The sequence below is a fragment of the Gordonia sp. CPCC 205515 genome, assembly GCF_048537925.1.
Lineage (GTDB): Bacteria > Actinomycetota > Actinomycetes > Mycobacteriales > Mycobacteriaceae > Gordonia.
Genome location: NZ_JBCLVJ010000018.1, coordinates 57,672 through 112,623 on the forward strand (window position 1 = coordinate 57,672; position 54,952 = coordinate 112,623).

Annotated in this window: 59 protein-coding genes (1 of these 59 running past the window's edge); 24 read left to right on the forward strand and 35 right to left on the reverse strand. The window is 66.2% G+C overall.

The genetic code is table 11. The features are described from left to right. Window positions 1-79 precede the first annotated feature (79 nt). Both AAFP30_RS24055 and AAFP30_RS24060 read left to right on the forward strand, forming a co-directional pair. Window positions 80-1,948: an N-acyl-D-amino-acid deacylase family protein gene (locus AAFP30_RS24055; RefSeq protein WP_419232562.1), complete on the forward strand. Its 1,869-nt coding sequence runs from the start codon at window positions 80-82 to the stop codon at window positions 1,946-1,948. After that, window positions 1,938-2,423 carry a nuclear transport factor 2 family protein gene (locus tag AAFP30_RS24060; RefSeq protein WP_419232563.1) on the forward strand — a complete coding sequence of 162 codons (486 nt, stop codon included), beginning with the start codon at window positions 1,938-1,940 and terminating at the stop codon, window positions 2,421-2,423. Before AAFP30_RS24055 ends, AAFP30_RS24060 begins: the two co-directional genes overlap by 11 nt. 3 nt (window positions 2,424-2,426) lie before the next feature. Here AAFP30_RS24060 and AAFP30_RS24065 read toward each other — a convergent pair whose 3' ends face one another. From AAFP30_RS24065 to AAFP30_RS24090, 6 genes are read right to left on the reverse strand one after another with little or no spacing between them, the layout of a single operon-like run. Beyond that, window positions 2,427-4,196 (reverse strand): alpha/beta hydrolase, encoded by a 1,770-nt coding sequence (locus AAFP30_RS24065; RefSeq protein ID WP_419232564.1) that lies wholly within the window; start codon window positions 4,194-4,196, stop codon window positions 2,427-2,429. 40 nt (window positions 4,197-4,236) lie between these two features. After that, window positions 4,237-5,343 carry an ABC transporter ATP-binding protein gene (locus tag AAFP30_RS24070; RefSeq protein WP_419232565.1) on the reverse strand — a complete coding sequence of 369 codons (1,107 nt, stop codon included), beginning with the start codon at window positions 5,341-5,343 and terminating at the stop codon, window positions 4,237-4,239. Window positions 5,344-5,379: 36 nt separating this feature from the next. Beyond that, a complete protein-coding gene (locus AAFP30_RS24075) occupies window positions 5,380-6,258 on the reverse strand; it encodes a carbohydrate ABC transporter permease (protein WP_419232566.1) in 879 nt (292 codons plus the stop codon). Beyond that, window positions 6,258-7,214 carry a carbohydrate ABC transporter permease gene (locus AAFP30_RS24080; protein ID WP_419232567.1) on the reverse strand — a complete coding sequence of 319 codons (957 nt, stop codon included), beginning with the start codon at window positions 7,212-7,214 and terminating at the stop codon, window positions 6,258-6,260. The genes AAFP30_RS24075 and AAFP30_RS24080 overlap by 1 nt, the downstream gene beginning before the upstream one ends. A 6-nt stretch (window positions 7,215-7,220) precedes the next feature. Beyond that, window positions 7,221-8,612, reverse strand: a complete 1,392-nt coding sequence (locus AAFP30_RS24085) for an ABC transporter substrate-binding protein (protein ID WP_419232568.1) — start codon at window positions 8,610-8,612, stop codon at window positions 7,221-7,223. Continuing rightward, window positions 8,612-9,604, reverse strand: a complete 993-nt coding sequence (locus AAFP30_RS24090; RefSeq protein ID WP_419232569.1) for a sugar-binding transcriptional regulator — start codon at window positions 9,602-9,604, stop codon at window positions 8,612-8,614. Before AAFP30_RS24090 ends, AAFP30_RS24085 begins: the two co-directional genes overlap by 1 nt. A gap of 113 nt (window positions 9,605-9,717) precedes the next feature. Between AAFP30_RS24090 and AAFP30_RS24095 the strand changes: the two genes are divergently transcribed. From AAFP30_RS24095 to AAFP30_RS24105, 3 genes are read left to right on the forward strand one after another with little or no spacing between them, the layout of a single operon-like run. Beyond that, the gene (locus AAFP30_RS24095; RefSeq protein ID WP_419232682.1) at window positions 9,718-10,746 is read left to right on the forward strand and encodes an NAD(P)-dependent alcohol dehydrogenase; all 1,029 of its coding nucleotides are present in this window, start codon (window positions 9,718-9,720) and stop codon (window positions 10,744-10,746) included. Window positions 10,747-10,766: 20 nt separating this feature from the next. Continuing rightward, a complete protein-coding gene (locus AAFP30_RS24100; RefSeq protein ID WP_419232570.1) occupies window positions 10,767-12,254 on the forward strand; it encodes a mannitol dehydrogenase family protein in 1,488 nt (495 codons plus the stop codon). Beyond that, window positions 12,251-13,645: a xylulokinase gene (locus tag AAFP30_RS24105; protein WP_419232571.1), complete on the forward strand. Its 1,395-nt coding sequence runs from the start codon at window positions 12,251-12,253 to the stop codon at window positions 13,643-13,645. Before AAFP30_RS24100 ends, AAFP30_RS24105 begins: the two co-directional genes overlap by 4 nt. 7 nt (window positions 13,646-13,652) lie before the next feature. Here AAFP30_RS24105 and AAFP30_RS24110 read toward each other — a convergent pair whose 3' ends face one another. Continuing rightward, window positions 13,653-14,729: a diacylglycerol kinase gene (locus AAFP30_RS24110; RefSeq protein WP_419232572.1), complete on the reverse strand. Its 1,077-nt coding sequence runs from the start codon at window positions 14,727-14,729 to the stop codon at window positions 13,653-13,655. Between the two features lie 128 nt (window positions 14,730-14,857). Here AAFP30_RS24110 and AAFP30_RS24115 point away from each other — a divergent pair, with 128 nt between their 5' ends. Next, the gene (locus tag AAFP30_RS24115; protein ID WP_419232573.1) at window positions 14,858-15,589 is read left to right on the forward strand and encodes a glucose 1-dehydrogenase; all 732 of its coding nucleotides are present in this window, start codon (window positions 14,858-14,860) and stop codon (window positions 15,587-15,589) included. A 288-nt stretch (window positions 15,590-15,877) separates the two neighbouring features. On the opposite strand, the gene AAFP30_RS24120 is transcribed toward AAFP30_RS24115, so the two are convergent. Next, window positions 15,878-16,849: a bile acid:sodium symporter gene (locus AAFP30_RS24120; protein WP_419232574.1), complete on the reverse strand. Its 972-nt coding sequence runs from the start codon at window positions 16,847-16,849 to the stop codon at window positions 15,878-15,880. 65 nt (window positions 16,850-16,914) lie between these two features. Between AAFP30_RS24120 and AAFP30_RS24125 the strand changes: the two genes are divergently transcribed. Genes AAFP30_RS24125 through AAFP30_RS24135 form a run of 3 tightly spaced genes read left to right on the forward strand, consistent with a single transcriptional unit; the run spans window position 16,915 to window position 19,197 of the window. Next, the gene (locus tag AAFP30_RS24125; protein ID WP_419232575.1) at window positions 16,915-17,217 is read left to right on the forward strand and encodes a nucleotidyltransferase family protein; all 303 of its coding nucleotides are present in this window, start codon (window positions 16,915-16,917) and stop codon (window positions 17,215-17,217) included. 7 nt (window positions 17,218-17,224) lie between these two features. After that, the gene (locus AAFP30_RS24130; RefSeq protein WP_419232576.1) at window positions 17,225-17,665 is read left to right on the forward strand and encodes a DUF86 domain-containing protein; all 441 of its coding nucleotides are present in this window, start codon (window positions 17,225-17,227) and stop codon (window positions 17,663-17,665) included. Next, window positions 17,617-19,197, forward strand: a complete 1,581-nt coding sequence (locus AAFP30_RS24135; RefSeq protein WP_419232577.1) for a DUF222 domain-containing protein — start codon at window positions 17,617-17,619, stop codon at window positions 19,195-19,197. Before AAFP30_RS24130 ends, AAFP30_RS24135 begins: the two co-directional genes overlap by 49 nt. A 105-nt stretch (window positions 19,198-19,302) precedes the next feature. Here the strand turns inward: AAFP30_RS24135 and AAFP30_RS24140 are convergent, their stop codons facing one another. Then, entirely contained in the window at window positions 19,303-19,956 is a 654-nt protein-coding gene (locus AAFP30_RS24140; protein WP_419232683.1) for a YoaK family protein, read from the reverse strand. A 108-nt stretch (window positions 19,957-20,064) separates the two neighbouring features. On the opposite strand from AAFP30_RS24140, the gene AAFP30_RS24145 reads away from it, so the two are divergent. Continuing rightward, window positions 20,065-20,808, forward strand: coding sequence for a CPBP family intramembrane glutamic endopeptidase (locus AAFP30_RS24145; protein ID WP_419232578.1), 744 nt, complete (start codon window positions 20,065-20,067; stop codon window positions 20,806-20,808). Window positions 20,809-20,829: 21 nt separating this feature from the next. Here AAFP30_RS24145 and upp read toward each other — a convergent pair whose 3' ends face one another. The 4 genes from upp to AAFP30_RS24165 form a co-directional block, all read right to left on the reverse strand. Then, a complete protein-coding gene (gene upp / locus AAFP30_RS24150; RefSeq protein ID WP_419232579.1) occupies window positions 20,830-21,459 on the reverse strand; it encodes a uracil phosphoribosyltransferase in 630 nt (209 codons plus the stop codon). Between the two features lie 25 nt (window positions 21,460-21,484). Continuing rightward, window positions 21,485-22,714: a URC4/urg3 family protein gene (locus AAFP30_RS24155; protein ID WP_419232580.1), complete on the reverse strand. Its 1,230-nt coding sequence runs from the start codon at window positions 22,712-22,714 to the stop codon at window positions 21,485-21,487. Further along, on the reverse strand, window positions 22,711-24,000 hold the full coding sequence (locus AAFP30_RS24160; protein ID WP_419232581.1) for a GTP cyclohydrolase II: 1,290 nt from the start codon (window positions 23,998-24,000) through the stop codon (window positions 22,711-22,713). Before AAFP30_RS24160 ends, AAFP30_RS24155 begins: the two co-directional genes overlap by 4 nt. Before the next feature lie 147 nt (window positions 24,001-24,147). Then, window positions 24,148-24,741, reverse strand: coding sequence for a class I SAM-dependent methyltransferase (locus tag AAFP30_RS24165; protein WP_419232582.1), 594 nt, complete (start codon window positions 24,739-24,741; stop codon window positions 24,148-24,150). 96 nt (window positions 24,742-24,837) lie between these two features. Between AAFP30_RS24165 and bluB the strand changes: the two genes are divergently transcribed. Together bluB and AAFP30_RS24175 are read left to right on the forward strand one after the other, a co-directional pair. Beyond that, on the forward strand, window positions 24,838-25,515 hold the full coding sequence (gene bluB, locus AAFP30_RS24170) for a 5,6-dimethylbenzimidazole synthase (RefSeq protein WP_419232583.1): 678 nt from the start codon (window positions 24,838-24,840) through the stop codon (window positions 25,513-25,515). An 8-nt stretch (window positions 25,516-25,523) separates the two neighbouring features. Further along, window positions 25,524-26,063, forward strand: coding sequence for a dihydrofolate reductase family protein (locus AAFP30_RS24175; protein WP_419232584.1), 540 nt, complete (start codon window positions 25,524-25,526; stop codon window positions 26,061-26,063). On the opposite strand, the gene AAFP30_RS24180 is transcribed toward AAFP30_RS24175, so the two are convergent. From AAFP30_RS24180 to AAFP30_RS24210, 7 genes are all read right to left on the reverse strand, one after another. Further along, a complete protein-coding gene (locus tag AAFP30_RS24180; protein ID WP_419232585.1) occupies window positions 26,064-27,677 on the reverse strand; it encodes an L-lactate permease in 1,614 nt (537 codons plus the stop codon). A gap of 244 nt (window positions 27,678-27,921) precedes the next feature. After that, window positions 27,922-30,072, reverse strand: coding sequence for a catalase/peroxidase HPI (gene katG, locus AAFP30_RS24185; RefSeq protein WP_419232684.1), 2,151 nt, complete (start codon window positions 30,070-30,072; stop codon window positions 27,922-27,924). A 120-nt stretch (window positions 30,073-30,192) separates the two neighbouring features. After that, on the reverse strand, window positions 30,193-30,648 hold the full coding sequence (locus tag AAFP30_RS24190; RefSeq protein WP_419232586.1) for a Fur family transcriptional regulator: 456 nt from the start codon (window positions 30,646-30,648) through the stop codon (window positions 30,193-30,195). A gap of 80 nt (window positions 30,649-30,728) precedes the next feature. Next, the gene (locus AAFP30_RS24195; RefSeq protein WP_419232587.1) at window positions 30,729-30,956 is read right to left on the reverse strand and encodes a dodecin; all 228 of its coding nucleotides are present in this window, start codon (window positions 30,954-30,956) and stop codon (window positions 30,729-30,731) included. A gap of 49 nt (window positions 30,957-31,005) precedes the next feature. Next, window positions 31,006-31,905 carry an MBL fold metallo-hydrolase gene (locus AAFP30_RS24200; protein WP_419232588.1) on the reverse strand — a complete coding sequence of 300 codons (900 nt, stop codon included), beginning with the start codon at window positions 31,903-31,905 and terminating at the stop codon, window positions 31,006-31,008. 4 nt (window positions 31,906-31,909) lie between these two features. After that, on the reverse strand, window positions 31,910-32,746 hold the full coding sequence (locus AAFP30_RS24205; RefSeq protein WP_419232589.1) for a tat pathway signal sequence: 837 nt from the start codon (window positions 32,744-32,746) through the stop codon (window positions 31,910-31,912). A gap of 31 nt (window positions 32,747-32,777) precedes the next feature. Further along, window positions 32,778-33,398 (reverse strand): LysE family transporter, encoded by a 621-nt coding sequence (locus tag AAFP30_RS24210; protein WP_419232590.1) that lies wholly within the window; start codon window positions 33,396-33,398, stop codon window positions 32,778-32,780. Between the two features lie 47 nt (window positions 33,399-33,445). Here AAFP30_RS24210 and AAFP30_RS24215 point away from each other — a divergent pair, with 47 nt between their 5' ends. Beyond that, entirely contained in the window at window positions 33,446-34,222 is a 777-nt protein-coding gene (locus tag AAFP30_RS24215) for a GNAT family N-acetyltransferase (protein ID WP_419232591.1), read from the forward strand. 9 nt (window positions 34,223-34,231) lie between these two features. Here the strand turns inward: AAFP30_RS24215 and AAFP30_RS24220 are convergent, their stop codons facing one another. Then, window positions 34,232-35,653, reverse strand: a complete 1,422-nt coding sequence (locus tag AAFP30_RS24220; RefSeq protein ID WP_419232592.1) for a hypothetical protein — start codon at window positions 35,651-35,653, stop codon at window positions 34,232-34,234. Further along, window positions 35,643-36,164, reverse strand: a complete 522-nt coding sequence (locus AAFP30_RS24225) for a hypothetical protein (protein WP_419232593.1) — start codon at window positions 36,162-36,164, stop codon at window positions 35,643-35,645. Before AAFP30_RS24225 ends, AAFP30_RS24220 begins: the two co-directional genes overlap by 11 nt. Before the next feature lie 171 nt (window positions 36,165-36,335). Here AAFP30_RS24225 and AAFP30_RS24230 point away from each other — a divergent pair, with 171 nt between their 5' ends. Beyond that, a complete protein-coding gene (locus tag AAFP30_RS24230; protein ID WP_419232594.1) occupies window positions 36,336-37,043 on the forward strand; it encodes a hypothetical protein in 708 nt (235 codons plus the stop codon). 78 nt (window positions 37,044-37,121) lie between these two features. Further along, window positions 37,122-37,559, forward strand: coding sequence for a VOC family protein (locus tag AAFP30_RS24235; RefSeq protein WP_419232595.1), 438 nt, complete (start codon window positions 37,122-37,124; stop codon window positions 37,557-37,559). Window positions 37,560-37,751: 192 nt separating this feature from the next. Here AAFP30_RS24235 and AAFP30_RS24240 read toward each other — a convergent pair whose 3' ends face one another. Together AAFP30_RS24240 and ilvD are read right to left on the reverse strand one after the other, a co-directional pair. Further along, window positions 37,752-38,303: a DUF4334 domain-containing protein gene (locus AAFP30_RS24240; protein ID WP_419232596.1), complete on the reverse strand. Its 552-nt coding sequence runs from the start codon at window positions 38,301-38,303 to the stop codon at window positions 37,752-37,754. A 31-nt stretch (window positions 38,304-38,334) separates the two neighbouring features. Next, entirely contained in the window at window positions 38,335-40,056 is a 1,722-nt protein-coding gene (gene ilvD, locus AAFP30_RS24245) for a dihydroxy-acid dehydratase (RefSeq protein WP_419232597.1), read from the reverse strand. A 170-nt stretch (window positions 40,057-40,226) separates the two neighbouring features. Here ilvD and AAFP30_RS24250 point away from each other — a divergent pair, with 170 nt between their 5' ends. After that, entirely contained in the window at window positions 40,227-40,358 is a 132-nt protein-coding gene (locus AAFP30_RS24250) for a hypothetical protein (protein WP_419232598.1), read from the forward strand. 61 nt (window positions 40,359-40,419) lie between these two features. On the opposite strand, the gene AAFP30_RS24255 is transcribed toward AAFP30_RS24250, so the two are convergent. Further along, window positions 40,420-41,532 (reverse strand): carboxylate-amine ligase, encoded by a 1,113-nt coding sequence (locus AAFP30_RS24255; protein ID WP_419232599.1) that lies wholly within the window; start codon window positions 41,530-41,532, stop codon window positions 40,420-40,422. Between the two features lie 66 nt (window positions 41,533-41,598). On the opposite strand from AAFP30_RS24255, the gene AAFP30_RS24260 reads away from it, so the two are divergent. Further along, the gene (locus AAFP30_RS24260) at window positions 41,599-41,844 is read left to right on the forward strand and encodes a FitA-like ribbon-helix-helix domain-containing protein (protein WP_419232600.1); all 246 of its coding nucleotides are present in this window, start codon (window positions 41,599-41,601) and stop codon (window positions 41,842-41,844) included. Continuing rightward, window positions 41,831-42,235 (forward strand): type II toxin-antitoxin system VapC family toxin, encoded by a 405-nt coding sequence (locus tag AAFP30_RS24265; protein WP_419232601.1) that lies wholly within the window; start codon window positions 41,831-41,833, stop codon window positions 42,233-42,235. Before AAFP30_RS24260 ends, AAFP30_RS24265 begins: the two co-directional genes overlap by 14 nt. Window positions 42,236-42,314: 79 nt before the next feature. Here the strand turns inward: AAFP30_RS24265 and phaZ are convergent, their stop codons facing one another. The 4 genes from phaZ to AAFP30_RS24285 all read right to left on the reverse strand — a co-directional run bounded on the left by phaZ (window position 42,315) and on the right by AAFP30_RS24285 (window position 47,895). Continuing rightward, window positions 42,315-43,214 carry a poly(3-hydroxyalkanoate) depolymerase gene (phaZ, locus tag AAFP30_RS24270; RefSeq protein ID WP_419232602.1) on the reverse strand — a complete coding sequence of 300 codons (900 nt, stop codon included), beginning with the start codon at window positions 43,212-43,214 and terminating at the stop codon, window positions 42,315-42,317. 119 nt (window positions 43,215-43,333) lie between these two features. Then, on the reverse strand, window positions 43,334-45,034 hold the full coding sequence (locus AAFP30_RS24275) for a PHA/PHB synthase family protein (RefSeq protein ID WP_419232603.1): 1,701 nt from the start codon (window positions 45,032-45,034) through the stop codon (window positions 43,334-43,336). Window positions 45,035-45,038: 4 nt separating this feature from the next. Beyond that, on the reverse strand, window positions 45,039-46,538 hold the full coding sequence (locus AAFP30_RS24280; protein WP_419232604.1) for a long-chain-fatty-acid--CoA ligase: 1,500 nt from the start codon (window positions 46,536-46,538) through the stop codon (window positions 45,039-45,041). A gap of 121 nt (window positions 46,539-46,659) precedes the next feature. Next, window positions 46,660-47,895 carry a PucR family transcriptional regulator gene (locus tag AAFP30_RS24285; RefSeq protein ID WP_419232605.1) on the reverse strand — a complete coding sequence of 412 codons (1,236 nt, stop codon included), beginning with the start codon at window positions 47,893-47,895 and terminating at the stop codon, window positions 46,660-46,662. A gap of 80 nt (window positions 47,896-47,975) precedes the next feature. On the opposite strand from AAFP30_RS24285, the gene AAFP30_RS24290 reads away from it, so the two are divergent. From AAFP30_RS24290 to AAFP30_RS24300, 3 genes are all read left to right on the forward strand, one after another. Further along, window positions 47,976-48,515, forward strand: a complete 540-nt coding sequence (locus tag AAFP30_RS24290) for a YceI family protein (protein WP_419232606.1) — start codon at window positions 47,976-47,978, stop codon at window positions 48,513-48,515. Window positions 48,516-48,589: 74 nt separating this feature from the next. Then, window positions 48,590-49,423, forward strand: a complete 834-nt coding sequence (locus tag AAFP30_RS24295) for a sigma-70 family RNA polymerase sigma factor (protein WP_419232607.1) — start codon at window positions 48,590-48,592, stop codon at window positions 49,421-49,423. A gap of 102 nt (window positions 49,424-49,525) precedes the next feature. Next, the gene (locus tag AAFP30_RS24300) at window positions 49,526-49,762 is read left to right on the forward strand and encodes a DUF1059 domain-containing protein (protein ID WP_419232608.1); all 237 of its coding nucleotides are present in this window, start codon (window positions 49,526-49,528) and stop codon (window positions 49,760-49,762) included. A gap of 52 nt (window positions 49,763-49,814) precedes the next feature. Here the strand turns inward: AAFP30_RS24300 and AAFP30_RS24305 are convergent, their stop codons facing one another. From AAFP30_RS24305 to AAFP30_RS24325, 5 genes are all read right to left on the reverse strand, one after another. Then, window positions 49,815-50,429, reverse strand: coding sequence for a dihydrofolate reductase family protein (locus tag AAFP30_RS24305; protein ID WP_419232609.1), 615 nt, complete (start codon window positions 50,427-50,429; stop codon window positions 49,815-49,817). Between the two features lie 27 nt (window positions 50,430-50,456). Beyond that, window positions 50,457-51,218 carry an alpha/beta fold hydrolase gene (locus AAFP30_RS24310; protein ID WP_419232610.1) on the reverse strand — a complete coding sequence of 254 codons (762 nt, stop codon included), beginning with the start codon at window positions 51,216-51,218 and terminating at the stop codon, window positions 50,457-50,459. Between the two features lie 80 nt (window positions 51,219-51,298). Then, the gene (locus tag AAFP30_RS24315) at window positions 51,299-52,027 is read right to left on the reverse strand and encodes a Clp protease N-terminal domain-containing protein (RefSeq protein WP_419232611.1); all 729 of its coding nucleotides are present in this window, start codon (window positions 52,025-52,027) and stop codon (window positions 51,299-51,301) included. Window positions 52,028-52,058: 31 nt separating this feature from the next. Next, window positions 52,059-52,577 carry an SRPBCC domain-containing protein gene (locus AAFP30_RS24320; protein WP_419232612.1) on the reverse strand — a complete coding sequence of 173 codons (519 nt, stop codon included), beginning with the start codon at window positions 52,575-52,577 and terminating at the stop codon, window positions 52,059-52,061. Beyond that, complete coding sequence (locus AAFP30_RS24325) at window positions 52,574-52,909, reverse strand: ArsR/SmtB family transcription factor (protein WP_419232613.1); 336 nt, start codon at window positions 52,907-52,909, stop codon at window positions 52,574-52,576. The genes AAFP30_RS24320 and AAFP30_RS24325 overlap by 4 nt, the downstream gene beginning before the upstream one ends. Window positions 52,910-53,023: 114 nt before the next feature. On the opposite strand from AAFP30_RS24325, the gene AAFP30_RS24330 reads away from it, so the two are divergent. After that, window positions 53,024-53,572 carry a dihydrofolate reductase family protein gene (locus tag AAFP30_RS24330; RefSeq protein WP_419232614.1) on the forward strand — a complete coding sequence of 183 codons (549 nt, stop codon included), beginning with the start codon at window positions 53,024-53,026 and terminating at the stop codon, window positions 53,570-53,572. Window positions 53,573-53,694: 122 nt separating this feature from the next. Next, window positions 53,695-54,078: a hypothetical protein gene (locus tag AAFP30_RS24335; RefSeq protein WP_419232615.1), complete on the forward strand. Its 384-nt coding sequence runs from the start codon at window positions 53,695-53,697 to the stop codon at window positions 54,076-54,078. 17 nt (window positions 54,079-54,095) lie between these two features. Here AAFP30_RS24335 and AAFP30_RS24340 read toward each other — a convergent pair whose 3' ends face one another. Next, a complete protein-coding gene (locus AAFP30_RS24340) occupies window positions 54,096-54,755 on the reverse strand; it encodes an HAD-IA family hydrolase (protein ID WP_419232616.1) in 660 nt (219 codons plus the stop codon). 123 nt (window positions 54,756-54,878) lie between these two features. On the opposite strand from AAFP30_RS24340, the gene AAFP30_RS24345 reads away from it, so the two are divergent. Next, window positions 54,879-54,952 carry the 5' portion of a FitA-like ribbon-helix-helix domain-containing protein gene (locus AAFP30_RS24345; RefSeq protein ID WP_419232617.1) on the forward strand. Its footprint extends 166 nt past the window's final position, so 74 of the gene's 240 nt are visible here — the first part of the coding sequence; the start codon lies at window positions 54,879-54,881; its stop codon lies off the right edge, out of view.

The window sequence follows — 54,952 nt, forward strand, 5'->3', positions numbered from 1 at the left end:
CATTATCGGCCGCACCCGCCCCGAAACACCCGACCGTTCTTGCTCTCTCCAACCGGGTCAGGTGTACAGAAATCGAGAAATGTCTACTGAATCGTTGACACAGCTCATCCGCCCCGTCTCTAATGATCGAGTGACCTACGACACAATCATTCGCAACGCATTGTGGTTCGACGGGACGGGGGCGCCGGGGCGGGTCCGCACCATCGGTCTGCGCGACGGCCATGTCGCGACGATCTCCGAGAACGGCCTCGACGATTCCGACTGCCCCGAGATCATCGACGCCGGCGGCAAGTGGGTGATGCCGGGCATGGTCGACATCCACACTCACTACGACATCGAGGTACTCGCCGAACCCGCACTGGCGGAATCACTTCGCCACGGCGTCACGACCATCCTGGTGGGATCGTGCTCGCTGTCCACGATTCACGTCGACGGCACCGAGGCCGGAGACCTCTTCGGGCGCGTCGAGGCCATTCCGCGCCAACACGTGATCACCACGGTGAACTCACACAAGACGTGGTCGACACCTGCGCAATACATCGCAGCCCTCGAAGCGCGGCCACTCGGGCCGAACGTCGCCGCCTTCCTCGGTCACTCCGACATACGCACTGCAGCCATGGGTTTGGATCGGGCGACGCGGAAGTCGGTGCGGCCCAAGCGGGCCGAGATGGCCAGGATGCAGCAGTGGCTGACCGATGCGATCGACGCCGGATTCGTCGGAATGTCGTCGCAGCAGTTGCTGTTCGACAAACTCGACGGCGACACCTGTCGCTCCCGGACGCTGCCGTCGACCTACGCCAAGCCGCGAGAATTGCGTCGGCTCAAGTCGCTGCTCCGCAAGTCGGGGCGGGTGCTGCAGTCCGGCCCGGACATCTCCAATCCGCTCAATGTCGGCTCCCAGGCCTTCACCTCGCTGGGCTTCCTGCGGCCGCAACTGCGCACCAGCCTGCTCTCGGCCGCCGACATCAAGGCCAACCCGTACGCCATCAAGATGCTGGGACCGCTTGCTGCCCTGGTCAATCGGCTCGGCGGGGACTTCCGCTGGCAGCACCTGCCGGTGCCGTTCGAGGTCTACGCCGACGGCATCGATCTGGTGATCTTCGAGGAGTTCGGCTCCGGTGCCGCCGCCCTTCATCTCCAAGAAGAGGTGGAGCGCAACGAATTGCTGCGCGACGAGGAGTATCGACGCCGGTTCCGCAAGGACTACGAGTCCAAGTACGGTACGCGCGTGTGGCATCGCGACTTCTTCGACGCCGAGATCGTGGACTGCCCCGACGCGTCGGTGATCGGGAAGTCCTTCGGGCAGGTCGGGGTCGACCGCGGCGGCCTGCATCCGGTCGACGCCTTCCTCGACCTGGTCCTCGAACACGGCAAACAGTTGCGGTGGCGGACAACGATCTCCAACCATCGCCCCGAGGTGCTCAAGCAGCTGGCGGCCGAGCCAGGCATCCAGATCGGGTTCTCCGACGCCGGAGCCCACCTGCGCAACATGGCCTTCTACAACTTCGGCCTCCGGCTACTGCGCCACGTGCGTTCCGCCGAACTGGCCGGACAGCCGTTCATGGACACTGCGGCCGCCATCCACCGCCTCACCGGCGAACTCGCCGATTGGTATCACCTCGACGCCGGGCACCTGCGACTTGGTGACCGCGCCGACCTGATGATCATCGACCCGACGAAACTCGACGATTCGCTCGACACCTACGCCGAGGCGCCGATCGAGGCCTATGGCGGCATGTCGCGGATGGTCAATCGCAACGACGACACCGTCGTCGCCGTCTTCGTCAGCGGGCGCAAGGTCTTCGACCACGGCGTGCCCACCGATGTCGTCGGCGCCGACCGTACCGGTCAGTTCCTCACCTACGGTGGCCGCGCGCCGGCCGTCCGGCCCGAACTCGACGCGCCCGCCGTGCCTGCACTCCGAAAGGATCTCGCCGATGTCCGTTGATTCCACCACGACCGCAACACAATCCGACGGCGCCGAGCCCGGCTCCGTGGTCCGCGGGCTCTGGTCGGCGCTGGCAGACCGGGAGTGGGACGCGATGATGCCGTTTCTCGCCGACGACTGCATCTATCTCGACGTGCCGTTCGGGCCGACCCTGGCCGCCCGCGGTCCGGTCGACATCGTCAAGCGCATCAAGATCGCCTTCGAACCGCTGAGCTCCTACACCAACCACGACGGCGTGCTCGTCGCGTCCGGCGACGACGTGATCTACGAGCACTCCGAAACCTGGGAGTGGCCCACCGGTGAGGTCGCGGTCCTGCCATTCGTCAGCGTGCACACGGTGGTCGACGGCAAGATCACGCTGTGGAAGGACTACTGGGATTCACCCACGCTGATCAACAGCGCTCCGCCGACCTGGATGGAAGACCTCGCCACCGCCGACACCAGTTGGGTGTTCGACGCGACCGGCCTGGTCTGAGCCTCAGTCGCGGTTGAGCCGGGGGAGCAGCGCCTTGGTCTTCTCCTCGGTCCATCCCTCCGGCTGCAGGATCTGCGCCCACGCGTACGGGATGGCCGAGAGGTAGTCGTGGCCATGGCCGTCGGGCACGTTGACGGCCACCGCCATGTCCGCGGACACCTGCAGGAAGGTGACGAACGGAATCCAATGGGTCGACGAGATCACGTCGCGCCCACGCGGTTCCTTCAGCCAGTCCGGTTCGTTCAGGATCAGATGCGGACTCCACCAGCTGATCGGGTCGCTCGCGTGCTGCAGATAGACCGTGCGCGGGGTCTTCCACGGTGCGTTCGGCTTCGCCAGATCCCCTTCGTCGGCGATGAACCGCACCTGCTGGCCGTTGTCGTAGATCGGCTGCCACTGCGGGCTTCCCTCATCGCGGTTGGCGGTGACGTCGTTCCAGATCGTGTTGTTGAACGTCGGACCGCTGAACAGTGCGCCGTCGGTGCGCGCCGCGATGGTCTGCACGGTGCCGAAAGCGGCCTCCCCGGCGAAGGATCCGAGGCTCTCGCCGAACACCACCAGCTTGGGCCGCTGTGCCTCCGGGATCGCACGCACGCGTTCGTCGACGGCCTCGAACAACGCTTGGCCGGCCTGGCGTGCCCGTTCCTTGTCGACCAGGAACGACAGCCAACTCGGCAGGAACGAGTACTGCATGCTGACGGTGGCGATGTCGCCGTTGTACATGTACTCCAGCGAATCCACGGTCGCCTTGTTCACCCAGCCGCTGCCCGTCGACGAACCGATGACGACGACCTTGCGTTGTAGACCGCCGGTGCGTTCGAGTTCCTGGGCCGCCAGCTCGGCACCCTCGCGGATCGTGTCGGCCGAATCGAGACCGGCGTAGACCCGGATCGGTTCCATCGCGGGCGTTCCGTTGAAGGTGGTCAGCGCTCCGACGTCGGGTCCGCGGGACACGAAGACCCGGCCTTCGCGACCGAGCGAATCCCACGTGACCAGCGATCCCGGACCACCCGACCGTAGCGCCGAGGTCGGCGGGGAGTTGTCGGCCTTCGTCTCGTTGTTGGCCGCCGCGAAGCTGGAGTTCAACGCATTCATGACGTTCGACACGATGACGCCGTTGAGCAGGAAGATGGTCAGCAACGCGACCAGCGCGAGTCCGATCACCGCCGAGACCCGTGGCGGTGCAATCCGGTTCAGTTGCCGCACGGCCCCGCGGACGGCTGACGCAAACAGCTGACCCAGACTCACCAGGAGCAGGAACACGATCACCGCGACGATGATGATCACCGGATACGCACTGCCACTGAGGTGCTCAACACTCATGATGTCGCGAATATCGGTCTGCCACTGGGAGAACCAGTACAGCATCATGGCGGTGCCGATCACCGCGACGGCACCCATCACCAGCCAGTACTCGCGGGCCGGCGAGGGCCATCGACGATCCCGGGAGATCATGAAGCGCGTCAGCCAGGCCAGGAAGACCCCGAGGCAGTAGCCGACGGCGGCCGACGCCCCGCCGACAACCCCCTGGAACAGTCCGCCGCGCGGCAGCAACGACGGCGTCATCGACAACCAGAAGAAGACGAGCGCGGTCACCATGCCGGCGAAGGCATACCGGTTCAGCTGGCGGCGCCACCATGGGGGGCGTGCGGCGTCGGGCGCGGTCGCCGGCTCGGGCGCGGGCGCCGGCTCGGGCGCGGTCGCGCCGGGTTCGACAGTGGGGGTAACGCTCTCGGAATCCACCGGGTGCTCCTCAGGGTCATCAGCCCGCACAGAGTACCAGTCGATCGGCGCCGAACCCGGCCGTGACGTGTCAGTTCAGGCGCGCGCCGGTGGTGGGATCGAACAGATGGACTGCACGATCGGCCTGACGCAGACGCAGGCCCTCGCCCAGTTTGGCCGGTGAGCGTTCCGACGACCGCGCGACCAGCATCACCGGGTCACCGTCGAGGGTGGTGATGGAGAGATCATCGACCTTGGCGTAGACATAGGTTTCGCTGCCCAGTTCCTCCAGGAGCGCCACCTCCGCGGCGATGCCATGGGTGTTGTCGCCGAGTGCCAGATGTTCGGGACGGATGCCGACGACCACCGAGTCCAGGCCCGAGTTACGGAGCGCGGCCGCCGTCTCGGCTTCCAGATCCACCGTCGCACCCGACACCGCGATGGCGCCGTCGCGGACCGGCGCGGTGAACAGATTCATCGCGGGGGAGCCGATGAATCCGGCCACAAACGCATTGGTGGGACGGTCGTACAGGTCCGTCGGGGAGGCGAACTGTTGCAGAACGCCGTTGCGCAGCACGGCGACCCGATCGCCCATCGTCATCGCCTCGACCTGATCGTGGGTGACATAGACGGTGGTGGTGCCCAGGCGTCGCTGCAGCGCGGCAATTTCGGTGCGGGTCTGCACCCGTAACTTGGCGTCGAGGTTCGACAGCGGCTCGTCCATGCAGAACACCTGTGGCTCGCGCACGATCGCGCGTCCCATCGCCACCCGCTGCCGCTGACCGCCCGACAGCTTGGCCGGCTTGCGGTCGAGATACTCGGTGAGATCGAGCAGACGCGCGGCCTCGGCCACCTTCTCCTTGCGCTCCTCGGCCGGCACACCCCGCATCTTCAGTGCGAAGCCCATGTTCTCGCCGACGGTCTTATTGGGGTAGAGCGCGTAGTTCTGGAACACCATGGCGATGTCGCGGTCCTTGGGTGCGACACCCACCATGTTCTCTCCGCCGATGCGGATCTGCCCGGAGTCGATCTCCTCGAGGCCGGCGAGCATGCGCAGCGCCGTGGACTTGCCGGACCCGGAGGGCCCGACGAGGACGACGAACTCGCCGTCGGCGATGTCGAGGTTCAGGCGGTCGACGGCGAGTTTCTCCGCGCCGGGATAGACGCAGCAGGCGTCGTCGTAGGTGATGGAAGCCATGAGGATTCTCCTGTGAGAGTTGAGGAAGTGGGGGGGTTACTTGATCGCGCCGAACGAGAGACCGCGGACGAGTTTGTTCTGGGCGATCCAGCCGCAGATCACCACCGGCAGCGCGGCCAGCACCGAGGCCGCCGAGAGTTGCGCCCAGTAAAGACCTTCGCCGGACATGAACCCGGTGAGGAACACCGGCATTGTTTGCGCGTTGACCGCGGTCATCGTGACCGCGAAGAAGAACTCGTTCCACGAGAAGATCACACAGATGAGTGCGGTCGCGGCGATACCGGGAGAGATGAGCGGCAAGATCACCTCACGCACCGAGGTCCACAGGCTGGCGCCGTCGATGCTGGCGGCCTCCAACAGTTCGCCGGGTACCTCGAGGAAGAACGACCGCATCATCCACACCGCGATGGGCAGATTCATCGCCGTGTACAGGATGATCAGCGTCCAGATGTTGTCGAGCATGCCGATTCGGCCCACGATCACGTACAGCGGGATGATCGCAGCGACGATCGGCAACATCTTGGTGCTGATGAAGAAGAACAGGGCATCCTGGGTCTTGCGGACCGGGCGCAGCGAGAGGGCGAACGCGGCCGGAACACCGAGTGCCAGTACGAGAATGGTGGAGACGATGGTCGCGAACAGCGAATTGAGCAGTGGCGTACCGATACCCGCGTCGAACACCTTCTGGAACTGTTCCAGTGTCGGGGTGAAGATGAAGGTCGGCGGATCGGTCGCCGCCTGATTCTCCTTCTTGAACGCGGTCAGCACCATCCACAGGACCGGAAAGAAGAAGCCGAGAGCGAGAATCCAGGTGATGACCGTCAGCAGCGCCTGCTTCGGGTCACGACGGCGGCGGGCCTCCACTGTCGTCGACGGGGTGTCGGTGGTCGGCGGGCGATTCAGGGTGGTAGTCATCAGGCGGCCTCCTCGGTCCCACTGAAGCTCTTGAAGATCAGGCGCAAGGCCAGGGATGCGACGACGATCGTGCCGATCACGGTGACCACGCCCATGGCGGCGGCCTGTCCGATGTCGAATCCGAGGAACGCGCGTTGGTAGATGTAGAACGGCAGGTTGGAGCTCGCGACACCCGGTCCGCCCGAGGTCATCATGTACACGGCGTCAAACGTGTTGACCAGGTAGATGGCGCCGAGCACGGTACCCAGTTCGATGAATCGACGCAGGTGCGGCAGCGTGAGTTCGCGGAACAGTCGGAAACTCGTCGCCCCGTCCACCCGGGCGGCCTCGGAGATGTCGTGCGGCATCGATTGCAGGCCGGCCAGGATGAGCAGCATCATGAACGGCGTCCACTGCCAGACCAATTCGGCGATGACGCTCATCAGCGGATACTGGCTGAGCCAGTCGGTGTGAATCCCGAAGGGGCTCAACGCCCAGTTGACCAGGCCGTTGGTCGGCGACAGCAGGCTCGTCTTCCACAGCAGCGCCGCGGCGACCGGGGTCACCAGGAACGGCGTGATCAGCAGAGTGCGAACCACGCTGCGGCCGACGAACTTCCGGTCGAGGAGGAGTGCAAAGATCAACCCGAGAACAACAGACGCGACGACGGTTCCGACGATCAGGAAGATCGTGTTGAGGGTGACGCGCCAGAACTGTGCGTCACTGAACACCGCCACATAGTTGTTGAGCCAGTTGAACTCCCGCGATCCCGGACGCACCAGGTTCCACGACTGGGTGGAGTAGTACAGGGTGAACAGGAACGGGATCTGGGTCACCACGATCATGAAGATCAGTGCGGGCAACAACGGGCCGCGGCGACGCCATCCTTCGGCGCGCGTGATGTGGTCGCGCCGGGAACTCAGTGGTGCGCCCGACGGCGCCGGTTGGGCGCCGGGTTCTGCTACTGCGGTGGCCACGATGCCTCACCTCTCGTTCTGGTAGGTTTTGCCGACGGTTTCGGCGTATTGCTGACTGTGGGCGAGTGCCTGGTCGACACTGATCTGTCCGGCGATCGCCGCCGAGATCTGTTGGCTCACCCGGGTTCCGAGATCCTGGAACTCGGGAATCCCCACGAATTGGATACCGGTGTACGGCACGGGTTGTAGCGTGGGCTTGAGCTGGTTGGCCGCCGTCATGGCCGACAGCGTCGGTTCGGCGAACGGCTTGGCGATCTTCTGGTACTCGGGCAGCTGGTAGGTCGACATCCGGCTGCCAGGCGGAACATGGGTGGCGCCGAGGGTTTTCGCGACGTGCGCGATGTAGTCGCGGTTTGTCATCCAATTGATGAACTTCCATGCCGCGTCTTGTTTGTGGCTGCTGGTCGGGATACCCAACGACCAGGTGTAGAGCCAGCCGTTGTCGCCCTTGGCCATGCTGGGTGCCGGCAGGTAGCCGACGTCGCCGGCGATGGTCGAGGTATCGGGGCTCTCCAGCACCGACACCGCCGACGTCGCGTCGTACCACATCGCGGCCTGCCCCTGCGACATCAGGTTTCCGCATTCCTGGAAGCCCGACGACGCGGCGCCCGGCTCGCCGTACTTCCGGACGGTGTCGACGTAGAAGTTCACCGCGGCCTTCACTTCCGGGCTGGTGAGCTGGGCATTCCAGTTCTCGTCGTACCAGCGTCCGCCGAACGCGTTGATCACGGTGTCCAGCGGGGCGAGCACCTCACCCCAGCCCGGCTTGCCGCGCAGGCAGATCCCGGACACGTTGCCGCGGTTGAGTTTTGCGGCGGCCTCGGCCACCTGCGGCCACGTCGGCTTCGCCGGCAACGAGACGCCGGCATCGGCGAACATCTTCTTGTTGTACATCAGGAACGACGACTCGCCGTAGAACGGTGCGGAGTACATCGAACCCTTGTAGGAGAGCGCATCTTTGAGCGTCGGAATGAAATCGTCGGCGTCGTAGGAGGGATCGGCCTGCATGTACGGCGACAGATTCACCAGCCAGCCGTTCTGCGCCCACATCGGGGTCTCGTAGTTGCTGATCATCACGACGTCGAACTCTCCGCCGCCGGTGGCGACCGACGCGGTGATCTTGGCGCGGGCCTGATTCTCCGACAGAGTCACGAATTTGAGGTTGATGCCGGGGTTCTGCTGTTCGAACTGGTCGGACAGTGCCACCGCGTCGGTCATCTGGGAGTTGGACACCATGGCGATGGTGACCGAGTTGCCACCGCCGCCGGTCAGGGAGCCGGCTCCGGAGCACCCGGCCAGGACCAGGGTGAGCGCGGCACCGACAACCAGGCCGGCGCGCAGGCGTGCTCGGTCCGCGTATCGCCTGATGCGTGAGCGCACACTGTGCTCGTGGGACATCAGTCTGTACCTTTCTGTTGGGCGACAAGCCATTCCGCGGTGGGTAGGTCGGTGACGAGAATCGTCGCGAACCCGCCGCGCAGCGCGCCGAGGATGGAGTGCCGGCGGTGTTCTCCACCGGAGATGAGAATGGCTGTGGGACAGGCCCGGACCGCGTCGAGCGGAACCGAGACCGTGCGGTTCACCAGACTCGACGCCACGGGACGCCCGTCGGCATCGTAGAACCGGCCGCCGATCTCGCCGACCGCACCGAGCTCGTCGAGCTCGTCGAGGACCACCGCATCGATGTAGGCGCCCTCGAACAGCGTGGTGGAGGTGGAGACCGAGCCGACACCGAACAGCATGGCGTTTGCGGCACGGGCGGCCGATAGTGCCTGGGAGATGATCGAATCGCGCTCCAGGGCGGTGACAGTGTCCGGGTCGGCGAACAGTGGCGCCATCAGGCGCATCGGGCGGGCATGCAAGCGTTCGGAGAATCGGGATAACGCGTGATCGACGCCGGTGTGGTACTCGACCGAGGTCATCGATCCGTCCATCTGCACCACCACCTGGCAGGACGCATTACCCGGCATCGCGTCGGCGGCCGCGACCTGCTCAGGGCCCCAGGTGAATCCGACGGTGTCGGTGGGTTGCACGCGCCGCGCCAGCACCGACGCGCCCGCCCGACCGAGCGCGGCGTTGCCCGACGGCGAGCCGTCGGCGAGTTCGTCGATGACGAGAACCTCGTTGAGCCCGAAGGCATCCTCGACGGCGCGTTCGGCGTCGGTGTGGATGGAGTCGCTGAGATGGCCGGGGGCGGTCACCGTGACCTGCACCAGTCCCTGCGCCCGGGCGCGGGCAACCAGTCGGCCCGCCGTCGGTCGGGACACCCCGAGACGAGTGGCGATCTCGGCCTGCGTCAGCCCTTCGAGGTGATACATCGTCGCCGCGCGCACCAGCAAGCGCAGGTCGGTTCCGGTGTCCGGGGTGGTCTTGGCGGGTGTGGTCACCATCGGTGTCCTTCCGTGAGCATTTGCTCACTAGCCGTGAACATGCTCAATACGCTAACATCGCTGATGTGACTCAGGCAACAGTGAATCGTGCGAGTGATCCGGCAGTCAGCACCATGCGCGCCAGCGTGCTGCATCCCGGCGGTCATCTGGCGGTCGAGGACCGGCCCGTGCCACGTCCCGGCCAAGGCGAGGTATTGGTGCAGGTCACGGCGGTTGGCGTGTGCGGTTCGGACGCGCACTATTACCGCCACGGCCGCATCGGCGACTACGTCGTCGACGCCCCAATCGTGCTCGGGCACGAGGCCGCCGGGGTGATCGTCGACGTCGGCCACGACGTGCCCCGATCCCGGATCGGGGATCGCGTGTCGATCGAACCGCAGACCCCGGACCCCTCCAGCGACGAATCGCGGCGCGGCCTCTACAACCTCTGCCCCCACATGCGCTTCTTCGCGACACCCCCGGTCGACGGCGCTCTCGCGGAGTACGTGACCATCGGCTCGGCGTTCGCCCACCGCATCGCCGATCAGGTGACCGACGAGATGGCCGCCTTGTTCGAACCACTGTCGGTGGCGATCGCTGCGATCCGCAAAGCGGAAGTGGGCATGGGGGATTCGGTGCTCATCGCGGGAGCCGGACCCATCGGTTTGATGTGCGCGCAGGTTGCGGCAGCAGCCGGGGCGACCCGGATCGTCGTCAGCGAACCCGACGAACGCCGCCGCGCGACCGCGATGCACCTGGGGGCGACCGAGGTGCTCGAGCCCGGCCACCCCGTGAAACCCGTCGCCTCCTTCATCGACGCCAGCGGGGTGCCGGCCGCCGTCGACGCCGGCATCCGATCCCTGCGCCCCGCCGGCCGCGCCGTTCTGGTGGGGATGGGCGCCGACGAGATGACCTTCCCGGTCTCGCTGATCCAGAACCGCGAACTGATCCTCACCGGGGTCTTCCGCTATGCCAACACCTGGCCGGCCGCCGCCGCACTGGTGGAATCCGGACGCGTCGACCTCACAGCCATGATCACCGGGCGCTACGGGCTCGACGAAGTGGCCGAAGCGCTCGACGCCGATCGTCGGCCGGGAAGCATCAAGGCAGTCATCCACCCCGGCGTCTCCCGCCACCCCGATCCGCAACCCTCGACCCTCTGACCATTCGAAAGGCACTGTCCGTGGCTGACACTCACGCACTCGCACAATCCACCGTGGACGCGATCGACACCATTCCGGTCCCCACCTACGATCGTTCCCGCCTACGGTCGGGCATCGTCCATTTCGGTGTGGGCGGGTTCCATCGGGCGCATCAGGCGATGTACCTCGATCGGCTCCTCGCCGACACCGACGCCGACGACGCGGCCCGCTGGGGCATCTGCGGGATCGGGGTCCGGCCCGCCGACGCCGCGATGCGCGATGCGCTTGTCCCGCAGGACGGCCTGTACACCCTCACGCTCAAGCATCCCGACGGTGCAGTGGAAACCCAGGTCGTCGGAGCGATCTGCGAATATCTCTATGCGCCAGACGATCCTGAGGCGGTCATCGAGAAGCTTGCGGATCCGGCGACCGAAATCGTCTCCCTCACGGTGACCGAGGGCGGCTATAACTTCTCTCCGTCCACCGGTGAGTTCGACGCCACCAATCCCGACATCGTCGCCGACCTCGCCGACGGTGCGGTGCCGCGGACGGTGTTCGGCCTGGTGACCGAGGCCCTGGCACGGCGGCGCGAGGCCGACGTCCCGTCGTTCACCCTGATGTCCTGCGACAACATCCAGGGCAATGGCGAGATGGCGCACGCCACCTTCCTCGCCTTCGCCCGCCTCAAGGACCCCGGACTCGCGGACTGGATCGATCAGCACACACGCTTCCCGAACTCCATGGTCGACCGGATCACCCCCGCCACCCCCGACGACCTGAGTGCCGAGGTGGCGGCCAGGACCGGGGTCGACGATCGGTGGCCGGTGGTCGCCGAACCCTTCACGCAGTGGGTTCTCGAGGACAACTTCGCCATGGGGCGGCCTCGCTTCGAGGACGTCGGCGTCCAGGTCGTCGACGACGTCACCCCCTACGAATTGATGAAACTGCGACTGCTCAATGCCAGTCATCAAGCCCTCTGCTATTTCGGGTACCTGCTCGGCCACCGCTATGTGCACGACGCGACAGACGATCCGCTCATCCGGGAGCTGTTGCAGCGCTACATGTCCGAGGAAGGCCGCCCGACTCTGCGGCCGGTGCCCGGGGTCGACCTCGACGCCTACACCACCACCCTCATCGAACGCTTCGGTAATCCCGCCATCGCCGACACCATCGCGCGGCTGTGTCAGGATTCGTCGGACCGCATCCCGAAATGGCTGGTGCCGGTGATCCGCGAGCGCCTCGACGCCGACGGGGACGTCTCGTTGGCCGCGGCCGTCGTGGCCAGTTGGACCCGTTACGCCGAAGGCGTCGACGAGCACGGCGAACCCATCGACGTCGTCGACCCGCTGTCCGGCGAACTCATCGCCCTTGCTCGCGAATCGCGCACCGAACCGCTGGCCTTCGTCGCCAACCGTCGGCTCTTCGGTGACCTCGTCGACGACGAACGGTTCACCGGACCCTACCTGTCGGCGTTGGACTCGTTGCGTCAGAAGGGTGCCCGCGAAACACTCACCGAGTTGCTCTCATGACCCTGGTCGCCGGAGTGGATTCCTCCACCCAGTCGTGCAAGGTCATGATCTGCGACGCCCACGACGGCACGGTCGTCCGCAGCGGTACCGCGCCGCACCCGGGTGGCACCGAAGTGAATCCGGACCACTGGTGGACTGCGCTGCAACAGGCGATCTCATACGCCGGTGGACTCGATGACGTGGCTGCCGTGTCGGTCGGTGGACAGCAGCACGGCCTCATCTGCCTCGACCGACAGGGCGAGGTGCTACGGGATGCGTTGTTGTGGAACGACACCCGCTCCGCATCGGACGCCGCCGACCTGGTCGACGACCTCGGTGGGTCCGACGCGTGGGCGAAAGCCGTCGGGGTGGTGCCGGTGGCTTCGATCACCGCGGCGAAGTTACGCTGGGTCGCCGACAATGAACCCGACGTCGCCGACGCCACCGCCGCGGTGTGCCTGCCGCACGATTGGCTCACCTGGCGGCTCCGCGGTGACCGCGACATCGCCGCATTGACCACCGACCGCAGCGATGCGTCCGGCACCGGCTACTACTCCGCGGCCGCCGACACCTACCGGAATGACCTGCTGGAGTTGGCTTTCGGCGGTCGACGCCCATTGGTGCCGGAAGTATTGGCCGCGGACGAGCCGGCCGGACGCACGTCTGGGGGAGCGGTCCTGGGCCCCGGTGCCGGCGACAACGCCGCAGCGGCCCTGGGACTCGGCGCGGGTCCCGGCGATTGCGTTGTCTCCCTGGGTACCTCGGGTGTGGTGAGTGCAGTGACCGATACCGCCGCGCACGACGGTAGCGGCCTGGTCGCCGGTTTCGCCGATGCCACGGGACGGCATCTCCCACTCGTCTGCACCCTCAACGGTGCACCCGTACTCGCGGCCACCGCCGGCATGCTCGGTGTCGACCTCGACGAGTTCGGCCGCCTCGCCGGCGAGGCACCCTCCGGCGCAGAGGGATTGGTGATGGTGCCCTACCTCGCCGGCGAGCGATCGCCGAATCTGCCCGAGGCGACCGGATCACTCCTCGGCATCACCGGCGGCAACTGGACTCCGGCCAACGTGGCCCGCGCCGCGGTCGAAGGTCTGCTGTGTTCGCTCGTCTACTGCATGGAGTTGATCGAACGCGAGGGCGGCGAGGTCGATCGCGTGCTGATGGTCGGCGGCGGCACTCGGTCGCCGGCCGTGATCTCCCTGGCACCACGACTCTTCGGGCGCACGGTGCTGGTTCCGCAACCGGGGGAGTACGTGGCGCTCGGTGCCGCACGTCAGGCAGCCCACGTCCTCACCGGCGAGCTACCGCGTTGGCCGATCGCGACCGAATCCCACCCCGCCGAGCAGACCACCCCCGAGGTGTATGCCCGCTACCGCGAGGCTGCGGGTTTGGTCCTCAACCGCACGTAATGGTCGTTCACCCGGTGAACGTCCCCGCCCCGGTGATCAGCGGTAGGTCCAGGGTGGTGACGATGCCTGCCGAGCAATCCAGCACCGCGGGAATGGCATTCACGATCCGACCGGCAGCGGCGACGATCGCGGCATGGTTGTGGTCGCCGCGTTCGCTGGTCGGGCAGATGTCGACGCGGTACGACGGTTCACCGACGATCTCCACCCGATAACATCCGCCCGGCTGCGCAGGCTGGGCCCACTGTGCGCCGATGTCCTCGCGCAGCCGGGTGATGTGTTCGACGACGATCGCCGGTTTACCCGCGACCATCCCGATGATCTCGAAGCGCACGGCCGCTCGCGTCCCCTTCGCGACGTGGCCGGTGGCGATGTCGAAGGCCTCCGGGGCCGGTTCCTCCTCGTAGCGTTCGACGATCTCGTCGACGGTGACTCCGAGTCCCGCTGCCAATTGCCGAATGGTTGTGCCCCAAGCCAATCCGAGTACGCCGGGCAGAAACAGCATGGGTGTTTCGTCCATCGGCTTGGCAAAGCCCATCACGTCGAACATCACCGTGGCGCCGTCGTAGGTCGCGTAGTCGGCGATCTCCAGACAGCGGATCTGCGAGATCTGCTGGCACGTCCCGGCAAAGGCGAACGGGATCAGGTCGTTGGCGAAACCTGGGTCGACACCGGTGATGAAAATGCTCGACTCGTTCTCCGTGGCGACCTTCTCCAGCTTCGCGATCGCCTTCTCCGGCATCACACCCCACGGGAACTGCAGGGTACCCGGCGCCGAGCCGACGACATCGATGCCCGCCGACAAGATCTGCAGACAATCGTTGAACGACTCGACCGGTCGGGTGTCGCCCATCGCGCAGTAGACGATGCAGTCGGGCTTGGTCGCGATGACTGCGGCCAAGTCGTTGGTGGCGAGTACTCCGGTCGGGTCACCGGGCACGCCGGCCAACTCCGCGGCGTCCCTGCCGACTTTGGCCGGGGTCGCGACGCACAGCCCCACAAGGTCGAAACGGGCATCTTCGATCAGCTGCCGCAGGGCGAGTCTCCCGACATTCCCGGTTCCGACGTGAGCCACACGAATGGCCATGCGATGCCTCCTTGCGCAGGTCAGGTAAACAAATGTCCGGACTACTGTCCACATCAGTAGAACACGCTGCTCCGGAAATCGGTAGAACGTGTTCTCAAAGACCCTCTGACCAGGTAGCCTTACCCGCCATGGGACGTGTAGATGACAAAGTTGCGGTGATCAGTGGCGGCTCGCGAGGGATGGGTGCGTCGCACGCACGCATGCTCGTCGCGGAGGGAGCCAAGGTCGTCATCGGCGACATCCTCGACGACGAGGGCAAGGCGTTGGCCGAGGAACTCGGCGACTCCGCGCGCTACGTGCACCTCGACGTGACCTCGCCCGACGACTGGGCGGCGGCGGCGGCGACTGCGGTCGACGAGTTCGGCAAGCTCAACGTGCTGGTGAACAACGCGGGCATCGTCAACGGCGCGAGTCTGGAGAAGTTCCGGCTCGACAAGTGGCGGCAGATCATCGACGTCAACCTCACCGGCACCTTCCTGGGGATGCAGGTTGCCGTTGAACCGATGATCGCCGCCGGTGGCGGCTCGATCATCAACGTGTCGTCGGTGGAAGGACTGCAGGGCAGCCCGTGGGCACACGGCTATGTCGCCTCCAAGTGGGGTGTGCGCGGCCTCGCGAAATCCGCTGCGTTGGAACTGGCTCCGCACAACATCCGGGTCAATTCGATCCATCCCGGCATGATCCGGACCCCGATGACCGAGGGCCTGCCCGAGGACATGATCAAGGTGCCGCTGGGCCGTGCCGCCGACTCGTCGGAGGTGTCCACGTTCGTCGTCTTTCTGGCCAGCGACGAATCCTCATACGCCACTGGCACTGAGTTCGTCATGGACGGCGGCCTCACCGCCGGCGTCGCGCCGTAACCAGCCCCGCTGGTCGAGGGAGCCCTCCCGCTGGGAAACCTTTCCCCGCTGCGACTTTGCTCTCGCTGGTCGAGTGAGGGAGGAGCTTGCGACGACCGCGTTTTTCGCTGGTCGAGTAAGGGAGGAGCTTGCGACGACCGCTTTTTTTGCTGGTCGAGTAAGGGAGGAGCTTGCGACGACCGCATCGAGACCGACGCGCACGTGACCTCGAGGCTCGGCCTAACCCGCAATTCGATTGCGCCTCAAAAGGTGTGACACCGTGCGGTGAGGTCGGCCAGCGGTTGGACCTCAGCCGCCGGAGGTAACCCGCGGCACCACCGCGACAAGCACCACCATCCCCACCACCTCGATCAGCGTCTGTAGCACGACAACCGAAGCGGCAACACCGTATTCGGCAGGTAACGCCAGCGCCAGCGGCAGCACGACGAGCGAATTGCGGGTGGCCCCGGAGAAACCGACCGCCCGTCGGCCCGCCAGGTCGAGTCCGGCCCATCGTGCGATCAGCAATCCGAGGACCACCATCACTGCGAGGAACACCACGTAGACCGGAATCACCGTGACGATGTCGCCGAGGTGATCGTCGAGCGTATGCATCTGCGACGCCACGACGACGAACAGCACCAGCGCCATCAGCGGGACCATCGCACCGTCGGCAACCGAACGGAATCGTTGCAACGCAACCGAACGCGACGTCGACACCTGGGTCAGCCACGCGAGAACGAGCGGGATGAGGATGAGCACGATGAAGGCCGTCAGGAAGGGTGTCGCGTCCACGACGGAGGCGACGTCGTCGCCCAGGAACAGCGCGAGAAACAGTGGTAGTAGCGCCATTTGCACCAGCAGGAGCAGTGGGGTGGCGGCCAGGAGGCGTCGGCTGTCGCCACCGGCCAGACCGCTGAAGACAATCACATAGTCAACGCACGGACAGAGCAACACCAGTAAAACGCCGGCGCGAATCCCGTTGTCGGCGGGCAGAACCTGATAGAGCGCCGCCACGACGAGCGGTACCACCACGAAGTTCACTACGAGCAACACGCCGAGGAATCGGGCGTCGCGAACGGCTCGGACCAGTTGCCCGATCGGCACCTGCAGGAAGGTCACGTAAAGGAGCGCCGCCAGCGCTGGGTTGATGACGTGTTCGAGCGTTGAACCCGCCCCCGGCGCAAGCAGGCCGGCGATCGCGCCGACCACGATGGCCGTGAGATAGATGGTGACCTGATGGCGTTCGAGCGTCACAGGCAGGTCGGGGGATAGGCGCACGGAACCATTGTGCTGCCTGTGGAAACGTCGCGGACAGTAGGGACAAATCAAATTAGTCTCGCAGTGTGAGCTACCGGGACACGATCAGCACAGATCTCGCGCTGCCGGTTCCGCTGGCGGAACTGGTGGCGATTCTGCGTTGCCACAACGTGACCGAGGCGTACGTCTTCGGTAGCTACGCTCGCGGCGAGCAGACCGCCGACTCTGATCTCGACCTTCTCGTGGCATTTGCCGAGCCGCGGGCTCGGGACTTCTTCGACTTACACACCGAACTCGAGGAGCGCATTCCGTGTCACGTGGATCTGACGACGGCGCTGCACTCCGCATTCGAACCGTATATCCGGCCCGATCTGGTCCCAATAGTCTGAGGTCGGCGTGAAGGTGGTGAATCCGTATCTGGAGGCGGCGCGAATGGCCGTCGATGCGGCCCTGCGATCGGTGCCAGCCGCGCGCGAAGATCTGATTCCGGGCAGCGACCGAGCAGATGCGATCCTGCTTCGTCTACAGGTTGCCGGCGAGCAGTTGAACCGGGTGCGGGCAGAGTTTCCGGACGAGTTTGCACAACATGACGCCGACCACTGGTCTGATCTCATCCGCCTGCTCAACATCATCGCGCACGGTTACACGCAGATCGACTACGACATTCTCTGGGACATTCTGACCACCGGATTGCCTCGGCTACGGGGAATCGCTGACGTAACCGTCGGGTACCTGATCGATGGCTCGTACCCTTGCCACTCACGCCAAGCCCGAGTAGTATCGAACACGTGTTCGAGAACGAGGTGCCTGGAGGTGCCACCCCAGACGCGGAGGTGACCGCCGCCTACGCCGCGTTGCACGCGGCGATCGACCGGATCGCCGCACTCGACACCACCCCCGCTTCGGATGCCGAGGTGGTCCGTGCCGCGGAGATGCATGAGCATGCCGCCCGACGGTTGTATCCGATCGGGTTGCGTCGGGTCGGGGACGTGTCTGATCGTGATGCGCACCGCCGGTTGGGGCATCGGACCCTGTCGAACTTCATGACCGCCCGTCTGCGGATCACCGACCCGAAACGCCGTCAGGATCATATGGCAGCGCTGCTGCAGTTCCATGCGCTCTCCGGTGACCTCCTCGACCCGAAGTGCCCGACCCTGGCCCAGGCCGCGGCGGAGGGCGCGGTCGGCCCCGACCACATCCACGCCGCGCTGGATACCCTCGACCGCATCCCCGCCAAAGTCTCCGCCGACGAAAAGACCCGCGCCGAGGCGATGATGGCCGACTTCGCCCGCGACCACGGACCGGCCGGCATCGAGAAACTCGGTGCCCGCATCCTGGCCCACCTCGACCCGGATGGCACCGTCACCGATGACGCCGACCGCGCCCGCCAACGCGGGTTGAACCTGCGCGGTCAGGATGCGCAGTTGATGAGCAAACTCTCGGCCACCCTCGACCCGTTGACGCGGGCGATGCTTGATGTGGTGATCGCCGCCTGGGCCGCGCCCGGGATGAATGACCCGGATCATCCGGACTCACCCCGCGGCAGTGCCGATGATGTCGACGACGAAGTGTTGCGGGAGGCGGCTCGTCGGGATCTGCGGTCGCAGTCGCAACGCAACCACGACGCATTGAAAGCGCTGCTGCAGGCGGTGCTCGACGGTGGTCTGCTCGGCGCATCGCACCGGGGTTTACCGCCGCATGTGATCATCAAGGTCACCGAGGAGGCCTTGCGGGAGCAGGCCGGGGTCGCTGAAACGACGACGGGCGCGGTGCTGCCGATCAGTGACGTGATCGACCTGGCTGCGAAAGCCCAGCAACACTTGGCGGTGTTCGAGGGTCACCGCACCGAGGTGCTGTATTTGGGGCGGGCCAACCGGTTTGCCAATCGGTCGCAGCGGTTCGCGATGTTTGCCGCCGACGGCGGTTGCTCGGCGCCGGACTGTGATCAACCCTTTGCGACCACCGAAGCGCATCACGCGCAGAAGGATTGGGCCGAGGGTGGGTGGACCGACATCATCGATCTGGCCCCGGCCTGTCCGAAACACAATCGGATGGTCGGTCCCAACCGTGGGCAGTTCAGCACCCACATGGTGTCTGACGGCCCCGATGCCGGACGTGCCGCCTGGACGTTGAACGGCGACGACACGCTGACACCGAATCAGGCCCGCATCAACCGCAGCCACGACCTCGCCGAAGCCCTGGCCGCCTACCGACGCGGGGAACGACTCACCGCGGCTCCACGCGGACCCACACCACGCGGCACCCACGACACGAGGCCACCACCCGAACGCCGCCGCGTGCCGAAACTGGTCGCGTGCCGCTGGTCGGTTACCCGACACGACCCGACCACCCTGCGACCAGCCACCTGACAACCCGACACCGACGACTACCCCGAGTCCCCTGAGATCCCTGAGGTGCGAGGCGCCAGCCGAGCCACGAAGGGCAGGGACCTCGGGGTAGTCGACATGCCCAGATCACTCCGCCGGCAACTCCTCCTTGCGCTGATCGATGATGAAGAACACCAACGTGATCGCGAGAAATCCGGCCGGCACCCACGCCGCGTGCCCGCCCATCGCGTGGGTGGCAAACGCACCGATCACCGCGCCAGAAGCGAACGCCCCGACCACCGCTCCGTAGACGCCGAACGCCCGACGCGCCTCCGGCGCCCGATCCACCAGCGTGGAGTAGCCTGCCTCCACCAGACGCATCAGATTGCCGGTGGTGGCCACCGCAACATAGTTGAGGCCGCCGATGCTGCGAAACAATTCGATCTGCATCGCGGCGATGAACGCTATGGGAATGGTGACGATCCAGTGTGGCGCGTCGGTGGGCACGAATCCCACGACGAGCAGGATCAGCGTCTGCAGCAGCATGGTCACGCGGATCGGGTGGACGAGCAGCGCGTCGAGCCGGCCGGCGCGGATGTGCATGGACACGGCGACCCCGACGACGAAGGCCAGGATCGGCCACAGATGTCCGAGTGCTTGCGCCCAGTGGCGTTGGGCGAGGTTCAGCGCCAGGAAGATCACGTTACCGGTCTGCGCGTTCGCGAACACACCGCCGCGCGCGAGGAATGTGTAGCTGTCGAGAAAGCCGCTCGCACAGGTGATCAGCAGTGCGAAACGCATCGTCGTCGACGTGTTCACCAAGCCTCCGAATGGTGGGAGATGAAGCGGTGGATGGTGGTCGCAGAGTACCGTCATTGCATCACCGGGACCATCGGGAGGGACTTCTTCATGACGACGTCGGCCGGCTCGTCATCGCACGTGTGGCCGCCGTCGCGGACCAGGTCGATGGTGTTGCTCGCGGGCGTTCTCCTCGGGCTGGTGGCCATCAATCTGATCGCCCATTTCACCGGTCATTGGACGGAGATGCTCGCGGTTCCGGTGGGTGCGGTGCTGGTCGTCGCCGGGGCGCGGTTGGCCGGGTTGCAGTGGGGCGAGATCGGTATCAGCCGCTCCGAATTGCGGGCCGGTGTGATCTACGCCGTTGCCGCGGTGGTGGTCGTCTTTGCGGTGGTGTCGATCGCGGTCGCGATCCCGGCCACCCGTGAATTCTTCCGCAACGACCGCTACAGCAGCGCAACCGACGCGCTGCTGGCCGCGTTCGTGTTCATACCACTGCAGACGGTGCTACCCGAGGAGTTCCTGTTCCGCGGCGTGCTGCAGGGGTCGCTCTATCGAGTGTTCTCCCGCCGCGCGACGCTCGGCATCGGCGCGCTGTGCTTCGGCATGTGGCACATCTCGTCGTCGCTCGGACTCACTTCGGGCAACGAGGGTTTGAGCGGCATCCTCGGGTCGGGGGTGTTCGGTCAGGTCGTCGGCATCCTCGGTGCGGTGGTGGCCACCGCATTCGCGGGCCTGGTGCTGGGGTGGCTCCGCGACCGCACGACGAGCCTGTTGGCTCCTATCGCGCTGCACTGGGCACTCAACGCCGTCGGCGCATTCGGTGCCGCCGTCGCCTGGCATCTGCCGGGTTGAGTCGGCCCCACCCCGTCTGCCTCACGTCGTCCCGAAGATCCGATCGCCCGCGTCGCCGAGTCCCGGCACGATGTAGCCGTCGGCGTTGAGTTCCCGGTCGATCGCGGCGGTGAAGACCGGCACATCCGGATGTGCGTCGCGCAGCGTCTGAATGCCCTGCGGGCAGGTCAATAGACACACGAACTTGATCGACCGCGGCGCATACTCCTTGATGCGGTCGACCGCGGCGACCGCCGAATGTCCGGTCGCCAGCATCGGATCCACGATGACGACATCGCGTTCGGCCAGATCACCGGGCATCTTGAAGTAGTACTCCACGGCCACCAGGGTTTTCGGATCCCGGTAGAGCCCGATGTGGCCGACACGTGCACCCGGCACCACGGTCAGCATGCCGTCGACGATGCCGGTCCCGGCGCGCAGGATGGACGCGAACACCACCTTCTTGCCGTCGATCACGTTGGCGGTCATGGTCTCCAGTGGTGTCTCGATGGTGACGGGATGCATCGGGACGTCGTGCAGCACCTCGTAGGCCATCAGGGTGGAGATCTCGTTCAACAGCCGGCGGAAATCGTTGGTGGAGGTGTCCTTCCGTCGCATCAGCGTCAGCTTGTGTTGCACCAGTGGGTGATCGATGAGAACGACGTCGTCCATGGGGAGGTCCTTGCTGTCGGGGCGGTCAGAAAACGGTGCCGTCACTGCGGATGGTCAACGGCGGCAGGCCACCCCGGCGTTGGGCCAGCGCACGACCGGCCGCCCAGGTCCCGCCCTCCAGGATGCACGCCAACGGCAGTGCATCGGCGTCGACGCCGAGCCGGTCGCGTACCAGCGGGGCGAGTTCGTCGATGAGTGCGACGGTCAGTGCGCGCCATTCGATGACCGCCTCGTCGGACACCGCCCACTCCCGGTCCGTCAGTGCGGGATCGCGCAGCGTGAGCACCCCGGTGTCCAGCAGAAGTCCGCCATTGCGGTACTCCGGCAATGCGGTCAATTCGTCGAGTCCCACAACCTCGACGCCGGACCACGCGAACGGCTCCAACAACGAATAGGTCAGCCACTGCGACAACTTGTGAAACGGCATCCACCCATCACTGAGCCCGCCGCCGTGCACCGCGTCGTGGCGCCAGCAGTCGCCGACCGGAACAGTGCCGATCATGTTGTCGGCCAGCCAGATACCTGACAACGAGGACAACAACACCGACAAGATGCGGTGCGCCGGGACTGCGCCGTCGGCGGCCTTTGCCACCACCGCGTCGTACAGTCCGCCGGGCCGTCCACCGAACACCTCGGGTGCGGCGTCCAGCGCGGCACCGAGTCGATTCAGTAGCGCCGCCCGACCATCCAGCCCGACAAGTGGATTCGACTCCGACACCTGAAACGACGTCGCCAGAACAGTAGGGGACAGGTCGAGCAGGGCAGCCGCGTCCACGCGCAGTGGGTCTGCAGGATCGGACGAGAACCGCCCGTCGAGAAACGCGTGCCAGCTGGCGACGGCCAATCCCTCGGACCGTTCGATCCGCAGGCCCGTGCCCGGCTCGGTGAAGCTCCACCCCGGCCCGGCCCCCGCATCGAGGAGCACGCTGACCACGACCAGATCGATCAACGTCCGGGCACGGTCGGCAGGGTCGGCCGGCAACCGATCACCCAGCGCCGCAACCCGATCGACGCCGCCCGCCTCGAAATGCCGCCAGCGACTGTGAAACGGGATGTTCAGATCCGGATACCGCTGCCGCGCCACCGCGGCCACCTCGTCGGCCGTCGAGGCGAGGGCGTCGTCGTGCACCTCCCACCACGCGGAATCACCGGCGCGGGCGCGCGTCAGAAGTTGTTGTGCGCGTTGCCGAATCGCTTCAGTGCTGCGCAGTTCAGCGACCGCCACCCCGACATCGCCCGCGAGATGCGTGGTCATCCGTCGAGCCCTCGACCTTTGACCTTCGCGAGTTCGTCGGCGTCGGGCACCGGTCCCGGCGTGAAGTAACCGGCCGCCATCTTCGCGTCGATCTCCACCTGCGCATCCGCCGGGATGAGGTCGTCGGGGATGTTGACGCGTTCGCCGACCTCGATGCCGGACCCGGTGATGGCGTCGTACTTCATGTTGCTCATCGACACCAGACGATGGATCTTGCGGATGCCGAGCCAGAGCAGCACGTCGGGCATCAACTCTTGGAATCGCATGTCCTGAACGCCCGCAACACATTCGGTGCGTGCGAAGTACTGGTCGGCGGTGTCGCCGCCGACCTGACGCTTCCGCGCGTTGTATACCAGGAACTTTGTCACCTCGCCGAGCGCGCGACCTTCCTTGCGGGAGTAGGCGACCAGCCCCACCCCACCCCGCTGCGCGCCCAGGATGCACTCCTCGATCGCATGCGTCAGATACGGCCGGCACGTGCAGATGTCAGAGCCGAATACATCCGAGCCGTTGCACTCATCGTGCACCCGGCAGGTCAACTCGACGTTCGGATCGGCCAGATCGGCGGCGTCACCGAAGATGTAGAGCGTCTGCCCACCGATCGGCGGCAGGAACACCTCGAGGTCGCCGCGGGTCACCAACTCCGGGTACATGCCGCCGGTCTCCTCGAACAACACCCGCCGCAATTCGGCTTCGGTGCAACCGAACCGGTGCGCCACCCCGGGCAGATACCAGACCGGCTCGACGGCCACCTTGGTCACCGCCGCGGCACCCGAGGACAACAGGAACCGCTCGTCGGGTACCAACCGCCCCTTGGCGATGGCCTCGGCGATCTCCGGCAGGATGACGTGCGCGCGGGTCACCGCGATGGTCGGCCGGATGTCGTACCCGGCGGCCAGTTCGTCGGCGAACGCGTCGGCCGTCATCGCGCCCCACGGGTCGATACTGACCATCGCGGACGGGTCAGACCACTGCGGATACGGTCCGATCTGGGACGTGGGTGCGGTGTTGGTCAGGTCGGCGCGATGCTCCCGCGACAATGCGCCGGCCGCCACCGCCAGCGCCCGATAGACGCTGTACGAACCGCTGTGCGTGCCGATGACGTTGCGATGCCCGCGGCGCGCGGTGGTGCCGACGACCGGTCCGCGTTCGGCGGCGGACGGCGCGCCCCATCGGATCGGCAGCGCCTCGAGTCCACCCGCGTGCGAGGTCAGACGGATGTGCCGGCCACCCGCACGATTCGTCGAGCCGCCCGCAGCGGCGTCGGCACCCAGATCCGCGGTCATCGGTCTCTCCCGTCTGTCTCGACTCCGGTCTACACCCGAACTCGATCCTTGGTGGTCCTCCGCATCAATTCGTTCGGCGGCACCACTGGAAAGCGCCAGCATAGCCACAATGTCGCGACGGTGCCGGGTGACGAATTCCGGCTGTGATCAGCCGATGAACCGACGGTGAACAGACACCGCGTAGTCGCCGCCGGCATACGGTTCCCGACCCCAGGTCGCCCAGCGGGCCACTGATTCCAGTCCCGCCGCCGCGGCATGGTCGTCGTAGTCCTCGAGCGAGATCCGATCGGGACGCAACGCAAACCCGGCCACCAGCAGCCCACCCGGCCGAAGACGCCGCGTGCAGCCGTCGAGGACTCGGCGCTCGGTCCCCGGATGCACGAAAATCATCACGTTGCCCGCGAGCACAATGACGTCGAACCCGGTCCCGACCGTGTCCGGCAGATCCGCGAGATCGGCCGTCACCCAATCGATATCCGGTCCGTTGCGTCGAGCGGTCGCCAGCATCGAGTCGTCGGCATCGACACCGGCCACGTCGAACCCGCGTCGGGCCAACTCGATCGCCACCCGACCGGTACCGCAGCCGCCGTCGAGGACACGGGTGCCGTCGACCTCGGCCAGCAGCGACTCGACGAGATCGGCCTCACCGTGGATGGACTTGCCTTGGGCCGCCATCCGCGCCCACCGCGCGTCATAGTCATCGCCCTTGGGGGCATCGGTCTCGTCCCATCGCGTCGCCACGAGGTTCATGGTGACACATCCGGTGTGTCACGAAACCCGTCCGCCGTCGGCATGGTTTGTTGAGGGAGGATGAGTCGACCGAACAGGGGAGCAGCCATGGACGTCTACCAGGCGATCGCGGCACGACGCGACGTGCGCAACGAGTTCAGCGGTGAGGTGATCGACGACGCCCGCCTGATGAGGGTCCTCGAGGCCGCCCACCGCGCACCCAGCGTCGGCAACAGCCAGCCGTGGGACTTCGTCGTCGTCCAGGACCCCGACACGCTCGCCCGCTTCGCCGACCATGTCGCGCAATGCCGCGACGACTTCGCCCGGTCCCTGCCCGCCGACCGCGCGACCACCTTCCGGCCCATCAACATCGAGGGCATCCGCACCTCGGGCACCGGTGTGGTCGTCACCTACGACCCGACCCGGGGCGGTCCACACATCCTCGGCAGGCACACCATCGACGAAACCGGTCGATTGTCGGTGGCGCTGGCCATCGAAAACCTGTGGCTCGCCGCGACCGACGAGGGCCTCGGCGTCGGCTGGGTGTCGTTCTACCGTGAGCCGTACCTACGGGATCTCCTCGCGATTCCCGACCCGGTCACCGTCGTCGCCTGGCTGTGCCTCGGCCCGGTCACCGAACTGCAGGAGATACCCGACCTCGAACGCTTCGGATGGCGGTCCCGACGACCACTGACCGACGCTGTGCACCGTGAATCCTTCCGACCTGCAACCGATGAATTCGCGACCGACCGCGAGTCTCTCCCTGCAACCGTCCCGGCCACCTGAGGAGCACCATGATCGCCGCACACGAATTCATCTCCCTCGACGGGGTTTTCGAGAACCCTGCGTGGACTGCACCGTTCGGCTTCGATCCCGCGATGGGCGAGACCATCAGCGGGATCGTCTCCCGGTCGACGAAGATCCTGCTGGGCCGCACCACGTTCGAGATGTTCGCACCGGCCTGGTCCACCCGCACCGCCGACGACGACCCCGGCGCCCCGTTCTTCAACGACACCGAGAAGCTCGTCGTCACCAGCGGCACCCCCTCCGTCGAGTGGGCCAACAGCACGGTCATCGGACCCTACGATCCGGCCGCCATCGCCCGCATCAAGGACGAGACCGACGGCGACATCTACATCTCCGGCAGCGGCACCCTGGTGCGCGCACTGATCGCCGACGGCCTCCTCGACGAACTGCACCTGTTCATGTACCCGATCACTCTCGGTGCGGGCCAACGACTCTGGGCCGACGGTACCGAACACACGCTGCGTCTCAACGACAGCGACGTCTACGCCAACGGCGTCGTCCACCTGAACTACGGTCCGGCCGCCTGATCACAGCAGCGAGAGCAGATACACCGTCACACAGACGACGACCAGGAACGCCAGCGAATACTTGAGGCTCGACCGGAGGATCGCGGCCTCGTTGCCGGTCTCACCGACCGCCGAGGCCGCGATCGCGATCGATTGCGCCGACACGAGTTTCGCCATCGTCCCGCCACCGGTGTTCGACGCCACCAGCAGCGTCGGATCGACGCCGAGCTGCTGCGCGGTGACCGCCTGCAACTTCGCGAACAGCGTGTTGTTGTTGACCACCGAACCGGTGATGAAGACGCCGATCCAGCCGATGATCGGCGATACCAGCGGGAAGACGTCCCCGACATTGGCCAACGCCAGACCGATCGCCGCGGTCGCCCCGGACAGATTCGTGATGTAGGCCAACGCGAGGACCAGCAGGATCAGCACGATCGGGCGCCATAGTTCGGCGATCGTCCCCTTGAGTTGTTCGAGGGCCTCGGGCACCGTGATGCGCGCGAATGCGCCGGTCACCAGGATCGCGCCGAGCACCGCCGTGCCCGACGCGCCAATCAGGCTGACCTGCCACACCGCGGGCATCGGCGCCGTCGTCGCCGACACCGGCGGATGCTGCACGATCGTGTTGTCGATCCACGGCATGTGGATGTTGAGTACCGTCCAGTCCAGCCACCCGCCTGCGGTGAACAGACTCTTGAACCACGGCAGACTCCACACCAGGATCGCGCCGGTCAGGAAGTAGAACGGCGACCACGCCATCACCACTTCGCGTACCGAGTACTTCGTCGTCTCCGGTGCGGCGACACCGCCTTCCCGATAGATCTCGCGCGGCTGCCAGATGCGAGTCAGCCCGGCGAGCGTCACCATCGCAACCAGGGGCGGCAGGATATCGGTCAGTTCCGGGCCTGCGACGAACAACACCAGGCATTGCAGCCCGGAGAACACCACACCGGTGACCAGCCACGCCGGCCAGGTCTGCCGCACACCTTTCCAGCCGTCCAGGATGGCGACCAGGATCAGCGGCAGCAGGGCGGTCAGTCCCTGGATCACCGGGATCATCCACGTCGACAGCTCCCCGAGATCGACGCCGCCGACCTTCGCGCCCTGGATCACCGGGATGCCGATCGCACCGTACGCACCCGCCCCGGCGTTGGCCACCAGACACAACATGGCGGCTTTGATGGGACGGAAACCGAGTTCGACGAGCAGCGCCGCGCAGATCGCGATCGGCACCCCGAAGCCGGCCGCTCCCTCCAACAGGCCGCCGAAGCAGAAGGCGATGAGCAGCACCTGCAGTCGCTGATCCGTCGACACCCCGCCGATCGACGTGCGTATCACCTCGAACTGGCCGCTCTTGACCGCGATCTTGTACAGCCAGACCGCCATCACGATGATCCACGCGATAGGCCACAGTCCTGACACCGCACCGAAGAGCGCCGACCCCACGATCTTGGAGAACGGCATCCCGAAGAGCACCAACGCCACGAGCGCGGCCACCACCGCCGAGATCAGGGCCGCGGTGATGCCCTTGATCCGGAACACCACCAGCGACAGCAGGAACACCAGGATCGGGATCGCGCCGACGAGCGCCGACAGGTACACCGAGTCATACGGCGCGTAGTTCTGTTCCCACATGTCATGCCTCCGCACTCGTCGCGCGTTCGTTGGCCGATAGGGCATGGCCAGGTTGCCGGCACAACGCTGCCACCCCAGGCTCGTGCGTGGGTCGTGTTTGCGTAATCTTCCCGGACGCGTGCTCTCCTTCCCGATGGTCGAGTAAGCGACCGAGCGCAAGCGAGGGAGCGCATCGAGACCGAACAGTCACCCAAAACAACAGTGCCCCTCCGGCTTTCGCCGAAGGGGCACTGTCGTCAGCAGATCACTTGTGCAGATCGAAGCGATCGAGCTCCATCACCTTGGTCCAGGCGGCGACGAAGTCGTTGACGAACTTCTCCTGCGCGCCGTCTTCGGCGTAGACCTCGGCGAGCGCACGCAGCACCGAGTTGGAGCCGAACACCAGATCGGCGCGGGTGCCGGTCCACTTGTCGGCGCCGGACGCGCGGTCCTTGCCGACGTAGGTGCCGTCGTCGGTCGCCGACGCCTTCCACTCGGTCCCCCTGTCGAGCAGGTTGACGAAGAAGTCGTTCGTCAGCTGACCCGGCTTGTCGGTGAGCACACCGAGCGCACTGCCCTGGTAGTTCGCACCCAGCACGCGCAGACCACCGACCAGCGTCGTCATCTCCGGCGCCGACAGCGTGAGCAGGTTGGCCTTGTCGATGAGCCGGTACTCGGCGGGCAGCTCGCTCGCCTTGCCGTCGTAGTTGCGGAAACCGTCGGCCTTGGGCTCCAGGTAGGCGAACGACTCGACGTCGGTCTCCTCCTGGGTGGCATCGGTACGCCCCGGGGTGAACGGCACCGACACGGTGACGCCCGCATCCTTGGCAGCCTTCTCCACCGCCGCGGTCCCACCGAGCACCACCAGGTCGGCGAACGACACCTTGGCACCGGCCTCGGCGTTGAACGACGTCTGGATCTCCTCGAGCTTGCGAATCACCTGGGCGAGCTCGTCGGGCTCGTTGAGCTCCCAGCCGGCCTGCGGCTGCAGACGGATGCGGCCACCGTTGGCGCCACCGCGGTAGTCACTGCCACGGAACGACGACGCAGACTTCCATGCGGTCGAAACCAGCTGCGCCACAGTCAGACCGGAGTCGAGGATCTGTGCCTTCAGGTTGTCGATGTCGGCGTCGGCGATGACCGCGCCGTCCTGTGCGGGGACGTTGTCCTGCCACAGGTAGGTGGTCGACGGGGCCAGCGGGCCGCGGTAGCGGACGGCCGGTCCCAGGTCGCGGTGCAGCAGCTTGAACCAGGCCTTGGCGAACTCGTCGGCAAGCTCTTCGGGGTGATCGAGCCAGCGGCGGGTGATCTCGCCGTAGATCGGGTCCATCCGCAGCGCCAGGTCGGAGGTCAGCATCGACGGGTGGGTCTTGCCGCTGCCGTGGGCCTCGGGCACCGAGTTGGCCCAACCGCCGTCCTTCGGACGCCACTGGTTGGCGCCCGCCGGGCTCTTGAAGAGCTCCCACTCGTTGCCGTACAGGATTTCCAGGAAGCTGTTGTCCCACTTGGTCGGGGTGTGGGTCCAGATGACCTCGAGGCCGCTGGTGATCGCGTCGGCGCCGACACCGGTGCCCTGCGGGTTGGCCCAACCGAGGCCCTGCTGCTCGATGGCAGCTGCCTCGGGCTCGGCGCCGACGAGCTCGGCGTCGCCGTTGCCGTGGGTCTTGCCGAAGGTGTGGCCACCGACGATGAGTGCGGCGGTCTCGATGTCGTTCATTGCCATCCGGCCGAAGGTCTCGCGGATGTCCACGGCCGAGGCCAGCGGATCCGGATTCCCGTTGGGGCCTTCCGGATTGACGTAGATCAGGCCCATCTGCACGGCGGCCAGCGGGTTGGAGAGGTCGCGCTCACCGGAGTAGCGGTTGTCGCCGAGCCACTCGGCCTCGGGACCCCAGTAGACCTCTTCGGGCTCCCACTCGTCGACGCGACCGAACGCGAAACCGGCGGTCTTGAAGCCCATGTCCTCCAGGGCGACGTTGCCGGCGAGCACCAGCAGGTCGGCCCACGAGAGTGCCTGGCCGTACTTCTTCTTCACCGGCCACAGCAGGCGGCGGGCCTTGTCCAGGCTGGCGTTGTCCGGCCAACTGTTGAGCGGGGCGAAGCGCTGCATGCCCGTGCCGGCGCCACCGCGGCCGTCCTCGACGCGGTAGGTACCCGCGGCGTGCCACGACATACGGATGAAGAACGGTCCGTAATGGCCGAAGTCGGCGGGCCACCAGGTCTGCGAATCCTTCATGACGGCCTTGACGTCGGCGACCACGCCGTTGACGTCGAGGTTCTCCAGGGCGGCGTCGTAGTCGAAGTCCGAGCCGTGGGGACGCACGACATCGGGGTTGTGCGCCAACAACTTCAGGTTCAGCTGATTGGGCCACCAGTCACGGTTGCCACCACCCTCGACGGGCGGCTTGATCCGCATGGGGCAGCCGCTTTCCGCGGGCTCCGTCTGCGCCTCCGCGATCGGCGGGTGCTCGGTTGCGTGAGCGGGGTTTTCCTCAGACACGACATTCCTTCCGAGAGTTGATTTTTCGGGCTGTGATCACGGGTGTGATCCCGAAGTGGGTGAGGCCGCGGCGCAGTCGGCGCACAGGCCCCAGTAGATGACCTCGGCCTCATCGAGAACAAAGCCGTGGTGTTCCGTCGGTGTGAGGCACGGTGCCTCGCCGACAGCACAATCCACGTCGCCGATGATCCCGCAGGATCGGCAGACGACGTGGTGATGGTTGTCGCCGACCCGCGACTCGTAACGAGCCACATGGCCGGACGGCTGGATGCGCCGCACCAGACCGGTGTCGCTGAGCGCGCTGAGTACGTCGTAGACGGCCTGCTTGGACACGTCGGGCAGTACGTTTCGCACAGCGGTCAGGATCGTATCGGTGTCGGCGTGGGGGTGGGCATGCACCGCCTCGAGTACGGCGACCCGCGGGCGGGTCACTCGCAACTCGACAGAACGCAAGAGTTCTGTGTAGTCAGACGTCGGCGGCACGGGAACCATTATGCACGCTTTTCTGGACTGAGTCAGAAAAACTCTCAAATTGAGACGACGAACTCAGTCATGTCTCGTTCGACGAGGGGTTATCCCGTAGCCGAGTCGTTGGGTTCGATCCGGAAGCCGACCTTGAGGGTGACCTGCGTATGGGCGATCTTGCCGTCCACCACATGTCCCCGCGTGTTGACGACCTCGAACCACTCGACGTTGCGGGTGGTTTGCGACACGCGCGCAATCGCATTCGCGATGGCGGCGTCGGTTCCGTCTGCTGACGAGCCGACCACTTCGACGACCCGATATACGTGTTCGCTCATGTCCCGATACTGGCACGGATGCGCGACGCTGTGGCCGGTTTCGCCGACCTCACGTTCGGGAGAATCGGCCCGGCTCCACCTCGAGCACCGCGCCATGACGGACAAGGCGGTCCAGATGCAGTTGCGCGGTGCGCAATTCGACCGCGCCGACAAACGGCATCTCGACGTGCGGACGATAGACGAGTCGGTGATCGGCGATCTCGACGATGCTGTGCGGCTCGCCCAGGAACTCCAGCAACCGGGCGTCGCGTCGTTCGATCACCCCGCGGAAAGCGTCGAGGCGAGTACGGAAGTCGTCGGCGCCCTCGATGACGCCCTTCTGATGGAAGGTTCCGTACCACCGCGCGTCGATCTCGCGGACGCGCTCGATGGATGCGAGGTAGTCGTCGAGGTTGCTGCCGACGTCGCCGTACATCGGTCCGAACGACGTCAGGTCGATGTCGGCGACGTAGCAGAAGCCGATGGGTTCGATCAGCACGCCGCAGTGTCCGGCGGTGTGGCCGGGCAGGTGGATGACGGTGGCGGAGATGTCGCCGAGATCGAAGACGTGCTCGGACGGTACACCGATGGCGTCGGGTCGTCCGTCGGGCAGGTCGAACTGGTCGGCGATGTGTTTTTCGGCAAAGGAGCGGATCTCCGGCGGGATGCCGAATCCGTCGATCAGCACGCGCAGGGATCGCACACCGGCGAGATCGGCGTCGTGGACGTACGTGGGTGCGGTGAAGTGTTTGAGTCCGGCGATGTGGTCCTCGTGGGCGTGGCTGATCATGACCGCGTCGGCGTCGACGGGATCGTGGTCGACCTCCAACGACGGATCGATGACGAGGGTGCCCGCAGACCCGCGGGCGATGACGGTGTTGCCGTAGGGATACGCCCCGCCCTGTCCGGACATCAGCACGCTCACCGAATCGTACTGTGCCTCACGGAAACCCGGGTCTGTGGTGGTCATGGCATCACGCCAGCAGATCGCGGGCGACCCGGGACACGGTTGCCTTGCCGTCGGCTTGATTCCCTTGTCCCCGCAGCGAGTTCATGATGGAGACGACGAATCGCTCGCCGTTGCCGGCAAAGCCGACGGTGTTGACCACTGACCCGCCCTGCTCGTCGGACCACCCATTCTTGTTGCCCGGGCGCAGCGAGCCGGGCAGTGCCATGATGCCCCAGCGCTGATTGGCCGCCACTCCGCGCATCTCGCCGACGAGGTAGTTGCGGTCGGCGGCCGGCATGCGCAGCACCGAGGTGACGAGGTTGCCCAGATCGCGTGGTGTGTCCTTCTGGAATCCCCAGTACGGGTAGTAGGCGGTGAATCCGCGCTGCGGAGCGAGGGCGGTCATGCCGAATCCGCGGAAGGCGTTGTTGTAGGCCAGGTGGTCGGCGCCGGCGTACTTGAACCACAGCTGGTCGGTGGCGGCGCCGTCGGATGAATTGAGCATCCGGTGCATGGCCCCGCGGTCGGCGGCCGAGAGGTGGATGCGACCGACCCGATTGCGATTGAGCAGATCGGCGGCGATGGCGAGTTTGATCGTCGACGCCGTCCACACGGGCGTGTCGGCGAAGTTGTTCACCAGGGTGATGCCGGTGCGGCGATCGGTCACGACGATTCCGGTGGTGCCCGGTCGCGTCGCCGCATACGCGCTGGCCGCGGCCAACCGGGCGGGCAGTGCGGCGGCCAGGGCGTCGTCCCCGAACGGCGCCGCGTGTGCATCGGTGGAGGGCGCAATCACCCCCGCGCCCACCGCTGCGACGGCGGCAACGAGCGTCATCGAACGACGGAACCGTGAAAAACGCATGACCTCCACCCTAACGGTGTCGCGCACACCCTCACACGACGGCCAACAGCACGCCCACCGCCATGAACAGCACCCCGAACAGTCGGTTGAGGTTGCGTTGTCCCTGTTCGGTGCGGGTCATCCGCTGGAATCCGCGGGCCACCGTCGCGAAGAACAGCCACATCACCGCGATGTCGACGGTGACCATGGTGACGCCGATGACCGCGTACTGCAGCAACAGCGGTTGATCGGTGCGCACGAAGCCGGGCACGAACGCGAGGAGGAACACGATCGCCTTCGGGTTGAGCAGATTCACCCAGACGCCGCGGACGAACATCGACGACGCCGACTCGGTGGCCAGCGCGTCGGTGGCCTCGTCGCTCAGGTCGGGCTTGCGGAAGAACTGGCGGATACCCAGGTAGATGAGATACGCCGCACCCAGGTAGCGGATCACATCGAACGCGGTCGGCGACTTCGCGATCACCACCCCGAGGCCGAGCGCGACGATCAGCAACTGGATGAGCAGCGCGGCCTGCTGCCCGAGAATGCCCCAGAACGCACGACGGAACCCGACGTTCATCGAGTTGCTCATGGTGTTGATCGCCCCGGCGCCCGGGGTGAAGCTGATCAGGACGCACGCGGTGAGGAGCGCCAACCAGGTCGAGATCTGCACCCGGATGAGGGTAATGGTCGACGATGGCCGCTCCGTAAGCTGTGCCCGTGACCTGGACCCCCGAACTCATCGTCGAACAATCGGTCCGGTGGGCGTCGTCCTGGCATCCGCCGGGGTCGGCGCACATCGTCGACGCCGGGCACGAGTTCTACCTGCTCGACGGCGAGGCGACGCTCCTGCGCTACCACGGTCCGCTGACCGATCCACGTGCCGTCCTGGACGAGACGCGAAAGATTGTCGCGAGTCACGGCGCCACCACGGTCCGGATCACCGTCGGACCGGGCACGTTCAACGATCTGTCCGACGACGATCTCACTGCCTGCCACGCCGAGATCGTCAACGTGCTCGACATCGATGCCCTCGAACTCACCGGCTCCACCCTCGACACCATGTCCACCCCGTCCGACATCGACGTCATCGAGGTCGCCGTCGACGACCCCATAGGCCTCGACGAGTTCAGCCGCGTCTCGCTCGAAGCCTGGGGTTTCCCACCACCAGTACTTGATGACCTCGACAACGACGTCGAGAACGACAGCGGCGCAACGACACCCGGACTGTTCGTGGCGCGGATCGACGGAGTCGGGGTGGCCACTGCCGGCTACGCACTCGTCGACGGGGTGGCACGCATGTGGGGTGCGGCCACCCTGCCCGACTTCCGTGGCCGCGGGGTGTACCGCGCGCTGATCGCCGCGCGGCTGCGAGATGCACGAGCCCGTGGCGCCACCCTCGCCATCGTGCACGCCGAACGCACGTCGTCACCGATCCTGCAGCACTTGGGTTTCCGTAAGTACGGTGAACGCCACCTCACCCGGCTGTCGGTCTGAGACACACCACTAGCTTCGTCGAAGCGTCACCGGGTGGCGACTCGACAGGCAGACACCCACGCGGGCATGCCCGGTCTCATCGGCGACGACCTCCGGGAACTCGCATCCGGTCAGGCGGTAGCGCGTCCTCGGCGCCAAGCGGGACACCCCGATGGTGGTGCGGACCGGGCCGGACCCGGGATACAGCACCAGATCCAGGCCGTCGCCATCGGTGACCGCCTTGGCGACGAGGATGTCGGGATAGGCAGCCTGCGTCAGTATCGGTCCGGTGCGCCACGCGTCGGGGACCTCACCGACGGCGAGACCACGCAGGTCGTCCCGGCGGAGGAATCGGGCGAGGGCATAGGCGCCGTTTGCCCACGTCGACGCCCCCGCCAGACGCCGCGCACCTGCCGACGAGTAGTCCCACCGGAAGTGGTCGGCGATGGTGGCGTCGGCCGCGTCGGCGGCGTCGCTGTCACCCATTTCCCTTGCGGCGCAAGCGATGTTGACCAGCGTCCAGGCATCACCCATCCGGTAGGAGCCGACGTCGAGTCGGTCGACCGGGGTGGTGATCATGTCCAGGCGACCGTCGCGGACGGTGACGCGTTTGTCGCGCAGGGCTTCCCAGGTATCGGCGGCGAGATCCGGCAGAATCCCGTTGAGCCAGTAGGTCATCACCGCGTCGTTGGAGAGCGTGGGCGGCAGCTTCAGTCCGGCCGGCCCGAGCCCGAACCGGAACCGTCCGTTGGGTAGGAGATATCCGTTGCGGTGGAACGAGTGTGCGATCTTGTCGACGAAATCGCCGGTGAGGTCGGTGCCATGTAGCCGGTCGTAGCCGAGCAGTCCGGTCACCGCGATCGTGTTGCACATCGGGTAGGTGAGGTGCGGTTCGCACGGATACAACGTGTGGCGGCTCGAGGCCATATTGTCGGCGATCGCGGTGGCGATGGCGGTGAAACCGTAGTCGTACCGGGTGCGCTGATTCCACACCAGCGGCAGACTGCCGTCATCGTCAAAGGTGGTGTCGTCGTTCAGCGTTGTGTAGAACGCCAGCATCGCCGCAAAGAATCCCGAATACATGACGTTGGCGAACACGACCGGATCCGGATTCCACCGGAGATACCCGGCGAGGCGCTCGGTCGCCCAATACCCCCACACCCGTTTGTCGCACATGCGGCGGATCATGTTCGCCTGGCCCTCGGCGAGATACCCGGCGAACGCCGGGGTACGCGTGTACTGCGCCACCGACAAGGCGTACGAGACGTAGGCGATCTGGTAGCGCAACGCGCTACCGCCGATCTGCTCGAGTCGAGTGAAGCCGTCCCACCGGTCGGCGGGCTGTAATGCCATGTCCAGGAGGTATCTCAGGGTGGCCACCTCGTCTTTGGTGGCCTCACTGACCGATCGGCCCGCGTCGACGGGCGTCACCGACATCTGTTCATTCGACAAGCGCGGTACCTTTCGCAACGCGACGGGGAAGTGTCAACAGTGCCGCACCGGCGACGATCGCGGACACGATGCCGCCGTGAACAGCCATGTGCAGGGGTTCGGAATGGACGTGGTAGAGGTGCAGGAGATGCATGTCGATCTCCATTCCGGTGAACACCACCGCTCCGCCGACCATCAGCGACACCGCGACCAGTTCCCGTCGACCGACCGCGGTCGGCGAGCGTCGTGCGGAAACCGACAGTGCGGCAAGCGCGATCACCGTGAGGACAGCAGACCGGACACCCCATGCGGCGACCGACGCGGTGTCGGTCGCCGCCCCCGACAACAGGAGCGCGGCCACCCCGATCAGATAGCCGCCGAGCGCGAACCCGCCGACACGCAGCACATCTGCCCACCATCGGTGCTGCGCGGGCGAGACGACCGCCGGCTCGGGCGTGCCCGAGCCGGAATACGACGGTCGGTAGGCGGTCGGTGCGAAACCGCCGTCGTCGGAACGAACTCGCCATGGCATCACTCGTTGCAGCGTCAGGACAAGGAGAGCGCCGATGACGCAGCACACCATCGCGGTGACCTCCTCGGGCTGGATCGAGCCGGTTGCGTGGCGACGATGCTACGCGATGTGAGAACAAACGTTGCCAGAAATCTGATTCCGGGGGGATGGTCTGCGACGTAGCATCAGCGCATGCCCCGGCCGTCGATGGTGACTGCGTCAGACTTGCGTTCCTTCATGATGGCCACCTACTTCGCACTGCGACTGATGATCGCCGCCGGCGCTCTGCTCTTGCCGGTGGTGCTGGTGATCTGGGCCGCGGTCAGTGACGACGTCGACCTGCAGGGCTCGATCAGCGGCTTCTACTACACCGATGCCCGCGACGTTTTCGTCGGCATCGTCGTCGCGGTGGGCGTCGCCCTGATCGCCTACCGCGGGTACTCGGTGGGGGAGAACTGGTTGCTCAACCTGGCCGGCGTCCTGGCCATCGTGGTGGCGCTGGTCCCGACCACACCGCCGGGCGACGGCGGCATGAACCTCGTGCACACGGCCGCGGCCATCGGGTTCTTCCTCGTGATCGCGCTGTCCATCGTGCTCTACGGCCGGCTCACCCTCAGCCTCCTCGACCCCGCTGAGGCACAACGCTTTTCCGTCGCATACTGGATTCTCACCGCGCTGCTGGTGGTGTTGCCGATCCTCGCGGCGGTGATCGCCCACCGGACGGGGCCGAGTACCGCCCTGTTCTGGATCGAGACCGCCGCCCTCATCGCATTCGTCGCGTTCTGGGTCACCAAGACCGCCGAGTTGTGGCGGTCGGACGCCGATCAACGCATCTGTGCGGGCACGGTCGCGTGCGACGCCACCGGTCAATTGCAGGCCACCGACGCCGGCCGATCGTGAATTGCGGACTGTCGCTGTCCGTTGGGCGTGACACCGTGGGCACAGACGACGACCCCGACACACGAAAGAGGATGGCTCATGGCTCGCGAGATTCAGGTGACCTTCGACTGCGGCGATCCCGGCGCGCTGGCCGTGTTCTGGGCTGACGCCCTCGGCTACGAGCTGCAGGCCCCGCCGCCCGGCTTCGACACGTGGGACGCCGCCCTCGACGCACTCGGCGTCCCGGCGGAGAACCGCAACGACAAGTCTGCGGTCGTCGACCCCACCGCCTCCGGTCCGCGGATCTTCTTCCAGCGGGTACCCGAAGGCAAGACGGCCAAGAATCGCGTGCACCTCGACGTCCGCGCCGCTCCGGAAACCGCCGGCGACGCACGCATGGCCGCGCTGGAAGCGGAATGCGAGCGACTCGTCGCCCTCGGCGCCACCCGCGTCGAACGTCACGAACCGTCCCCGCCGCTGTCCAACGGCTTCATCGTCATGACCGACCCCGAAGGTAACGAGTTCTGTCTCGACTGAGAGGTTTCGACCAGCGTCGGGCTCGCTGCGCTCGCTCGTCGCGCTCAACCAGCGGGGGATGCGTTTCCCGCCGGTTTCGACCAGCGTCGGGCTCGCTGCGCTCGCTCGTCGCGCTCAACCAGCGATGGGTGCGTTTCCCGCCGGTTGAGCAGCCCGCGAGGCGCTAGCCGAGCGGGCGTCCGTCGAAACCGCTCACACCACCGCCAGCGACGAATCCCGCACCAACACAAAGAAGTACGGCGCCGCCGACCCCTTCATATCCATCGCACCGAGCACCGCGTCGTCGGATAGCCGACGAAACACGTCGTTGATGGGCAATTGGTCGTAGAGCATCGTGGCGGTGTCGACGCCGCGATACCGGGTGGTGCGTAACCGCGCCTTCGGTGACCGTGCCTGCGTGAGCGCCCGGGTCGCGGCGATCGGCGTGCGGTAGGAGATCCGGGTGACTCCCGGGACCCGCGCCAGCGGCACACCACGGAAGGCGGCCCGCGGATTCATCGGCCACAGCGCCGACCCGTCGCGCGTCGGGAACAGCAACGGATGCACCGTCTCGCCGTCGACGAACTGCTTGCCCCACCAGCCGCTCGCCGCCAAGAGTCCATCCATGGGGTGCCCGGTCGGCATCTCGGCGCCGCGCCAGGTCCCGATCATGAACTGCGGATCGACACCGGGACACTCATCGAAGACCGCGAGCGCACCGGCGGTGGTGGTCGGCGCGTCGGGCAGGGTTTCGGCAAGCAGCATGGCCGTTATGGTACGGAATCGACAATTTGTGTCAATGGCAGACCGCGCCCTGCGACGCCGAGGTCACCAACTTCGAGTACTTCGCCAGCACACCTCGGGTGTAGCGCGGCGGCAGAGGAGTGAAGTCCTGTGCCCGGCGAGCCAATTCGTCGTCGTCGACCAGGAGGTCGAGGGTGCCGTTGGCGACGTCGAGTCGAATCCGATCACCGTCGCGGACGTGTGCGATCGGTCCGCCGTCGACGGCTTCCGGTGCGATGTGTCCGACGCACAGTCCGGTGGTGCCCCCGGAGAAGCGTCCATCGGTCATCAGCAGGACGTCCTTGCCGAGACCTGCGCCCTTGATGGCGCCGGTGATCGCGAGCATCTCCCGCATGCCCGGGCCGCCCTTGGGGCCCTCGTAGCGGATGACCACCACGTCGCCGGCGGCGATGGTGCCGTCCTCGAGGGCGTCCATCGCCGAGCGTTCGCGATCGAAGATCCGGGCGACGCCTTCGAACACATCCGAATCGAAGCCCGCGGACTTCACCACCGCCCCCTCCGGTGCCAGCGATCCCTTCAGGATGGTGATGCCGCCGGTGGGATGAATCGGGCGATCCATGGCCCGCAACACCTTTCCGTCCGGATCGGGTGGCGCGACGTCGGCGAGATTCTCCGCGACCGTCTTTCCGGTGACGGTCAGGCAATCGCCGTGCAGCAGACCGGCATCGAGGAGTGCCTTCATGATGACCGGCACGCCGCCGATCCGGTCGACGTCGGTCATCACGTGCGCGCCAAACGGTTTCACGTCGGCGAGGTGCGGGACGCGGGCGCCGACGCGGGAGAAGTCGTCCAGCGAGAGTTCGACCTCGGCCTCGTTGGCGATCGCCAGCAGATGCAGTACCGCGTTGGTGGAGCCGCCGAACGCCATCACCACAGCGATCGCATTCTCGAACGCTTCGCGAGTCATGATGTCGCGGGTGGTGATTCCGCGTTTGAGCAGCTCGACGACCGCCTCGCCGCTGGCACGCGCGTAACCGTCGCGACGCTTGTCCGGCGCGGGTGGTGCGGCGCTGCCCGGCAGCGACATACCCATCGCCTCGGCCGCGCTGGCCATCGTGTTCGCCGTGTACATACCACCGCACGCACCTTCGCCGGGGCAGATGGCGCGTTCGATGGTGTCGACGTCCTCCCGGCTCATCAGCCCGCGCGCGCACGCGCCGACCGCCTCGAAGGCGTCGATGATGGTGACCTGATGCTCGGTGCCGTCGGACAGCGTCGCGAACCCGGGCAGCGTCGACCCGGCGTAGAGGAAGACGCTGGACAGATCCAGCCGCGCGGCGGCCATCAGCATGCCGGGCAGCGACTTGTCGCAGCCGGCGAGCAGCACCGATCCGTCGAGGCGCTCGGCGCTCATCACCGTCTCCACGCTGTCGGCGATCACCTCCCGCGACACCAGGGAGAAGTGCATCCCCTCATGGCCCATGGAGATGCCGTCGGACACCGATATGGTGCCGAACTGCATCGGATAGCCGCCGGCGGAGAAGACACCTTCCTTCACCGCGGACGCGAGCCGGTCCAGCGACAGGTTGCAGGGCGTGATCTCGTTCCACGACGACCCGACTCCCACCTGCGGTTTGACCCAGTCGTCGTCGCCCATGCCGACTGCACGCAGCATGCCGCGGGCTGCCGTTTTCTCCAGGCCGTCGGTCACGTCGCGGCTGCGCGGTTTGATGTCGACGGTGTCGTTCGCGGGGGGCTGTTCCGGCGTACTCATATGGCCACCGTATTCCGCTGAGTGCGGCAGCGCCGGGATTCGGGCAGCGACGGAGGGTCCAGCAGACTCCCAGCAAGCACGGCAGCCGATCCCAAGGTTGGGTTCCTACTGTCGTATTTGTCAGCGGGACAACACAGTAGCTCCCGTCAGACCGACAGAAAGGTGGCATCATGCCGTACCGTCCGAATCAGCAACGTCCGCAGGGTGGCCAGCAGGGTCAGCAGGGCCGTCCGCAGCCGCGGGTCCAGCCGCGTCCCCGGCCCCGCCCGTTCTTCGGGCTGCCGTTCTTCGGCAGCAGCTAAAGCTCAGAGCGACTCGCGAGAGCCCGGCGCCACCACGCGCCGGGCTCTCGCGTGCGCGCTGTCAGCGCGTGAACTCGGCGATCGCGGTATCGACGAGGTCCTGCGCCGTCGCACCCTCGGCGTAGGCCGTGCGTTGCCGGGACGCGCCGTTGCCGGTCGCACGCCAGCGCGACGCGGCTCTCTCGATCATGGCGTCCTCGCCCGATAGATCACGAGCCACCTCGATGACATCCCCGAGCATGGTGATCGCGCGCGCGGCTTCGCCGGTCCGCACATCGATGCCGTCGCCGTCGAGCCCGTCGTGCGCCGCCTTCCACATGGCGGCCGCGAGGATCTCCTCATCGATCATCGGCGCGGGCGATCCGTAGGCCAGGTCATCGAGCGCCCGAACGACGAGCCCGCGCACGATCACTGCGATGGCGGCGGACTCGTCGGCGCGTTGCTGGACATCGCCGACCCGGATCTCGATGGTGGGCAGGTGATCCGACGGCCGGATATCCCAATAGACCATGTGATCGTCGAGGATTGCGCCACTCGAGACAAACATCGCGACGAGGCTCTCGAAGTGCTTGCGCGACCGCAGATATGGCGGCGGTCCGGCGGCCGGCCACCGTGACCACAGGATGGATCGCCAGCTCGCATGCCCGGTGTCCGAGCCGCGGTAGACGGCCGAATTAGCGGCCAGCGCAAGCAGAATCGGCAAGTAGGGGCGAAGTCGGTTACTCACCCCGACCGCGATGTCCCGGTCGGGTACCCCGACATGCACGTGGAAGCCGCAGATGCCCTGCTCGTGTGCCAGCATGCCGAACCGTTCGCCGATCTGCTGATACCGCCGGCCGTCGGTGATGGGGAAGTGGTCGGGAACTGTCGGCGGCACGCCCGTGGCGATCGCCCGGACCCCGACATCCTCGGCGGCCGTCGCGACCACCGACCGCAACCTGCGCAGTTCGGCGAGCACCTCGTCGCCGGTCGCGCACGGTGGCGTGGCGATCTCCACCTGGCACGGCGTGAGTTCCAGATCCAGGTCCACCCCATGTGCCCGGGCCGCTTCGGCAACCTCCCGATTGCGCGCCACCGGGCGACGCGAATGTGGGTCCACGAGGATGAACTCCTCTTCGACGCCGAGCGTCGGAGGCGCTGGTCGCGCAGTGGCCGCGATGGGGTTGGGGGCCATTGGACCATGGTAGGCGGGGTCGTGCATTCGGACTGGTGATGCAAGTTCGCATGTTAAGATGCGCGTATGCCTAAGACGGTGCAGATCCGAGACTTGGATGACGAGGTGTATGCGGGGTTGGCCAGACGTGCCGCTGAAGAAGGCATTTCTGTGCCCGAGCTATTGCGTCGAGAGGCTGGGCGGATCGCGTCCCGCCCGTCAGTGTCTGAGTGGTTGCGCAGAACAAGTCGGCGACCGTCGCGACTGACGACGACGGAAGTACTTGCGACCATTGATGAATGGCGAGGCGAGTGGCCGGATGCTGGTCGTTGATGCCTCGTGCCTGTTCGAGGTTGTAGCGGATACGCCGCGATCGGCTGAGATCTCTGCACGGCTCGCTGCCGACACCGATCACGCGGCGCCCGAGGTTATCGATGTCGAAGTCCTCGGCGTGATCCGCACACAATACTTGCGTGGTGGTCTCGATCAGACGGCTGCCTCGCAGGCCGTCGTCGATCTGAGGGACTGGCCGGGGGAACGTTACGCGCACCGGTGGATGCTGGATCGTGTTTGGGAGTTACGGGATTCGGTACGTGGTTGGGACGCGTTCTACGTCACACTGGCCGAAGCCATGGATGCAACCCTTCTGACCCTCGATGCACGCCTTGCCCGGGCTCCAGGTCCCCGCTGTCGGATCGAGCTGGTGCCAGCGTCGACCCGTTAGGGTTTTACTGCACAACGCAATTCGCTGACCTGCCCGACCCTGGCTCGGACAGATCAGCGAAAAGTGCTGTAAAGGCGGCTCAGCCGCCCGGCGTCAGCTCGATGTTGACGTTGACGTTGCGTCGCCACGGCCGACGCGCGACTCGCGGGGCGCCGAGGAAGTCGTCGACGACCGGACCGAACACCGCGGCGTTCAGGATCAAGTCGATGTGACCGCCATCGTGGGCGTGCAGGGTGGCGCGCGGCATGAGCTGGCTCAGGATGTGCGCGTTGACCATTGGGATGATGGGGTCGTCGGTGCCGGCGATGACCAGCGTGCGCTGCCGAATGGCGGGCAGTGCGTGAATCGAGGTCCACACCGAGCCGGCCATCAACTGGTGGACGTAGCCCTTCTTGGAACCGGCGTGCAGCTGGCGGATCAGCAGCTCGGCGACGTCGCGCCCGTGCTGCCGGACGTGACCGCCGTAGAGGTGTCCGGCGATCGTGGCGCCGTAGGCCGGGTCGCGGAAGCGACGCGGGGTCACCATCTTGCTGAGCACCTTCGGATGGCCGGGGACCATGACCGCACCGGTGCCGGTGGCCACCAGGATCAGCCGGCGGCAACGCCGCGGGTTCTGGAACGCGAACTGCTGGGCCAGCGCGCCACCCCAGGACAGGCCGAGGATGTCGACCACGCCGATGTCGAGGCGATCGAGCACTCGTCCGAGGACCCACGCCAGATACGGGAAGCCGTAGGGCAGAGGCGATGTCGGGGACTCACCGGTTCCGGGCACGTCGAAGCGCACGACGGGGCGGTCGGTGTCGAGGTGATCGACGAACGGGTCGAGGACCTCGAGGCTGGCGCCGATGCCGTTGCACAGCACCAGCGGCACGCCGACGCCCGGACGGTAGCGGACGCGGATACGTTGCCCGCCGGTGGCGATGAAGATGTCGTCGGGTTCGGTCTCTTCGGGGGCGATGTCGATGACGTTCTCGCTCATCAGATTTCGCACCTCACAATCATGTGTGTATCGCCCGGTATGGGCGGGAAATGAATGGTGTGGACGGATACTACTGTGTGGGGGAGCCCCTCAACTCCCCCACACAGTGGGTCTATCCGTCAGCCCTGCAGGACGTAGGTGCCCGGTGCGGGTGCCAGCGGCTCGAAGCCGGCGGTCCCGAGCGCGGTGGGGGCGTCGATCTCGGCGCCGCCACGCTCGGCCAGCCACTGCAGGTGATCCGGCCACCAGGAGTCGCGCTGCTTCTCGGCGCTCTCCAGCCACTCTTCGGGGGTGGCGTCGGCGTCGACCTGTCCGGCGCGGAATGAGGCCTTCGGGTTGCCGGGCGGGTTGACCAGCGAGGCGATGTGGCCGCTCGTCGACAGCACGTACCGGTTGTTCTTGCTGCCCAGCAGGGCGGCGCTGCGGTAGGTCGACTGCCACGGGCAGATGTGGTCGGCGATGCCGCCGACGACGTACGCGTCGCAGGTGACCTGTCCGAGGTCGACCGGGGTGCCGAGCATGGTGGCCTTGCCCGGGGTGACCAGGTCGTTGCCGACGCCCATCATCACCATGTCGCGGTGCAGGGCTGCGGTCATCCGGGTGGTGTCGGCGTTCCAGAACAGCACGTCGAAGGCGGCCGGGCTGCGTCCCTGGATGTAGTTGTTGACCCAGTAGCGCCAGACGAGGTCGGTCGGCCGCAGCCAGGCGAACATCTCCGCCATGGCGTCGCCGTCGAGGTAGCCCTTGTTGGCGGAGGTGCGGATGGCGGCCTTGGCGGCGCGCTCGCTGGTCAGCGCCGACGCGAAGCCGGCCTGCTGCTGGTCGAGCACGGTCACGCCGAAGCTCAGCGAGTTGATCTTGTCGCCCTGGCCGGTCGCCGCGAGGTGGGCGGCGGTCATGGAGGCCAGGATGCCGCCGGAGCAGGTGGCGAACAGGTTGGTGCTCTCCGCGCCGGTGATGGTCCGGGTGGCGTCGATGGCCTCGATGATGGCCTTGCCGTAGGCGTCGAAGCCCCAGTCCTTGTGCCGCGCAGACGGGTTCCGCCACGAGATGGTGAAGACCTGCTGGCCGCCGCGGACATAGTTCTCGATCAGGCTGCGGCCCGACGCGATGTCCATGATGTAGTACTTGTTGATCACCGGCGGCACCATCAGCAGCGGGATCTCGTGGACCTGCTTGGTCTGCGGTGCGTACTGGATCAGTTCGAACATCTTGGTGCGCAACACAACCGTGCCCTTGGTGGTGGCGACGGTCTCGCCGACCTGGAAGGCGTCGGGCTCGACCATGGCCGGCACGCGGGGCTTGGAGGCCATGTCGCGGACGAATGCGCGGAACCCGCGCAGCGCGGACAGGCCGCCGGTGTCGATGAGCGCCTTCCAGCCCTGCGGGTTGAGCACCAGGTTGTTGGTGGGGGCCAAGCCTTCGATGATGTTGTCCAGGGCGAACCGCACCTTCTCGGCGTCTTTCCAGTCCAGATCGGCTGCAGCGTACAGATTTTCGGCAGTCGCGGAGCTGGCGAGGTAGGCCTGCTCGATGCGGCGCAGCAGCGGGTTGCCACTCCAGGCAGGATCGGCGAAACGCTTGTCACCGCGAGCGGGCTCACGATCGGAACGACCGAGGGTGATCAGACCGAGTTCCTTGGCGAGTCCGGCACTCTGCTCGGCGACGTTGATCGGCTGGCGGGCCAGCGACACACCGAACCGGGCCCACGATGCGTTCGGCACCATCCGGCTGGCGAACGACTTGGTGGAGTTGGTGAGCAGGAGATCGAGCGGGGCGGCGATTTCGCCTGCGGCATTGGTGTTCTGTGCGATGGTCATGATTTCAGGCTTCCTGAAAAGTAGGGGCGGTGATGTCGCGCTTCTGGATCTTGCCGGTCGGACCGGTAGGCAGCTGATCGACGATCCACACGTGGCGCGGGTACTTGTAGGCGGCGACGCGTTCCTTGGTGTAGGCACGCAGCTCGTCCTCGGTGACCGTGGCGCCGGGCTTGAGTTGCACTGCGGCACCGACTTCTTCGCCGAGCGAGGTGTGCTTGATGCCGATCACGGCGGCCGCGGCGACCTGCGGGTGCTCGTAGAGCACTTCCTCGACCTCACGCGGGTAGACGTTCATACCGCCGCGGATGATCATGTCCTTGGTCCGGTCGACGATGCGGTAGTAGCCGTCTTCGTCCTTGGTGCCGACGTCGCCGCTGGAGAACCAGCCGTCGGCGTCGATGGCCTTGGCAGTGGCCTCGGGCAGATTCCAGTAGCCCTTCATGATGTTGTGGCCCCGGATCTGGATCTCACCCGGCTCGCCGAGCGGCAGCTCATTGCCGTCCTTGTCGACGACGCGCATCTCCACACCCTCGATCGGGGTGCCGATGGTGCCGGCCTTGCGGGGGTTCTCCGGGTGGTTGAAGCACGCGACCGGCGAGGTCTCCGAAAGGCCGTAGCCCTCGAGGATGACGGCGTCGAAGGTGCTCTCGAAGTCGACGATGACCTGGGCGGGCAGCGCCGCGCCGCCGGACACGCATACCCGCAGCGAGCTGGTGTCGTCGGTGGGACGATGCGCGGCGACCAGTGCGGAGTACATGGTCGGGACGCCCTGAAAGACCGACACCTTGTGCTCGGCGATGGCGTCGAGGACGACGGTCGGGTCGAAGCGGGGGATGAGCACCAGGGTGGCCTGGGCGTAGACCGCGCCGTTGAGGCCGCAGGTGAGGCCGAAGACGTGGAACATCGGCAGGCAGCCGATGATGGTGTCCTCCGACGTGGCGGTCATCAGGTTGTCCATCGAGATCTGCGCGTTGCGGTGCAGTCCGTCGTGGGTGAGCTCGGCGCCCTTGGGCTTGCCGGTGGTCCCCGAGGTGTGCAGGATGACCGCGGTGTCGGAGCCGGTGCGCTCGACCGGGGCGGACTGTGCCTCGGCGGCGGCGATCGCGGCGGTCAGCGAGTCATCGGCGACGATGCACTCGGCGCCGGCGGCCTCGGCAGCGGTGATCGCCTCGTCGGCGAACATCGGGGTGGTGAAGATCAGCTTCGCGGAGGTGTTGGTGAGGTAGAACTCGATCTCGCGGGACTTCAGCAGCGGATTCATCGGCACCGCGACGGCGCCGGCGCGCTGGATTCCGTAGAACAGGAACGCGAACTCGGGAACGTTGGGGAGCATCAGGCCGACGCGGTCACCGGGGGCGATTCCCTTGTCTGCCAACAGTGTTGCCACCTTGGCGGCGAGGTTGTCAAACTGTGCGTAGGTGTAGACGTCGGTACCGCACTTCAGTGCCGGCTGGTCGGGCCGGGTGGCGGCAGCGGCGACGAGGTTGTGAGCCAGGGTGGTCATTGGCGCTGCTCTTTCGTTGAGGGGATTTTTCTTACACTTCAATAGTGCGCCTGATCACCCGGGATCTGAATGGTGCGAGGACTAACGTTGAGGCCGTCTGGATGTGCACGTGCACACCCGGTCAGGAGTCGCTGTCTCCGGTGGTGATCGGGAAGTGGGCGGCCACCTCGAACGCCAGGCACAGTTCGGCGACTTCGCGCGGTGCCGTGGTGGAGCGGCCGGTCAGGTCCTCGATGCGCCGCAGACGATGCCGAACGGTGTTGCGGTGCACGTAAAGTCGTTCGGCGGTCGCGTTGACGTTACCGCCGGCCTCCGACCACACCCGGAACGTCTCGATGAGCGGCTCGCGGTCCTCGGGCGAGAGTTCGAACAATTCGTGCAACACGCGGGACGCGAGATCGGCGGTGACCTCCGGGGTGGTCACCGCCGCGATGCCGAGCACTGTGTCGTCGAACTCGTTGATTCCCGGACCTCCGCTCTGCAGTGCAATTCGCGCGTAGCGCAACGCTTTTACGGTGTCGGCGAGTTCGGTGAACGGGGCGCTGATGCCCACGCCGTCCACGGCTGTGCGCTCCAACAGGGCCAGCGCAGCGCGACGGGCCTTCTTCGTCGGGGTATGAATGATGCCGATCTGCTGATCGGGGAGCAGACGCCACGCCGAATACAGATCGATACCGCGAAGCTTTGTCTCGATGCCGGGGAGTGGGGGTTTGCCGATCTCCGGGGTGTCGGCGGCCACCGCGATGTACGGGCCGTGGGTCGGCAGGCGCAGGATGGTGGCGATCTCCCACAGGCTCGCCTCGGAAGTGATGCGGCCCTCGAGCAGGTGTTGGGTCAGGGCGGACCGCTCGGCGGCATCGTCGAGGACGCGGCTGGTGGTCTGCTCGCGGTGCGCATCGGCCATCGCGTTGATGAACAGGTCCTGCCCGAGCCACATCCGCTCGGTCGCGAAGAGTAGCGCGCGACGACACAGATATGGGTTCTCCTCGGCGACCGACATGAACTCACGCCACACCATCTGGAACCCGATCCGGTAGGCGTGCATGATCGCCGACAGCGGCACACCCAGCTGTGCACGGTTGGCCCCGGTTTCTCGTGCCGCAGAGGTATCGAACTCGGCGATACCACTCAAACCGCTGATGACGAAGTCGAAGTTCTTGTGCACCGTCGTCGCGATCTCCGCGCGGTCGACCACGTCGGCGGTCGCATAGAAGTCGATGTCGCGGATGATGGTGTCGGTGACCGCCGCGCTCAGCGTGTCGAGTCGGCCGGCTACGAGACCGGCGATCGTCTCCACATCACGTGTCACGATGGCGGCGTCATCGGGTCCGTTGGTCGATTTCGGCGCGGCGGTCATCACGCCATTGTCTGTCGTCGGGAGCCGTCCGTGGTGCGGTTTGGGGGGAGAGCCCGGTGCAGACCATTACAGTCGAGCCCATGCCTGAGACCACATGGGAACTGACCGCCGCCGACGGAGCAGTGCGAGTGCACACCGACGTCGCCGGTCGCGCCGCCCGTACGGGACATCGCCTGACGATCGGCCTGGAGCAGTGGACGGCGACGGTGACCTTCGACGACGACGAACCCACCGGCATCGAGGCGTCGATTGCCGTCGACTCGCTGAAGGTGGAGTCCGGGGAGGGCGGTCTGACCCCGATGAGTGGACCGGAGAAGATGGTCGCCCGCGGAAACGCGCTGAAATCCCTCAAGGCCGACAAGTTTCCCGACATCACGTACTCGTCATCGTCGATCACCAAGTCCGACAACGGCTATCACGTCGACGGCACACTCACGATCCACGGGAAAAACCGCCCGCAGACCCTCGACCTGACCGTCGACGACGTCGACGGCGGGCGGGAGATCAGCACCGAGGCGACGATCACGCAGACCGATTTCGGCATCAAGCCGTACTCCCTGATGATGGGCACACTCAAGGTGGCCGACGACGTGCGTGTGGAGATCACGGTCACCCACTGACCGGCGGTCACATTTGTTCGGCGGCCGTCGTCATCACCTATGAATCGACCGTCGACCGAGAAGGTGACAGGCACATGGATGAGACAGAGGTATTCGCCGCCGAGCGCCCCCGACTGCTGCGCATCGCCGAACGCATCGTCGGCGACCGCGGGGAGGCCGAGGACATCGTGCAGCAGGCCTGGTTGCGGCTGCACCGCACCGACACCGACATCGAGAACCTCCCCGCCTGGCTGACCACGGTCACCACCCGGTTGTGTCTGGATCGGCTGCGCGCCACCGTCCCGACGCCCGAGGACGACCTCGAACTCGACGACCAGGCCGCCGATCCGTCCGACGAGATCGCACTCGCTGACACCGTCGGCATCGCCTTACAGGTGGTTCTCGATCGACTCACCCCCAACGAGCGCGTTGCGTTCGTGCTGCACGACACGTTCGGCGTCGACTTCGCCACGGTCGCCGCAATCCTCGGTGCCAGCCCGGCCGCCGCCCGCAAACTCGCGTCGCGGGCGCGCGCCAAGATCACCCAGCCGGGGGAGCCGGAGCAGCGCACCGACTGGGCCATCGTCGACGCGTTCCTCGACGCCGCCCGCAACGGCGAGTTCGCGAAACTGCTGGAGCTCTTGGCGCCCGAGGTGGTCATCGAGGCGGATGCGGCCGCCATCGCGACCGGTACCCCGGCCCGGATGGAAGGCCGCGACACGGTCGCGCAGTTCTTCAATGGGGCGGCCAAAGCGGCGCTGTCGGTGTTCATCGGCGGCCGGCCCGGCGCCTGCTGGTTCGACAAGGGGCAGGCGCGGGTCGCGTTCGACTTCACCGTCGACGACGGCCGGGTCTCGCGCATCGTGTTTCGCGCCGACCCCGAGGTGCTCGCGCAGACCACGCGCCGCCGCGGTGGCGACCCCCGCTGAGATTTCTCGATCGGTACGGTCACATCTGGGACGCACCGATCGTCAAACAAGGTAAGGGCGGATTCGACCGGATCGGCCCGGCAACGAGAAAGGGATGACGAGATGAAGACCATGACCTGCAAGCAACTGGGCGGACCCTGCGACCTGGCACTGAGCGGCGAGACCGCCGACGAGGTGATCCAGGCCCAGGACAAGCACCTGCGGGCGGCCGTCGAGGGCGGCGACACCGCGCACACGCCCGCCCTCGACGACATGAAGGGCCGCTGGAAGCACCCGATCAAGGGGATGGGCTGGTACAAGAGCACCAAGAAGGCGTTCGCCGAACTGCCCGAAGACTGAGCCCCTTTTTGTTCCCTGTGTCGAAGGGCCCCGCTCGCCGACTGCTGACCCGCTATCCGCCCTCCGCCACCCCCACCACGTCGAAGACCAGGTGGGTGGCGCGGTCACCCTGCACACAGGTGACCGGGTTGCTGAACAGTCGGGTGCGACCGTCGGAGAACGCACCGAAGTACGGGCGTCCTTCGCCCAGCACCACCGGCACCAGATCGATGGCCACGGCGTCAAGAAGCCCCGCTTCGAGACATTGCCGGGCGATGGTGCCGGCGGCGGCTCCGACGGTCCGCTCGCCGGCAATCTCTTTCGCTGCGGCAACGGCGTCGGCGATGCCGGTGGTGATGAAGGTGAAGTTCTCCTCGCCGGGATAGTGCCAGTCGACGGGCGGCGTGTGCGTGAGCACGACGACCGGAACTCCCAGGGGATGCATGCCTTTCCATCCGTCGGTGACGTCGAAGAGCGTCCTTCCGACCAGCAGTGCGCCCAGGTCGGCGGTCCACGCTCGCCAATAGGCCGCGCTCTCCGCGGTCATGTGCATGGACCAGCCGTCGATCGCGGTAGGGACCTCTGTGGTGCCGTTGTCGTACCAGTCGAAGATCGGGCCCACCGTGTGATCGGTATAGGCGATGAAGCCGTCCAATGTCGTCGACGCGGACGCGATGACCCTACCCATCGTGCTCTCCTTCGGTTGGGTTGTGTATCAATCGTTTTCGTCGAGGAATCGTTTGATGAGAGTCAGCGACGCCTGGGCCAGTGGCGCATCGAGTTCCCCGGCATCCACTGCACCCAGATAGTCGCCGTGCCCGGCCGGCAGCACCAGCGGCCGGCCATGCGGCGTCGCCTGCGCCATCCACACCGTGTGCTCGGGCCGCACGACGTCCCGGTCGCCGCCGACGAACAGCGCGGGTGCCTGCATCGCCGACAGCTCCGCATCGTCGAAGTCCTCGAAGCCGCGCATCAGGGCGACATCCAGCTCGAACATCCGCCATAGATCGGCCGGGTCGGGATTGATCGCCCGATAGGCCTCGGCCAGCTCAGACGGCATGTCATTGATATCCGGCGCGTCAAAGTTGGTCCAGAATCCGTCGATCATGCCGTCGCGCCGGGCAAACCCGGACGCGACGACGATCCGTCGCGTCCGGCCGGCATGGCGGGACGCGAACCGCAGCACCGTCGGGCCACCGTTGCTGAAACCCATGACGTCGACGGAGTCGAGGCCGAGGTCAGCGACGAGCCTGGCCAGATCGTCGGCCGAGTTGTCGAAGGTGTAGGGCCGCGACGAATGCGGAGTGTGGCCGTGTCCCTGCAGCTCGACGCCGATCACCAGCCGGTCGTCGGCGAACGTCGGGATCGCGTGCGTCCAGTTGGTGCCGATCGTGCCGGCCCCGCCGTGCACCAGGAGTAGGGGAGTCCGCCGTCCGGGGGAGCCGTGTTTCTCGTGATAGAGCTCGATCGTCGTCATTTCTGCGCCTCCAGGTAGTAGGTCGGTACAGATCATGACTCGACGCGGCACCAGAAATCATCGGTGCCGCGCCCGACCGATCACTCGCCGGTCACCTCGGCCAGCTGATCGGTCACCGCCTTTTCGAACGAATTCGACTGCGCCCCAGCTGCAGTGAGGACAGGTCCGACGGTGGGATCGGCGAACAACGCGATCAACAGGTGCTCGGTTCCGACGTAGTTGTGCCCGAGACGTAGGGAGGTCTGCACGGTCTCCTCGAGCACGGCCTTCGCGGGGTCGTCATAAGGGACGAACGCGGTCGGCTCGGCGCCGGTCGCCGGGTTCTCCTGCGGTGAGAGCTGTTGCGCCACTGTGTCGATATCGACACCCAGAGTCCGCAAGGTGGTGACGCCGAGCGACTTGTCCTCGGCCAACACGCCACGGGTGAGCAGCGCAGGCGTGACATGCGACGACGACTCGGCCACCGCCAGGTTGTGTGCGGTCACCACCGCATTGCGGGCGCGAGGAGTGAAGCGCGCGAACGGATTCGACGCCGCCGGGTCGGGTGCGCTGGGTGTCTGCCCAACGAAGCGTTTCTGTGCCGCCTGTTTGCTGACGCCCATGCTGGACCCGATCTCGGTCCACGACGCGCCGGCGCGACGTGCCTGATCCACGAAGTGCCCGATCAATGAGTCGGCCAGATCGCCGAGATGCTGGCCGGCCACCACCGCATCGGAGAGTTGTTCCAGTGGATCGTCGTGCACCTTGTAGATGGCGTCGATCAGGTCGCCGAGGCGGACGTTGATGAGGGGTTTGGATTCTTCCGACATGCGTCAACCCTAGGTTGACGCCAAGCAATCGTCAACCCTGGGTTGACGCAGGGTTCGGGTCACGTCCGGCGCCACGTTCGACGAGGGCGGCGAGCGCCGCGGTGACCGAACCCCACCCGTCGAAGAAGCCGAGCTCTTCGTGTCGGGCACACTGCGCGGGATCTCCGTGCCGCACGATCGCGCGGTAGTCCGTGCCGTCGGGGTGCTCGTCGAGAATGATCTCGGCGGTCATCGCCACCGGTTGCGGAGACGCTGGTCGCCACGCACTGCTGACCGCGTTGGTGAATACCAGTCGCTGCTCGTCTTCGACGACAAGGAACACCGAATCGATATGGGGGACGAACTCAGTGCCGTCCTCGCTCATGCGTGTCACGAATCCGCCGCCGGGGCGGACGTCCAGGGTGTCCACCCGGACGACCATCGGAGCCGGAATCCACCATTGTTCGAGCAGGGTCGGGTCGGTCCAGGCGCGCCAGATGGCGGACCGTGGAGCGCGGATCACGCGCTCGATGGTGAGGTCGAGTCGGGGATCGACGGCGAGGGTGGTCATGACGGCTCCTTCGGTTGTGTGACAAGGGTTTCGAGGCGATCGGTGCGGGATTCCCAGAGGCTGCGCTGGTCGGCCAGCCAGCCGTCGACCAGCGCCAGGCGTTCGCGGTTCAGGGTGCACGTCCGCACCCTGCCGTGTTTGGTTGTCTGGATCAGGCCACTCGACTCCAGGGTCCGGACGTGCTTCATGAATGACGGCAAGGTCATTGAAAATGGTTGCGCCAGTTCACCAACGCTCGCTGGACCGGTCCCGAGGCGTCGGATCACCTGCCGTCGGGTCGGCTCGGCCAGCGCCACGAAGATGTCGTCCAGCGCCTCCTCATGGTAAACCATGAGGCTAAGTATTACTCATACTTTGCCGGAAAGCAAAGTATTTCCGAAGCGGATTTGTGGGCCGTTCGAATGATGACGGGCCACGGGGCCATGTCCGCTCACGACGCTGAGAGCATGCGGCCCTTGCGATATTCGATCAACGTCACCCTCGACGGATGCTGCGACCATCGGGAGATCATTCCCGACGAGGAACTGCATCGTCGTGCTGAGGAGAGCATTGGGCAGGCTGATGCGTTGCTCTTCGGTCGGGTGACCTACCAGATGATGGAGGAGGGGTGGCGTCTGCCGTTGTCGGATGCCATGCCCGACTGGATGAAACCGTTCGCCCACACGATGGATGCGGCGAAGAAGTACGTCGTGTCAAGCACTTTGACGAGTGTGGACTGGAACTCTGAACTCGTGCAGGGTGACCTGGAGGCGGCGGTTCGGGCGTTGAAGGAGGAACCGGGCAACGGGCTGGCCACCGGCGGCGTGCAACTCCCGATGGCGTTGGCGGAGTTGGGGTTGATCGATGAGTACGAGTTCGTCGTGCAACCACGAGTGGTCGGGCACGGGCCGACGCTGTTCGCCGGGATGTCACGGAGCCTTGACCTGCGGTTGGTGAGCCGTGTGGAGTATGAGTCCGGTGCCGTCGCGATGCGGTACGTGCCCAGGGGCAATTAGTGCTGGTGCGCAGAATATTTGGGGGAGTAGCGGCAGCTGTCGTCGCCATGTGCGGCGCCTGTGGGACCTCGAACAGTTCGTCATCGCTCGATCAGGCCACGACCCAGATCACCTACACCTACGTGGGACCCTCGACCGCGCCGGACTATCACGACGAATATCGAATCGTCGTCGAGCACGGGAACGCCACCCTCGCTATCGGGGGATACGGGACCGTCGACGGTTCCACGCCCCCGCGGCATACCGAGACGAAACCCGTTGACGCCGAGCAGTGGTCGGCGTTGACATCACGGATCGATGCACTCCCGTCGGGCAAGAATGTCGCGTCACACGGCTGTACCGGCGGTTCCACCTACGGCGTCACCGTGAACGACGACGGGGACATCGTCAAAGACACCCAGGCGTATGCCTGCGGTGCCGACGCCGACGCGGTGTCGGCGCCGTTCACCCAATTCATCGAACCGATCGAGTCACTGTTCGATATGCAGGCGTTACTGAACGGCTGAGCGCGTAGCCGGTTTGGTCAACCGTTGTCGACGGTGATCGCGATGCCGCTCCCATTCGCCGCGCGCGCAACATGAATGCCGCCCGGGGTCGCGACCATCCACGTCGGTTCGGCGGCTGGGGCGTGCGGGCCGACCCCGATGACCCGCATGCCCGCGGCGAGTCCGGCGGCAATCCCGTTGGCCGAGTCCTCGGCGACCACGCAGTCGGCCGGATCGACGCCGAGTTCGTTTGCTGCGATGCGGAATCCCTCCGGGTCGGGTTTGCTCGCCGTGACGTCCTCGGCGGTGATCGCCACCGCAGGCATGGACAGGCCGGCCGCACCCATCCGCGCGGCCGCCAGCTCTCGAGTGGCCGATGTGACCAGCGCGTGCGGCAGTCCGGCCAGGCCGGCGAGCAGGTCCGCGGCCCCCGGCAGCGCGACGACCCCGTCCAGTTCGCGGGTCTCGGCGGCGAGCAGCTCGCGATTCTCGGCGAGGTTCTGTTCCTGCGGACGGTCGGGCAGCAAGAGCGCCATACTGTCTTGGCCCTGTCGGCCATGAATGACCGACAGTGTGTGCTCTGGGTCAATGCCGTGAGCGACCGACCAAGCGCGCCAAAGCCGTTCGACCACGGCGTGCGAGTCGACCAGCGTTCCATCCATGTCGAGGAGGAGTGCGGCAGCGTGGGTTGTGGTCATGTGGGGAGCCTATCGGGCAAGCGCGGCTGAAAGTGGATCAGATGGGGCCGTTTAGACGGCGAAGGCCATCTCTGCCCGGCTAGCATTGAAAGCATTGCAGTCACTACTCGGAGGTGTCGCCCCATGGCAACGTTGACGATTCGCGATCTCGATGACGACACCAAGGCGGCTCTGCGATTGCGTGCTGCCAGAAACGG

What these genes read in the sequence shown, in the direction of transcription:
- AAFP30_RS24140 (WP_419232683.1), bottom strand. Translation starts at nt 19,956, where the DNA reads ATGCGTTTCGCACTGCTGATCACCTGTGCGAGCGGCTTTCTCGACAGC.
- AAFP30_RS24200 (WP_419232588.1), bottom strand. Translation starts at nt 31,905, where the DNA reads ATGACCACCACAGACCCGGGTTTCCGTGAGGCACAGTACGATTCGGTG.
- ilvD (WP_419232597.1), bottom strand. Translation starts at nt 40,056, where the DNA reads ATGAGTACGCCGGAACAGCCCCCCGCGAACGACACCGTCGACATCAAA.
- phaZ (WP_419232602.1), bottom strand. Translation starts at nt 43,214, where the DNA reads ATGAGCGAGAACGTCATCGACATCGCCCCCGAAGAGACCGAACCCGAC.
- AAFP30_RS24075 (WP_419232566.1), bottom strand. Translation starts at nt 6,258, where the DNA reads ATGACTACCACCCTGAATCGCCCGCCGACCACCGACACCCCGTCGACG.
- AAFP30_RS24260 (WP_419232600.1), top strand. Translation starts at nt 41,599, where the DNA reads ATGCCTAAGACGGTGCAGATCCGAGACTTGGATGACGAGGTGTATGCG.
- AAFP30_RS24190 (WP_419232586.1), bottom strand. Translation starts at nt 30,648, where the DNA reads ATGGTTCCCGTGCCGCCGACGTCTGACTACACAGAACTCTTGCGTTCT.
- AAFP30_RS24310 (WP_419232610.1), bottom strand. Translation starts at nt 51,218, where the DNA reads ATGACGACGATCGAGCTCTATCACGAGAAACACGGCTCCCCCGGACGG.
- bluB (WP_419232583.1), top strand. Translation starts at nt 24,838, where the DNA reads ATGGACGTCTACCAGGCGATCGCGGCACGACGCGACGTGCGCAACGAG.
- AAFP30_RS24160 (WP_419232581.1), bottom strand. Translation starts at nt 24,000, where the DNA reads ATGACCGCGGATCTGGGTGCCGACGCCGCTGCGGGCGGCTCGACGAAT.
- AAFP30_RS24085 (WP_419232568.1), bottom strand. Translation starts at nt 8,612, where the DNA reads ATGTCCCACGAGCACAGTGTGCGCTCACGCATCAGGCGATACGCGGAC.
- AAFP30_RS24250 (WP_419232598.1), top strand. Translation starts at nt 40,227, where the DNA reads ATGCCGTACCGTCCGAATCAGCAACGTCCGCAGGGTGGCCAGCAGGGT.
- AAFP30_RS24285 (WP_419232605.1), bottom strand. Translation starts at nt 47,895, where the DNA reads ATGACCGCCGCGCCGAAATCGACCAACGGACCCGATGACGCCGCCATC.
- upp (WP_419232579.1), bottom strand. Translation starts at nt 21,459, where the DNA reads ATGGACGACGTCGTTCTCATCGATCACCCACTGGTGCAACACAAGCTG.
- AAFP30_RS24060 (WP_419232563.1), top strand. Translation starts at nt 1,938, where the DNA reads ATGTCCGTTGATTCCACCACGACCGCAACACAATCCGACGGCGCCGAG.
- AAFP30_RS24330 (WP_419232614.1), top strand. Translation starts at nt 53,024, where the DNA reads ATGCGGCCCTTGCGATATTCGATCAACGTCACCCTCGACGGATGCTGC.
- AAFP30_RS24325 (WP_419232613.1), bottom strand. Translation starts at nt 52,909, where the DNA reads ATGGTTTACCATGAGGAGGCGCTGGACGACATCTTCGTGGCGCTGGCC.
- AAFP30_RS24070 (WP_419232565.1), bottom strand. Translation starts at nt 5,343, where the DNA reads ATGGCTTCCATCACCTACGACGACGCCTGCTGCGTCTATCCCGGCGCG.
- AAFP30_RS24305 (WP_419232609.1), bottom strand. Translation starts at nt 50,429, where the DNA reads ATGGGTAGGGTCATCGCGTCCGCGTCGACGACATTGGACGGCTTCATC.
- AAFP30_RS24115 (WP_419232573.1), top strand. Translation starts at nt 14,858, where the DNA reads ATGGGACGTGTAGATGACAAAGTTGCGGTGATCAGTGGCGGCTCGCGA.
- AAFP30_RS24230 (WP_419232594.1), top strand. Translation starts at nt 36,336, where the DNA reads ATGCCCCGGCCGTCGATGGTGACTGCGTCAGACTTGCGTTCCTTCATG.
- AAFP30_RS24315 (WP_419232611.1), bottom strand. Translation starts at nt 52,027, where the DNA reads ATGTCGGAAGAATCCAAACCCCTCATCAACGTCCGCCTCGGCGACCTG.
- AAFP30_RS24110 (WP_419232572.1), bottom strand. Translation starts at nt 14,729, where the DNA reads ATGGCCATTCGTGTGGCTCACGTCGGAACCGGGAATGTCGGGAGACTC.
- AAFP30_RS24055 (WP_419232562.1), top strand. Translation starts at nt 80, where the DNA reads ATGTCTACTGAATCGTTGACACAGCTCATCCGCCCCGTCTCTAATGAT.
- katG (WP_419232684.1), bottom strand. Translation starts at nt 30,072, where the DNA reads ATGCGGATCAAGCCGCCCGTCGAGGGTGGTGGCAACCGTGACTGGTGG.
- AAFP30_RS24275 (WP_419232603.1), bottom strand. Translation starts at nt 45,034, where the DNA reads ATGACCATCGCACAGAACACCAATGCCGCAGGCGAAATCGCCGCCCCG.
- AAFP30_RS24145 (WP_419232578.1), top strand. Translation starts at nt 20,065, where the DNA reads ATGACGACGTCGGCCGGCTCGTCATCGCACGTGTGGCCGCCGTCGCGG.
- AAFP30_RS24320 (WP_419232612.1), bottom strand. Translation starts at nt 52,577, where the DNA reads ATGACCACCCTCGCCGTCGATCCCCGACTCGACCTCACCATCGAGCGC.
- AAFP30_RS24235 (WP_419232595.1), top strand. Translation starts at nt 37,122, where the DNA reads ATGGCTCGCGAGATTCAGGTGACCTTCGACTGCGGCGATCCCGGCGCG.
- AAFP30_RS24105 (WP_419232571.1), top strand. Translation starts at nt 12,251, where the DNA reads ATGACCCTGGTCGCCGGAGTGGATTCCTCCACCCAGTCGTGCAAGGTC.
- AAFP30_RS24265 (WP_419232601.1), top strand. Translation starts at nt 41,831, where the DNA reads ATGCTGGTCGTTGATGCCTCGTGCCTGTTCGAGGTTGTAGCGGATACG.
- AAFP30_RS24295 (WP_419232607.1), top strand. Translation starts at nt 48,590, where the DNA reads ATGGATGAGACAGAGGTATTCGCCGCCGAGCGCCCCCGACTGCTGCGC.
- AAFP30_RS24290 (WP_419232606.1), top strand. Translation starts at nt 47,976, where the DNA reads ATGCCTGAGACCACATGGGAACTGACCGCCGCCGACGGAGCAGTGCGA.
- AAFP30_RS24205 (WP_419232589.1), bottom strand. Translation starts at nt 32,746, where the DNA reads ATGCGTTTTTCACGGTTCCGTCGTTCGATGACGCTCGTTGCCGCCGTC.
- AAFP30_RS24090 (WP_419232569.1), bottom strand. Translation starts at nt 9,604, where the DNA reads ATGGTGACCACACCCGCCAAGACCACCCCGGACACCGGAACCGACCTG.
- AAFP30_RS24225 (WP_419232593.1), bottom strand. Translation starts at nt 36,164, where the DNA reads ATGCCATGGCGAGTTCGTTCCGACGACGGCGGTTTCGCACCGACCGCC.
- AAFP30_RS24155 (WP_419232580.1), bottom strand. Translation starts at nt 22,714, where the DNA reads ATGACCACGCATCTCGCGGGCGATGTCGGGGTGGCGGTCGCTGAACTG.
- AAFP30_RS24280 (WP_419232604.1), bottom strand. Translation starts at nt 46,538, where the DNA reads ATGACCACCCTGGCTCACAACCTCGTCGCCGCTGCCGCCACCCGGCCC.
- AAFP30_RS24240 (WP_419232596.1), bottom strand. Translation starts at nt 38,303, where the DNA reads ATGCTGCTTGCCGAAACCCTGCCCGACGCGCCGACCACCACCGCCGGT.
- AAFP30_RS24180 (WP_419232585.1), bottom strand. Translation starts at nt 27,677, where the DNA reads ATGTGGGAACAGAACTACGCGCCGTATGACTCGGTGTACCTGTCGGCG.
- AAFP30_RS24300 (WP_419232608.1), top strand. Translation starts at nt 49,526, where the DNA reads ATGAAGACCATGACCTGCAAGCAACTGGGCGGACCCTGCGACCTGGCA.
- AAFP30_RS24095 (WP_419232682.1), top strand. Translation starts at nt 9,718, where the DNA reads ATGCGCGCCAGCGTGCTGCATCCCGGCGGTCATCTGGCGGTCGAGGAC.
- AAFP30_RS24195 (WP_419232587.1), bottom strand. Translation starts at nt 30,956, where the DNA reads ATGAGCGAACACGTATATCGGGTCGTCGAAGTGGTCGGCTCGTCAGCA.
- AAFP30_RS24255 (WP_419232599.1), bottom strand. Translation starts at nt 41,532, where the DNA reads ATGGCCCCCAACCCCATCGCGGCCACTGCGCGACCAGCGCCTCCGACG.
- AAFP30_RS24340 (WP_419232616.1), bottom strand. Translation starts at nt 54,755, where the DNA reads ATGACCACAACCCACGCTGCCGCACTCCTCCTCGACATGGATGGAACG.
- AAFP30_RS24175 (WP_419232584.1), top strand. Translation starts at nt 25,524, where the DNA reads ATGATCGCCGCACACGAATTCATCTCCCTCGACGGGGTTTTCGAGAAC.